This window comes from Kineococcus sp. AC630 (assembly GCF_979255925.1).
Window position 1 is genome coordinate 1 of sequence record NZ_CEEDMJ010000001.1, and the last position, 56130, is coordinate 56130.

Consider the following 56130-nt stretch of genomic DNA (forward strand, 5'->3'; position numbering starts at 1 on the left):
GCGGGGGCCGAGGGGGCGAGGAGGGCGACGGTGGGTCCGGACCCGGAGACGATCCCGGCGAGCGCCCCGGCGCGACGGCCGACGGCGATCGTCGCGGCGAGACCGGGGGCCAGGGCGAAGGCGGCGTCCTGCAGGTCGTTGGACAGCGCCGCCCCGAGGGCGTCGGCGTCGCCGCTGCGCAGCGCCGTCTCGACGGCCTCGAGCCGGCCGGGGCGGGGTTCGTACCCGCTCGCGCGCTGCCGGTCGCACTCGGCGAAGACGGTGGGGGTGGACAACCCCTCCTCGCCGAGGACGAAGACCCAGGCGAAGGAGGCGTTCGTCAGGACGGGTGCGAGGTGTTCGCCCCGGCCGGTGCCGACGGCGGTGCGACCGTGCAGGCCGAAGGGGACGTCGGACCCGAGTTCGGCGCCTAGTTCGGCGAGCGCGTCGAGGCCGGAACGCAACCGCCACAGCGCGTCGCAGGCCACCAGGGCCGCGGCGGCGTCGGCGGAGCCGCCGGCCATGCCGCCGGCGACCGGGACCTCCTTGCGCACGTGCAGGTGGACCGCGTCGGTGACGCCGGCGCGCTCGGCCAGCAGTCGCGCGGCCCGCACCGCGAGGTTGGTGTCGTCCAGCGGCACGCCGCCGACGTCGGTGCCGCCCACACCCTCGACGGTGACGGTGAACTCCTCGGCGGGGGTGACGGTCACCTCCTCGTGCAGCGAGACGGCCTGGAAGACCGTCACGAGGTCGTGGAAGCCGTCGTCGCGTCGGGGGCCGACCTGCAGGAGCAGGTTGACCTTCGCGGGGGCACGCACGGTGACCGAGGGGAGCTCGGGGGGTGCGCTGCGGGGACTGCCGGACACGAGGTCCGACCCTACGGTGTCCGGGACCGCTCCCCCGCCGCGACGGTGCCCTCAGCCCACGCGGTGCGCGGCGATCCGGGCGAAGTCCTCCACGCGGAGCTGCTCGCCCCGCACGGACGGCTCGATCCCCGCCGCCCGCAGCGCCTCCTCGGCCAGCGCGGGCGATCCGGCCCAGCCGGCGAGCGCCGCGCGCAAGGTCTTGCGGCGCTGGGCGAAGGCGGCGTCGACGACGGCGAAGACCTCTTCGCGGGTGGCGGTCGTCTCCGGGGCGGGGCGCGCGGTGAAGGCGACGAGGCCGGAGTCGACGCGGGGCACGGGCCAGAACACCGGCGGGGGGACGGACCCGGCGCGCCGGGCCTCGGCGTACCAGGCCGTCTTGACGCTGGGCACGCCGTAGGTGCGGCTGCCGGGGGGTGCGACGAGCCGGTCGGCGACCTCGGACTGGACCATGACGAGGCCGCTGCGCAGGCTCGGGAAGCGCGCGAGCACCGTCAGCAGGACGGGGACGGCGACGTTGTAGGGCAGGTTCGCGACGAGGGCGGTGGGCGCGGGGCCGGGCAGTTCCTCGACCTGGAGCGCGTCGGCGAGGACGACCTCGAACTCGGCGCCCGCGCGGCCGCGGGCCGCGACGGTGGCCGGGAGTTCGGCGGCGAGCACCGGGTCGATCTCGACGGCGACGACGCGGTCGACGGCCTCGAGCAGGGCGAGGGTCAGCGAACCGAGCCCCGGACCGACCTCCACGACGACGTCCTCGGACCTCAGGTCCGCGACCCGCACGATCTTGCGGACGGTGTTGGCGTCGACGACGAAGTTCTGACCGAGGGTCTTCGTCGGACGGATGTCGAGCTTGTCGGCCAGGTCGCGAACGTCCCTGGCCGACAAGAGGGAACTCAGAGGTTCTTGCCGCACACGGGCCATTGTCCGGCACCGGCGCGCTGGTAGAGCAGCTTGGCGCGGTAGGTCTGCTCGCCGGCGGACGCCTGGCTCGGCAGCCCGCTGCCGCCGACGGCCTTCCAGGTGGAGACGCTGAACTGGTAGAGGCCGTGGTACTTGCCGTTGCTGGAGACGATCGAGGGGTTCCCGCCCGACTCGCAGCGGGCCAGCGCGCCCCAGTTGAGGCCGTCGGCGCTGCCGCCCACGGATCCGCCACCGCCCGAGGAGCTGGAAGAGCTGGGGGCCGCGGCCGGCGCGGCGACCGGGACGGGCTTGGGCTTGGCCTTCGTCCCGACCTGCACGACCTCCTCGACGGGCGCGGCGTCGACGACCTCACCGGTCACGTCGTGCTGGCTGCGGACGCCGTCGCGGAAGACGTCGGCGTAGCTGACGGTCTTGGACCCGTCGACGCCGGGCGTGACGACCTTCTTCTCGCCCGTGAAGAGGGCGTCGGTGTTCTCGGTGCGGCTGCCGTGGGCGATGGCCACGGTCTCGGTGCTGGCGGAGCGGTCGACGCGGACGACGGTGACGACCATGCCGGCGCTCAGCGCGTCGGCCCCGGCGTTGGACATCTCGTCGCCCGGGCGCATCGTGACGCCGGCCTCGGCGAGCAGGCCGTTGACGTCGGCGGCGGTGCTGGTGAGGTTCTTCGTCTGGCCGTCGGCGAGGACGGTCACGGCCTTGGGGGTGGTGACGTCGAGGGCGAGGCCCGCACGGCCCAGCGGTTCGGAGCGGGAGGCGGAGAGCTTGGCCCCGTCGGCACGGACGTCGAGGTCGGACAGCGCCGCGTCGACGGTCTGCGCGGTGGTCCAGTAGGTCTTGGTCGCACCGTCGACGGTGAGGGTCAGCTGGCGGCCGTAGCGGACCACGATGGTCTGGCCGTCGGAGACGTCGGTGGTCGCGGCGGGGGCGACGAGGTCGTGCTCCCCGACGGTGATGCCCTGCTTCTCGAGCACGTCGGCGACGGTGCCGCCGAAGGCGCTCGCCTGCGTCCGCTGTCCGTCGGCGTCGATGACGACGTCCTTGTCGAAGGCCGTGAAGGCCACGGTGCCACCGACCACGGCGGCGAGGCAGGTGCCTCCCGCGGCGATGCGCACGGTTCGGGAGGAGCGGCGGACCGCGGAGGCGAGGGGGAACGGCACGAGGGATCCTTCGACGATGTGCCCGGGCACGAGTTCCCGGACGCAGGCTCGCGCGGAGGGACCCCCGTCCCCACGTCGAACCGTTCGGTCCGGCCACCTCGATCCGGCCGACAGGAGCGGACCGTAACCGCTCCGAGACCTTCTCGACAAGTCCCCGTGACCGCTTGAGCCGCCGGAACCCCTTCGGCCCCCTCACCAGGGGCCGTAGACCGCCTCCGTCGTGGCGGTGATCGCGGCGCACAGCTCGTCGAGGTCGCAGTCCAGCGTCGCGGCCATCGACCGGACCGTCAGCGGCACCAGGTAGCCGGCGTTGGGCCGGCCGCGGTGGGGCGTCGGGGTCAGGTACGGGGCGTCGGTCTCGACCATGATCCGGTCCCGCGGGGCGGCCCGCAGGGCCTCCCGCAACGGGTCGGCGTTCTTGAACGTGACCGTCCCCGCGAACGACAGGTAGTACCCGGCGTCGCCGCAGACCCGCGCCATCGCGGCGTCCCCGGAGAAGCAGTGGAACACCGTCCTCTCCGGGGCACCCTCCTCGCGCAGGACGCGCAGGAGGTCGTCGTGGGCGTCGCGGTCGTGGATCTGCAGCGCGAGGCCGAGTTCCTTGGCAAGGCGGATGTGGGCGCGGAAGGCCTCCTCCTGGACCTCGACGCCCTCGGGACCCGTGCGGAAGTGGTCCAGGCCCGTCTCGCCGATGACGCGGACGCGCGGGTGCGCGGCGAGGGTGCGGATCTCCTCGAGGGCGGCCTCGTACTGCCCTGCAGCCACGAGGCCGGGGATCTCGTTGGGGTGCAACGCGATCCCCCCGAGCAGCTCCGGATGGCGGTCGAGGGCCGCCACCGTCCAGCGCGCGGCGGGGAGGTCGCAGCCGATCTGGACGCTGCGCGGCACCCCGGCCGCGGCGGCGGCGGACAACAGCACCGCGACGTCCTCGGGGGTCTCCGAGTCCAGGTGGGTGTGGTTGTCGACCACCGCGACGGCGAGCGGTTGCGGCGCGGGCGGGCGTTCGCCCCTCACTTCTGCAACCGGGCCAGTTCCTCCTCGACGACGGCCGCGACGTCGAGCTTGGTGAAGACCGGCGTCGGGGTGGCCACCGGCGTCCCGGGGACGACCGGGTGGGAGGCCCACTCGGGCAGCGTCTCCCCGCGGCGGTAGTCGCCCGTGAGGATCGGGTAGTCGCGGCCGTCGTCGAGGTCGGTGACCTCGCGCAGCTCCGGCATCGGCGAGACGGTGCCGGTACCGCCGAAGGCCTCGTGCACCTTCTGCGCCGAGTGCGGCAGGAAGGGCGAGAGCAGCGTCCGGCAGTCGGAGACGGCCTGCGCCGTGACGTGCAGCACCGACTTCATCCGCTCGGGGTCGGAGTTCTTGATCTTCCAGGGTTCCTGCTCGGTGAGGTACTTGTTGACCTCGCCGACGACGCGCATGGCCTCGCCGATCCCGGCGCGCTGGCGGTGGTGGGAGATGAGGTCTCCGACCGTCCCGAACCCGGCGCGGGTGGTGGTGAGCAGGTTGCGGTCGGCGTCGGTGAGCTCACCGGCGGCGGGGATCTCGCCCACGTTCTTGGCGATGAGGGACGCCGTCCGGTTGACCAGGTTGCCCCAGCCGGCGACGAGCTCGGAGTTCGTCCGGGTGGCGAACTCCTGCCAGGTGAAGTCGGAGTCGTTGTTCTCCGGGCCGGCCGCGGAGATGAAGTAGCGCAACGCGTCCGGCTGGTAGCGGGCCAGCACGTCGCGGACGTAGATGACGACCCCCCGGCTGGAGGAGAACTGCTTGCCCTCCATCGTGAGGAACTCGCTCGCCACGACCTCGGTGGGCAGGTTGAGGTTCCCGAACCTGCCCGGGGCCCCGCCCTTCGCCCCACGCCCGTCGTAGGCCAGCAGCTCGGCCGGCCAGATCTGGGAGTGGAAGGTGATGTTGTCCTTGCCCATGAAGTAGTACGACTCCGCGGACGGGTCGGTCCACCAGGCCTTCCACGCGTCCGGGTCGCCGCTGCGCCGGGCCCACTCCACCGAGGCGGACAGGTAGCCGATGACGGCGTCGAACCACACGTAGAGCCGCTTGGCGGGGTTGTCCTCCCAGCCCTCGAGCGGGATCGGGATGCCCCAGTCGATGTCGCGGGTCATGGCCCGGGGCTTCATGTCCGCGAGCAGGTTCTGCGAGAACTTCAGGACGTTGGGGCGCCAGCGCCCCGTGTCGGCGCGCGTCTGCAACCACGAGCCGAGGGCCTCGGCCAGCGCGGGCAGGTCGAGGTAGAAGTGCTCGGTCTCGATGAAGACGGGCGTCTCGCCGTTGATCCGGCTGCGCGGGTTCTTCAGCTCGATCGCGTCGAGCTGGTTGCCGCAGTTGTCGCACTGGTCGCCGCGGGCGCCGTCGTAGCCGCAGATCGGGCAGGTGCCCTCGACGTAGCGGTCGGGCAGGGTGCGCCCCGTGGACGGGGAGATGGCCCCCATGCCCTTCCGCGCGACCATGTAGCCGTTCTGGTGGACCGTGCGGAACATCTCCTGCACGACGGAGTAGTGGTTCGCGGTCGTGGTCCGGGTGAACAGGTCGTAGGACAGGCCGAGGCCGTGCAGGTCCTCGGCGATGACGCGGTTGTAGCGGTCGGCGAGCTGCTGCGGGGTCACGCCCTCCTGCTCGGCCTGGACGAGGATCGGCGTCCCGTGCTCGTCGGTGCCCGACACCATGAGGACGTCGTGACCCGCCATCCGCATGTAGCGGCTGAACACGTCGGAGGGGACGCCGAAGCCGGCGACGTGGCCGATGTGCCGGGGCCCGTTGGCGTAGGGCCAGGCCACCGCGGAGAGGACGTGGGTCATGGTCAGGAGTCTAGGCGGGCGGGACGAGCGGGGCGGGCGACCTCCTCCGCGTCGGCAGGGCGAAGAGCCAGCCGGCCCCGACCCGCTGCGCCAGCGTCTGTGCCGCCAGGCAGCACCACACGATCGCGAGGGTCAGCACGAGCGGGTACACCAGCACCAGCAGCAGCTGCGCCGGGTGCGGCAACGCCCCGAACGGGGGTTCGGTAACGGCAGCCAGCGGTCGCTGCACCACGATGAGGACGAGTCCGTGCAGGGCGTAGACCGGCAGGGTCCGTCGCCCCAGCCGCAGCAGCGGGGACGCCGCCCGCGGGAACCACGTGACGAACAGGACGGCCAGCAGCATCCCGGCGACCACGGCCCCCGCCCGGGTGGGGATCTCCAGCACCGCGGCCGGCACCCGCGGGAGGTCCAGGACCCGGACGGCGCCGAGCACCGCCACGAGGACGACGACGACCCCGACGAGGGCCACCGGCCGGGGACGTCGCGACAGCCGCCGGACCTGCTCGGGGAACCGCGCCCCCGCCAGGAACCAGACGAGGTTCTCCAGGACGGAGTGGGTGTCGCCCGCCCCGGGCAGGACGCCGGAGAAGGAGGCGACGGCCAGCGCCGCGGCCAGCGCGACGGGGACGGGCGCCGGCCACGACCGGGTGGCCCGCGCGAGCACGAAGTACACGGCGAGGGCGTAGAGGTACCAGAGTCCCGTCGAGGCGGTCAGCGCCGCACCCGGCAGACCGGAGGCGTGCTCGGGGGCCGTGAAGGTCGGGATCCCGACCGCGAGCGCGACCCCGAAGCCCACCAGCATCCACAGGACGTGCAGGTAGAGGTTCTGCACGACCCGGCCCCGGACCGACGCGCGCCAGGGCCGCGTCAGCGCCCGGGCGGCGAAGAACCCCGACACCGCGAAGAACAGCGGCATGCGCACGGGTCGCAGGACGACGTCGAGGAGGTCCCAGAGCGGCGGTGCGCCGGCCGCCGCGTACCAGCGCGACTCCTCCACGTGCAGGTACGTCACGTGCCCCAGGACGACCAGCAGGATGCAGACGGCCTTCGCGGCGTCGGGCCAGGCCACGCGCGGTGGCGGTGCAGCGACCAGGGACCTCACGGCCCGTTCCGCCGCGGCGTCGTACGCCACGGTTCCCCCTCCACGACAGTTCGGTGGGCACACGGTATCGGCCGGTGGCGGGGCCGGGGACTCGCATCACCCGTCGGCGCGCGCACTTCGTACAGGCGTCGTACGGTCAGCCGGTGAGCGAAACCCCCGACCCCACCCAGAACGCCGAGAAGGACCCCGAGACCTGGGTCACCGGCGACGAGCCCATGACCGGCCCGCAGAAGAGCTACCTGCAGACCCTGGCCCGCGAAGCCGGACGTGAGGTCCCCGAGGACCTCGACAAGGCCCGCGCCTCCGAGATGATCGACGAACTGCAGCAGGAGACCGGCCGCGGGAACTCCTGAACGGCTAGCCTCGCGGGCGTGGACAGCCGCCTGGTGAACGTGGTCGTGGACGCCCTCGATCCCGGCCACCTCTCCCGCTGGTGGGCGCAGGCCCTCTCGTGGCGCGTCGGGTACTCCGACGCGGACGAGATCGACGTCGTCCCGCCGGCGGGCGAACCCGGGCTGGAACTCGTGTTCCTGCACGTGCAGGACGGGAAGGTCGGCCCCAACCGCGTGCACCTCGACCTGGACACCTCCTCGACCGCCGAACAGCGGGAGACCGTGGAGTTCCTGCTCGACCTCGGAGCCCGTCGCGCGGACGTGGGCCAGGGGGACGTTCCCTGGGTGGTCCTGGCCGACCCCGAGGGGAACGAGTTCTGCGTCCTCGACCCGAGGCCGGAGTACGACGGGACCGGCACCGTCGCCGCCGTCGTCTGCCAGGCCCGCGACCCGCAGGGCCTCGCCGACTTCTGGGCACCCGTCGCCGGTTTCAGCGTGGTCCGTTCCAGCCCGCAGGTGTCCGCGCTGCGTGCGGGGAACGGCGGCCCGTTCCTGGAGTTCGTCTCCTCCCCCACCCCGCACACGGTGAAGAACCGTTGGCACCTCGACGTCCGTGCCACCCGGACCGGCCCCGGCCGGGAACGCGTCATCGCCGACGCCCTCGCGGCCGGGGCCCGCCACGCCGACGTCGGTCAGGGCGACGGTGCCGGCTGGACCGTCCTGGCCGATCCCGAGGGCAACGAGTTCTGCGTCCTGAGCGGTTCGCTCGACTAGGGCGTGTCCGATGGGTCAGCGCCGCCGGTACTGCGTCGACGGCGGCGGGTTCACGTCGGCCGGACAGCGCAGTCGGTGGGGAAGGTAGACGTCCCCTCCAACAGCACAGCGGTCGTCCCGTTGTCGTCACGGTGTCGCTCCGCGGGCCGCCCGTGCAGGCGCACGGTGGTCCTGGTACGAACTCCTGGCGGTGATCGAGCCCGTCCGGGCACGCCTTCGAGGCACACTCGCGCTGTGGAACGTCACGACTTCGGTGCAGCTGTGCGCCATCTCCGAGAGAGCACGGACCCCGCAGCCGTCGGACTGCCCGTGGGCGGACGACGAGTCCCCGGTCTGCGGCGGGAAGAGCTCGGTGAGCTGGCAGGCCTGTCGGCGGACTACGTGCGCCGGCTGGAACAGGGACGGAGCCATCCCTCAGCCGGGGTGGTGAAAGCGATCGCCCGTGCGCTGAGCGCCGGGCGGGCAGACTACGAGCGGCTCTCGGCGCTGGCCGGGTACGCCGCCGCGGACGGGCAGGTGCCGACCGATCTCGGCCCCGGAGGGACACGGTTGCTGGAGCGGTTCTCCGACACCCCGATGATCGTCACCGATGCGGCGATGAACCTGGTCGCGGTCAACGGCGCCTTCTTCGCGTTGGAGCACTGGAACCGCATCGGGGAGCGGTGGGAGTGGAACGTGGCGTGGCGGCACTTCTGCAGTCCGTTCGGTGCCTTCCAGCAGTCCGCGGCCGACGCGGCCAGTCACGAGGCGGTCCTGGTGGCCCAGCTGAGATCCGCACTGCTGCGCTATCCCGCCGATGCGTCGCTCGCCGCTCTGGTGGAGGAGTTGCGCAGTCGGAGCCGGCGCTTCGACACGCTGTGGCGGGCACCGCGACCGTTGACGGCCTACGAGAGCAGCGCGACGATCACCCAGTCCGACGGGGACTCCCTCACCCTCGTCGGGAACCTCATCGCCATCCCCGGCGACGACCTGGCTGCCGTCATGCTGACTGCGGCGCCGGGTTCGCGCGATGCGGCCCGGTTGGTGGAGGTGGTCGGTGCAGCCGATGGACGGGCGGTCATCAAGGTGGGCCGATCCGGCCCAGGCTGATCCGGCCGGGACCTGCGACGTTGGATCGGCAAGCACAGCGACGGCTCACCCAGCGAAAGCAGGTCCAGCGATGAAGGCAGTGCGTTTCCACGAGGTCGGCGGTCCAGAGGTTCTGCGCTACGAAGACGTCGCCGTACCCGTCCCTGTAGCCGGGCAGGTCCGGGTACGGGTGGCGGCCTCGGCGTTCAACGCCGCCGACAACGGCATGCGCGCCGGATTCCTGCCCATCCCGGTCGAGCTGCCGCACGTGCCCGGCTACGACGTCTCCGGCACCGTCGACGCGCTCGGCGACGGCGTGGCCGCGGTCGTCGGCGAGGGTGGCCTGCAGGTGGGTGACGCGGTCATCGGGTTCCTGCCGATGGAGCGGGACGGCGGCGCGGCGGAGTACGTGGTCGCCCCGGCGGACGCCCTGGTGCTGGCTCCCACGAAGGTCCCGCTGGCCGACGCGGCAGCTCTGCCGTCGGTGGCGCTGACGGCCTGGCAGGCGCTGTTCGACCTCGGCGAACTGACCACCGGGCAACGGATCCTGATCAACGGCGCCGGAGGAGTGGTCGGCAAGTACGCCGTCGCCCTGGCCAAGCGGGCCGGCGTGCACGTCGTGGCCACCGCCAGCCCGCGCAGCCGCGACGCCGTCCGCGCCGCCGGCGCGGACCAGATCATCGACCACACCACCACCGACGTGCTGGGCGCGGTCGAGGAGCAGGTGGACGTGCTGCTCAACCTCGCCCCCATCGACCCCGATCGGTTCGCCGAGCTGGTGGCCCTGGTCCGTGACGGCGGCAAGGTCGTCAGTACCACTGCGTTCATGGCCACCCCCGGTGACGAGGCCCGCGGCGTCAGCGCGGCCACCGTGTTCGTGCTGCCCAACCGAGACCGCCTGGCCGAACTGGCATCCCTCGTCGACAGCGGGGACCTGGAGATCGAGGTCACCCGCCGCATCCGACTGGCAGAGTTGCCCGCGTTGCACGCCGAGGCCGCCGCCGGTCGCATCACCGGCAAGGTCGTCGTCGAACCTGCGTGACGCCCGCGCGCGGCCTGCGGGCAGCGCCGGCCATCGTCGTCGTGTTGCCGTCGTGTTGCCGTCGCCACCGACCGAGGTCCTGCTGGTGCGGCTCCGAGACGACCTGCTCCACCCGACAGACGTCCTCCTGATCACGATCGGCGACCCAGAGAACGGAGACAGCCATGAGCATGGCCTACCTCGCACGACCCGAGCAGCACCAGCAGCTGGAGTGGCTGGGCGGTAGCACCCTGTCCATCCTGCTCGACGGTGCAGCCACCGATGGCCGGCTCATGGTCGGGCGCTTCGACGTCAGCAGGGGGGAGGCACCGCCGTACCACGTGCACAGCAACGAGGACGAGGTGTTCATGCTGATCAAGGGGTCCGCGCTGGTCTGGGCCGACGACCAGGAGAGTGAGCTGACCGAGGGCGGCATCGTCTTCCTGCCTCGACAGGTGCCGCACTCCTACCGCATCACGTCCGAGAAGGCCGATCTGCTGATCATCACCACACCGGCCGGCCTCGAGGGGATGTTCCGCGAGACCGGACGCGACAGGTCCACCCCACGACCCCCCGACTTCGCGGTCACCCCGCAACCGGCGGTGGCCGAGAAGTACGGCAACACGATCCTGGGCCCGCCCCGCTGACCCAGGCGTTGGCGTTCCCCGCTCAGCAGGTGGTGGACCAGGGCGAGGACCACCTCGTCGGCGTCGTCCTGGATGGCCCGTACCTGCTGGACGGCTGGCTCGGTGGCGCGGGCGGGTCTTCGACCTCACCGGCCACGACGGCGAAGCCCTTGCCGGTCACCCCTAGGGGATCACCAGGAGCTTGCCCGTGGTGCGGCGCGCTTCGAGGTCCTCGTGGGCCCGGCGGGCGTCGACCAGGGGGTAGGTGTGCCCGATCCGCACGTCGAGGTCCCCGGCCGCGATCCAGCCGAAGACCTCCTCGGTCCGCGACACCAGCTCCGCCCGGTCCCGGGTGTAGGAACCCAGCGTCGGACGGGTCAGGAACAGCGATCCCCCGGTGTTGAGCCGTTGGACGTCGAAGGGCGGGACCTGACCGCTCGAACCACCGAAGAGCACCATCAACCCCCTGGGGCGCAGGGCGTCCAGACTCGCGTCGAAGGTGTCCCTGCCCACGCTGTCGTAGACGACGTCGACCCCGCGCCCGCCGGTCAGTTCGCGGGCCCGCGCGCTCGCCCCGTCGTAGCCGACGACGTCGTCCGCACCCGCCGCGCGCGACAACTCGGCCTTCTCCGGGGTCGACACCGTGGTGAGGACGTTCGCCCCGCGCAGCTTCAGCATCTGCGTCAGCAGCAACCCCACCCCGCCGGCCCCGGCGTGCAGCAACGCCCAGGTGCCCTCGGTGACGGCGAAGGTGTCGGTGCAGAGGTAGTGCGCGGTCAGGCCCTGGAGCATCACCGCGGCCGCCGTGGCGGCCTCGACCCCCTCGGGCACCGGGACGAGTTCCTCCTGGGCCACGAGGACCTGTTCCGCATAGCTCCCGGGCGCCTCCTTCCAGGCGACGAGCTGCCCGACGGTGAACCCCTCGACCCCCGGGCCGAGCCGGGCCACCCGCCCCGCGCCCTCGCTGCCGAGCACCGTCGGCAGCTGCAGCGGGTACACCCCGCTCCGGCGGTAGGTGTCGATGAAGTTCACACCCGCCGCCTCCACGTCGACGAGGACCTGGCCGGACCCGGGTTCCGGGGTGGTCAGCTCGGTGACGGTGAGGACCTCGGGTCCCCCGGTCCGTTCGATCTGCACGGCTCGCACGGGCCGATGCTGCCACCCCGCCCCGGTGGCGGCACGGCGGCCGTCAGCCGCCGGAACTCTCCCGGACCACGAGCCGGCCGGTCACCGTGAGCAGCCGTTCCGGGCCGTCGTGCCCGGCGAGGCGGTCGGCCAGCAGGCCCATGGCCAGGTCGGCCATCTCGGACCGGTCCAGCGTGATCGTGGTCAGGGTGGGCGCGCTGTAGCGGGCCTGCTCGACGTCGTCGACCCCCATGACGGCGACGTCCTGCGGCACCCTCAGCCCCAGCCCGCGCAGCGCGTGCATCGCGCCGAAGGCCAGCAGGTCGTTGGCCGCGAAGATCGCGTCCACGTCGGGGCGGGCGGCCATCAGCGCCAGGGTCCCCTCGTAGCCGTACACGCGGTCCCACTCGGGCAGCGGCCACAGCAGCGACGGGTCGAACTTCAGCTTCGCCCGGCGCAGGGCCCTGCGGTAGCCCTCGATGCGCTGGGCCACCACCGGTGGACGCGTCGACGTCTGGAGCTTGTCCCCGAGGAAGGCGATGGTGTGGCGGCCGACCTCGGTCAGGTGGCGGACGGCGATGTCCCCCAGGTCGACGGAGTCGATGGTGACGCGGTCGTAGCCCGACCCCTCGCCGTGCTCGCCGATCAGCACGGCCGGCGTCGAGTCGCGTCGCTGCGCCAGCTCCCCCCCGGGCATGGTCAACGGGACGAAGACCAGGCCGTCGACCAGGCGCACGGGGAAGCCGTTCGCGACCTCGCGCTCGCGTTCGAGGTCCCCGTCGGTCTGCTCCACGAGCAGCGTGATCCCGCGGGCCCGGGCCGCGGTCACCAGGGCGGAGGTCAGCTCGCCGTAGTAGGGACTCGTCACGTTGGGCAGCGCGAGCGCGACCAGTCCCGTCCGGCCCTGCCGCAGTTGACGCCCGATCCCGTTGGGGCGGTAGTCGAGCCGCTCGATGACGACCTTGACGCGCTCGCGCATCTCCGGCCGCACGTGCGGGTGGTCGTTGACGACGTTGGACACCGTCTTGATGGACACGCCGGCCGCCTCGGCCACGTCCCGCAGCGTCGTGGGTCGCGAACCGTTTCGGGGAGGCACCGGCGCATTCTTGCACCGAGCACCTTGACGGCGCTGCAGCTTTCGCGTTGACTGCCTTCCAACGTTGCAATCGTGCTGACCGACCCTTCACACCGCCGTGGCCATCACACAGTCGTGACCGTCAAAACAGGAGACCAACCGTGCGCACCGCTCGTCTCGCCCTCGACCCCGCCTTCACCGTGGGTCCCGTCCCGCGGAGGCTGTTCGGCTCGTTCGTCGAGCACATGGGCCGCTGCGTCTACACCGGCATCTTCGAACCCGACCACCCGAGCGCGGACGAGGACGGCCTGCGGACCGACGTGCTCGAACTCACCAAGGAGATCGGCCCGACCGTCGTCCGCTACCCCGGCGGGAACTTCGTCTCCGGTTTCGACTGGGAGGACTCCGTCGGCCCCCGCGAGGACCGCCCGCGCCGCATCGACCGCGCCTGGCGTTCCGTCGAGACCAACCAGTTCGGTCTCGCCGAGTTCGACGCCTGGGCCCGCAAGGTCGAGACCGAGACGATGATGGCCGTGAACCTCGGCACCCGGGGGCTGCAGGAGGCCTGCGACCTGCTGGAGTACGCGAACCTGAACTCCGGGACGAAGTTCGCGGACCTGCGCAAGGCGCACGGCAGCAAGGACCCGTTCGACATCAAGCTCTGGTGCCTCGGCAACGAGCTCGACGGCCCCTGGCAGACCGGCCACAAGACGGCCGCGGAGTACGGCCGGCTCGCCGCCGAGACCGGCATGGCGATGCGCTCGATCGACCCCGACATCGAACTCGTCGCCGTCGGTTCCTCGAGCCGCTCGATGCCGACGTTCGGCGAGTGGGAGCAGACCGTCCTGGAACTCTCCTACCACGCGGTCGACTACGTCTCGCTGCACGCCTACTACCAGGAGCACGACGGCGACGCCGCCAGCTTCCTGGCCTCCGCGGTCGACATGGACCTCTTCATCGACCAGGTCGTCGCGACGGCGGACGCGGTGCGCGCCAAGGGCAAGCACTCCAAGCGCATCAACCTGAGCTTCGACGAGTGGAACGTCTGGTACCAGTCGAAGCCCCACCACGCCGAGGGTGTCGAACCCTGGGACGTCGCCCCGCGCGTCATCGAGGACGAGTACTCGATCACCGACGCCGTCGTCGTCGGAACCCTGCTGAACTCCCTGCTCCGCCACTCCGACCGCGTCCACATCGGCGCGCAGGCGCAGCTCGTGAACGTCATCGGCCTGCTGCGCAGCGAACCCGGCAAGGAGGCGTGGAAGCAGTCCATCGCCCACCCCTTCGAGCAGATGCGCCGCCTCGCGACGGGCAACGTCCTGCAGGTCGTCACGACCAGCGACAAGTACGAGACGGACCAGTTCGGCGACGTCGACGTCGTGGACGCCGCGGCGACCTACGACGACGAGTTCCTCACGCTGTTCCTGGCCAACCGCGACCAGACCGAACCGGCCTCCGTCGAGGTCCCGCTGCGGGGGTTCGACGTGGACCGCCTCGTGTCGGCCAAGGTCCTCGCGGCCACCGAGGGGCAGGACCGCCACACCACCAACCTCGAGGGCGACCACCAGGCCGTCGGTCTGCGCACCCTCGACGAGGTCACCGTGACCGCCGAGCAGGCGACGATCGTGCTGCCTCCGCTGTCCTGGGCCGTCGTCCAGCTCCGCAAGGGCTGACCTACAGCTCGTCCAACCGCAGGCGCAGCAGCTCGGCGAGTTCCACGGACTCGCCGTCACGTGCGCCGCGACCGACCTGCAGGGGCGGTTCCGAGGGACTGATCACGACCCCCCGGAACCGCCCGGTCAGGCTCGGCGCCACGTCGAGGACGTAGTACTCCCCCGCGGTCCCGACCGCGAGGGAACCGTTGGCGCGCAGGTACCACCCCACGAGGTCGGTCCGGTACCGCGCCGAGCCGGCGCGGGCCCGCAGCGCCTCCGGTGCGATCCCCCGGCGGCGCAGCTCGCCGACGAAGTCGCGCAGCAGCTCCTGCGCCCGGACGGTCTCGGCCGCCCGGGTGCGCTCCCACCACTCCGCCGTCACCCGGCCACTACAGCAGCAGGTCCGCGGGCCGGCCAACGGGGCGCCAGAGCGGGACCTCGCCCTCGGCGCTGGAGACCGGGACCAGCCCCGGCATCCGGTCCGCCGCGACGAGCGGCCCGAAGTCGAGGCGGGTGAGGTCGGTGACGTCCGCGACGGGGACCTGGAACGTCCGGAACCCGCCCAGTTCGGGGACCTCCCGGGAACGCGGCGACCCGACGATCTCCTCCACCAGCGGGGTCTGGTCGAGGACGAAACCGGCGCTGGCGAGCACCGACACCTCCTCGGAGGGGTCGAGGTCGAGGGGTTGCGGCAGCAGGTACGCCGCGATCTTGTAGAAGCGACGCGGGATCCGCACGCCGCGGTACTCGGGGTCGTCGTCCGCGAACACCGGTCCGCTCACCACGACGAGGCGCTGGTCCCACCGCCTGGCGTAGGCCAGGACGTGGTCCTCCAGCCCGAGCCACAGCTCCAGCGACTGGTTGAACGTCGAGGCCTGCGGGGCCGCGTTGGCGTAGGAGAACGTGTCGGCGTTGGCCCGCACCGCCTCCGCCCCCCAGCCGGGGTCGCGGCGGCGCACCAGGTGCCCGCGGTCGAAGTCGTTGCGCGCGTAGAGCTCGGCGCCCGCCTGGTCGTCGGGGCCCAGCCGCGGGTCGAGGAACCACTGGTCCCCCGACCGTTCGACGTCCACCAGGGAGGCGCCGTCGACGGCGACGACCGTCGCGGCGGCGAGGCGCCGGTCCGGCCGCTGCACGATGGAGAAGTGCGTGTACGGCAGGACGACGACCTCGGCCCCGTCGAGGGGTTCGGGCATCGGGATCAGCGGACCCGGCGCCAGGAACCGGGGGTCGAACCCCGCCCGGCCGAGAAGTTGCAGTCCCTGCGCCGTCTGCGTCTCGCTCATCCTCCGAGGGTGCACCCGACCTCCGACACGAGGGCCGTCCTGCGGGTGACGGGAGGGTGTCAGCTCAACGCACGGTCCGCGAACACGTCCGCCGCCCGGGCCAGGAAGTCGGCCGTGCCCGGTCCGGCGGCGTCGTAGACGGCGCGGAACCGCCCGTCCTCGACGTACATCCGCACCAACCCGCGGTACGCGGCCGCGTCGGGGGTCCAGAACACCGAGACCCAGGCGTGGTGGCGCCGCACGAGGTCCTGGACGGCCGGGGCGCCCGGGTCCTCCCCCACGGCGGCGGCCAGACCGGCGGCGATCGCCTCGTGCTCGCGCTGGTGCTCCGCGCGACCCTGCACCCCCAGCTCGGACCACGTCCGGCCGGCGTCGTCGTGGGCGAGGCGCCCCCAGCGCTCGACGACCTCCTCCTCGTACCGTCCTGCGTCGAAACCGTCGAACATCCGAGTCACCTCGATCTCCTTCCCATCAGCCCCGTCGGCCCCGTCGGCCAACGTCGTGCGCACGCTCGCGGCGAGCCGGGCGATCCGGTCCGCCTGCTCCTCCAGCAGGGCGAGGTGCGTCCGCAGGGCGGCGACCTCGTCGACCCGGGCCTCGAGGACGTCGGCGATGGCCGCCAGGCCCAGACCCAGCTCGCGCAGCAGCAGGACCCGCTGCAACCGGCGCAGGGCGACGGCGTCGTAGTAGCGGTAGCCGTTGGCCCCGGTACGGCTGGGGGTCAGCAGTCCGACGTCGTCGTAGTGGCGCAGGGTGCGAGCCGTCGCCCCCGTGGCCGTGGCGACCTCGTGGATCGTCCACTCCCGTGTTCTCGCGTGCACGGGACGACGGTAGGAGTTGACGCCACGACAACTGCAAGCCCGGGACTCAAGGGATCGCCGTCTCGTGACGACACGAACGCTCAGTGGACGGGAACGTCCAGGGCCGACGGAGGAGGATTTCTCGTGCGTGTCACGCGGGCTGTCGTGCTGCTCCCGGTCCCTGCGGGCGACCTCCCCGCGCTGGACGCCTGCCTGGAGCACCTGGCGGCCGCGGCCGACGAGGCCTCCGCGGCCGGCATCCCCACGACCCTGGTGCTCGCGACGTCCTGCGACGCCGGCCCCTTGGCCCCCGTCCTCGGCGACTGGGGCCCGTTGGTCGACCTGCTGGACGACGTGGAGCTGACCGTCGACCACCACCCCGGCGACACGCGCTCCCGCGGGGAACTGCGCGAGCTGACCGCGCGCACCCTGGCCGCCCTCGTCGTGGACCCGTCAGAGGTCGTCGTCCTGACCACCACCTGCGACGTCGGCGTGAGCGTCGGGTGGATCACCGAGCACGTCCGTCACCACCGGGCGGGCGCGAAGGCCAGCACCGGTCCGGTCCGCGGGTCCGAGGGTCCGCACGAACCGGGCGCCAACCTCGCCGTCCGGGCGGACCTGCTGTCCACCGGCGCGCTCGCGCCGGACGGCTGGCGGCAGGTCCACCTGGTCCACGCGGTGACACCCGTCGTGGCGACCCCGCAGGTCATCCTCCGGGCGTTTCCCTGAGGTCCTCGGCGAGGATCCCCAGCAGTTCCCGACGCGCCTTTTCCAGCACGTCACCGGCCCGCACCAGGTCGCCGGGTCGACCCGACATCGCGATCTGGTGGTAGGTCATCGCGATCGAGCCGATCTGCCGGCGCAGCTGGTGCGCACGGTCCCGGTCCGGTCCACCGTCGAGGTTCTCCCACGGCGGCGGCGTCTCGGAGTACTCCTGCTCGACGTACGCGCGGCCCTCGTCGGTCAACGTGAACTGCTTGGGGTCCGCGGGATCCGCAGCCACGAGCCCCTCGTCCTGCAACTGCTGCAGGGTCGGGTAGACCGACCCGGGGCTGGGCTTCCACTCGCCGTCGCTGCGGCGGGTGACCTCACCGATGATCCGGTACCCGTTGCTCGGCCCCTCGGCCAGCAGCACCAGGACCGCGGCGCGCACGTCACCGCGTGGGCGACGACCGCCACCCCGACCGAACCCACGAGGACCGCGGCCCTCGAAGAAGCCGGGCACGTCGAACCCTCCGAAACCCGGGCCGCCGAAGCCGCCGAACCCCCCGAAGGGTCCGCCGCCACCGCCGCCGGGACGCTGTCCACGCATCTGTTCCCACTGCCCGCCGCGCGGGCCTGCGAATCGGTTGCCTCTCATCACTGCACCTCCGTGTCATCACGCGGCCTCGTGCCGTCGCGATGCCTCAACGATATATCGCTATCGGTCAGAAGTGAAGAGGTGAGGGTCAGGAGTTCATGGACTGGATCTGCAGGAGGTTGCCGCAGGTGTCGTCGAACACGGCCGTGGTGACCGGCCCCATCACCGTGGCCGGCTGAGTGAAGACGACCCCGAGAGCAGCCAGCCGGCCGGCCTCGGCCGCAGCGTCCTCGACGACGAAGGACGTGCACGGGATCCCGTCCGCGACCAGCGCCGCGGTGTAGGCGAGCGCCGCCGGGTGCTCCCGGGGTTCGAGGACCAGCTCGACCCCGTCCGCGTCCTCCGGCGAGACCACCGTCAGCCACCGGTACTCCCCCAGCGGCACCTCGGTCTTCTTCACGAAGCCGAGCACCTCCGCGTAGAACGCCAGGGCCTTGTCCTGGTCGTCGACGAACACGCTCGTGTAGGCGATCCTCATGTCGACTGCCACCTCTCCTCGATCTCGGCCAGGAACCTGTGCAGTGGAGACGGGTCCAGGTCCAGGAACGTGTAGCGCCCCTCCCTGCGGAGCACCACGAGCCCGACCTCCTTGAGCACCGCGAGGTGCTGGGAGACGGCCTGGCGGGAGGACCCCGAACCGTGCCGCTCGATCAACCGCACCCGCAGCTCGAAGAGCGTCTGACCGCTGCGCCGGGTCAGCTCGTCGAGGATGGCGCGGCGGGTGGGGTCCGCCAACGCCTTGAACACGTCGTCCACGCCGGGACGATAGGCAAGTTCTCACTTGCCTGTCAAGGGAGGGCGGACGGTGCTAGCGTGGCAGCAAGCGCTTTCCAGTGACGGGAGACGACCGGTGAGCAGGTTCGACGTCGAACCCTGGGGCTTCCGCCGAGAGGCGACCGAGGCCGAACGTGAGGATCAGCAGGCCTTCCACGACGAGCACCCGAAGTGGTCGCTGGGGGTCGACACCTTCGTCAGCCGCCTGGCCGCCGTCGAGACCGACTCCCTGGTCCTGGGTGACCGTTCCTACGTCGCGGCGAACGCCTACCTCAGCCACGACGTCCGCTTCGGCGCCGACTGCACCGTGAACGTCTTCGCCGTGGTCCGCGGCGACGTGCGCTGCGGGGACGGTGTCCGGATCGGGGCCCACACGTCGATCCTCGGGTTCAACCACGGCATCGAACCCGGGACGCCGGTGTTCCGGCAACCGTTGAGTTCGCGCGGGATCGTCATCGGCGACGACGTGTGGATCGGGTCGAACGTCGTCGTGCTCGACGGCGTCCACGTCGGGGACCACGCCGTCCTCGCCGCGGGCGCGGTCGTCACCCGGGACGTGCCCGCCGGCGCGATCGTCGGCGGGAACCCGGCCCGCCGGATCCGCTGGCGGGTTCCGCCGGCCGGGGCGGGCGACGACCTGGCGACCGCGCTGGGGCAGTTCGAGGAACGGGCCAGGTCCCAGGCCGGCGACGTCCTGGCGAGGTGCTGGAACCCGTCGCTGCCCGGTGGCCAGTTCACCGACTCCCCCGGCGCCGGACCCACCGTCCGCGCCCAGGCCGACGCCCTCGAGATCGCCGCCTACCTGCTCGACGACGCCCCGCCGCAACTCCCCCGCGACGAGCAGTTGGCCCGGCTCACGGCGCTCCAGGACCCGGAGACGGGGTTGGTGCCGTTGTTCGGCGCCGACGGCCTCCCCGTCCCGGGAACCCCGGACCCCAGCGACGGCAACGTGCTCTACCACGCGCTCTCCGTGGGCTACGCCCTCGACGTCTTCGGTGAGCGGTTCCCGCACCCGATCGGGTACTTCGCCCGGATGACCGCGCCGGAACTCCTGGAGAACCTCGACGGCCTCCCGTGGGACGGCCGGGCGTGGGGTTCCGGGGCCTGGGTCGACGCGGCGGGGACCGCGTTCCGCTGGAACCTGGCGCGCGGGGAGCGCGGGGTCCCCGGAACCCTGGAGGCGCTCTTCGGGTGGCTCACGACGCGCGCCGCGCCCGGTACCGGGATGTGGGGAACGCCCGCCCCGGGCGAGGGGGTGCTGCAGGTCGTCAACGGTTTCTACCGCGCGAGCCGTGGGACCTTCGCCCAGTTCGGGGTTCCGCTCCCCCACCCCGAACGTGTCGTCGACACCGTCCTGACCCACCTCGCCGACCAGAAACTGTTCGCCCCCGAACGCCGCAACGCCTGCAACGTCCTCGACGTGGCGCACCCCCTCTGGCTCGCGGGCAAGCAGACCCACCACCGCCGCGAGGAGGTGGTCACGGCCGCCCGGGGGCTACTCGCCGACGCGTTGCGCACCTGGCAGGACGGCAGGGGTTTCTCGTTCCTGGTCGGCCGCGAACCGGGCCTGCAGGGGACCGAGATGTGGCTGGCCATCGTGTGGTTGCTGGCCGACCTCGCCGGCTGTTCCGACGTCCTGCGCTACCGCCCCCGCGGCGTGCACCGCCCCGAATCGGCGATCTCCGTCCTCCCGCGCTGAACCCGACCGTCGAGGGGAACGTTCCGCGGCTCGTGAAGCCCACGGGAGCCGCGGAAGGTTCCACTTCCGGCGCTAACCTGACGACATGCCCCAATCCAGCGGACGCCGCCGTCTGCCTCTCTGGGTCTGGGCGGTCCTCGCGTTCGTCACGTACTACGCCTTCGCCGCCTTCGCCGGCTACTACCGCTGGCCGTGGTGGGTGCGGGGCGTCGGGCTCGCGGCGTGCATCGCCGGGTTCGCCCTCCTCGCCCGGCACCGTCGGAGCCGTTCGGACTGACCGTGTCCTACTCGGGCACCAGGCCCTCCTCCACCGCGAGGAGGGCGGCCCGCACCCGATCACGACTGCCCGTCTTGGTCAGCACGTTCGAGACGTGCGACTTGACGGTGCTGAGCGAGAGGAACAGCTTCTCGGCGATCTCCGCGTTGTTGAGACCGGCACCGATGAGGCCGAGGACCTCCGTCTCGCGGCCCGTGAGGTTCAGGTCGACGGGGACCCGCGCCACCGGGGCGGCGCGGAGCCTGCTCATCACCGCGCGGGTCACCGCGGGGGCGAGCACGGAGTCTCCGGCGGCCACCGAACGCACGGCCTGCACGAGGTCCTCCCCGCTGCAGCGCTTCAACAGGAAACCCTGCGCGCCGGCGGCGATCGCGTCGAGGACGTACCCGTCGTCCTCGAAGGTCGTCACCACGATCACGGCCGGCGCGCCGTCGAGCCGGGCGAGCTCACGGGTCGCCTGCAACCCGTCGAGGTGGGGCATCCGGATGTCGACCAGGGCCACGTCGATCTCCACGCCGGAACGGACCGCGTCCACGAAACCTCGCCCGTCCTCGGCCTGGAGGACGACCTCCACGTCGGGCCGGGAACCGAGGATCAGCGAGAAACCCTCGCGGATGATCTGGTGGTCGTCGACGACGGCGACCCGGATCACGCCGGGGCCCGGGACGCGTGCAGCGTGCGCGGCAGGAACGCGTCCACGACGGTGCCACCGCCCGGCCGGAGGGTGATCGACAGGATCCCCTGCAGGGCCGCCACCCGCTCGGACATCCCCACCAGACCCGAACCCCGCTCCGGCGTCTCGGGGATCCCGACGCCGTCGTCGCTGACCCGGAGGCGGAGGAAGGCGTCGCCGAGGTCGACCTCCACCCAGACCGTTCCCGCCGAAGCGTGCCGCGTGACGTTGGTCAGGGCCTCCTGGACGACCCGGTAGGCGGTCAGGGCACTGACCTCGTCCACCGCGTCGTACTCCCCACCGAGCCGGACCTCGACGGACAGGCCGCTGCGCCGCAACGGCTCCGCCAGGAGTTCGTCGATGTCGGAGAGCCGCGGCGGGGCCGTGACCGCCAACGGCGCAGCCGGGTCGCGCAACTGGCGCACCAGGACGTCGAGTTCCCCCAGCGCCACGCGACCGCGGTCGGCGATCGCGCGCAGGGCGGCGGAGTCGGTGCCGACCTGGCCTGCTTCCGCGGTCACCACCATGGCGGTCACGTGGTGGCCGACGACGTCGTGGAGCTCCCGGGCCAGGGCGCTGCGCTGTTCGTGCCACTGCACCTGCGCCGCACTGGCCGCGGCCTCGGCTCGCAGCGAGCCGGCCTCGCGGGACAGCGCCGCACTGCGGTCGACGGTGCGGACGAGCATCCCCAGCACGCCACCCAGCAGGACCGCGAGGACGCCGCTCATCGTGTCGACGGCGAGGAAGGCCGACACCAGGACGCCCGTGGCGCCGGCCGCGAAACCCGGCCAGGGGATCCGCCGGGCATCCTCGGCGACCGCGAGGTGGACGAGGGCCACCACGGCCGGCCAGGTGAGGACCGCCCCCTCGACGCAGGCCACGGCGACGACGACCAGCAGCAGCAGCAGCGCCCGCCGGAACCTCGGCAGCCGCCACGACAGCACACCCACCACCGCACCGACGACCACGACGACGTAGGTGCTGTCGGGGGCGATCCCGTAGTGGTCGCCGGTGGCCCGGTTCAGGAAGGCCCACCCCAGCGACAGCACCACGACGACCAGCGCGATCCGCCGCGCCAGGGTCCGTGCCCCGACCGCGCGGGCCAGCAACGACCGGCCCGTCGCCTGCAGGCGTTCCCGCACGAGCGCCCAGTTCACCACGTCCACGCGGGCCACCCTCCTACACCGGGGCGGCGAGTTCACCCACAACGCCCCGGAGACGTCGGATCCGGTACCCGGGTACCGGATCCTCCGACGGGGGTGACCTCGGCGGCGCGTCAGCCCATCGCGGCGACGAAGGCGGCGGCCCGCTCGGTGATGCCCGCCCAGTCCGCGGCGGCGACCAGTCGCGGCGGAACGACTCCGGTGCCCGCGGTGACGGCGGCCGCACCAGCGGCGAGGTACTCCGCGGCGTTGCCTGCGCTGACCCCGCCGGAGGGGACGAGCCGGACGTCGGGGTAGGGGCCGTGCAGATCGGTCAGGTAGCCCGGCCCGAGACGACCCGCGGGGAACACCTTGACCGCGGCCGCACCGGACTCGTGCGCGACCAGGACCTCGCTGGGGGTGAACGCGCCCATGAGGAACGGGATCCCCGCCGACACCGCGGTCGCCGCCACCGCGGGTCGCAGGCCCGGGGTGACGAGGAACCGGGCTCCGGCGTCGATCGCGGCCCGCGCGTCGTCGTCGTCCAGGACCGTGCCGACGCCGAGGGAGATCCCCTCGGCACCGGCGGCCTCGCGCAGGTGGCGCAGGACGTCGGGGGTGGTGAACGTCAGTTCCACGGTGCGGATCCCGCCCGCGGCCAGCGCCGCGCACAGGGCCCGGGCGTCGGGGATCTCCGGCGCGCGGACGACGGCCACCACCCGGTCGGTGAACAACTGCTCGAGGCTCATGCGGTGACTCCTGTCGAGGGGTGGTGGCGCAGCGCCCGCCCGGGCAGCGCGTCGGTGCGCCGGCCGTCGGCGACGACGGGCTCGCCGCCGAGGAGGACGTGCGGGATGCCGACGGCCTGGCGTCGGGGGTGATCGAAGGTGGCCCCGGCGGCCACCGTCGTCGGGTCGAAGAGGACGAGGTCGGCGACCGCGCCCGGCCGCAGGACTCCGCGGTCCCGCAGCCCCAGTCGCCGGGCCGGACGGGAGGTCATGTGGGCGACGCAGTCCTCCAGCCCGAGGACCCCCTCCTCCCGCACGTAGTGCCCGAGGTAGTGCGGGAACGTCCCCCAGGCCCGGGGGTGCGGGCGGGCACCGACGAGGAGACCGTCGCTGCCGACGGTGTGGCGCGGGTGGGCCATGATGGCGCGGACGTTCTCCTCGTGGCCGACGTGCTGCAGGATCGTCGTGCCGAGGCGGTCGCGACGCAGGACGTCGACGAACATCTCGAAACCGGTGATCCTCCGCCCCACGAGGTCCGCGAGTTCCGGGAGTTCCGGGTGCCGGACCCCGGAGACCTGCACCGTGTCCCAGTCGGCCGTGACGCCGTGGCAGCCGTCGGACCCCTCGACCTCGAGGGCGTACCGGATGCGCTGCAACGCCTCCGGGTCCTCGAGGCGGAGCAGGGTCGCCTCCGGGCCACCCTCGCTCGCCCAGCTCGGCAGCACCGCCGCGAGGGTGGTGGACCCGGGCAGGTAGGGGTAGGAGTCCAGGGTCACGTCGACACCGTCGGCGAGCGCCGCGTCGACGAGGTCGAGGAGTTCCCCGCCGCGGCCTGCGTTGACGCCGAAGTTCATCGTGGCGTGGGTGAGGTGCAGGGCGCAGCCGGCGCGGCGGGCGACGTCGACGACCTCGGCGTAGGCCTCGAGGGCGCCCTTGCCGTAGGAACGCTGGTGGGGGGCGTAGAAACCTCCGGCCGCGCCGACGACCTCGCACAACGCCACGAGTTCCGCGGTGTCGGCGTACATGCCGGGTGTGTAGGTGAGCCCGCTCGACATCCCGACGGCACCTTCGGCCAGGCCGAGTCCCACGAGTTCCCGCATGCGCCGGAGTTCCGCCGCGGTGGCGGGGCGGTCGGTGGTTCCGACGACGACCATCCGCACCGTGCCCTGGGGGACGAGGTAGCAGACGTTGACGGCGGCGCCGCGGTCGACGCGGTCGAGGTAGGCCCCGACCCCGGGCCACCCGAGGTCGTCGTCGGGGATCCCGTTCCACCCCGCGAGCTGTTCGCGCAGGACGGCGAGGGCGGCGGCGTCGACGGGGGCGTAGCTCAGCCCGTCCTGGCCGACGACCTCGGTCGTGACCCCCTGGGTGGTCTTCGCGAGGTGCTGCGGGTCGGTGAGCACGGCGAGGTCGGAGTGGGCGTGCATGTCGATGAAACCCGGCGACAGCACGAGCCCGTCGGCCCGCAGTTCCCGCGCCCCGGCGGTCGTCCCGACGTCCCCGAGTTCCGCGATCCGGCCGTCGACGACGAGGGCGTCTCCGCGACGGCCGGGTCTCCCCGTGCCGTCGACGATGGTGGCCCCGCGGACGACGAGGTTCACCCGAACACCGTGCGCACCCAGTCGACGAGCACGGGTTGCGAAGCGAGGGCGTCGTCGACGACGGGCAGGAGCTGCCACTTGTCGAACGTCGTGCAGGGGTGGGACAGACCCAGGCGGACGACGTCACCGACCCGCAGTTCCCGGGCGTCCCCGGTCAGGGACAGGAACGTGTGCTGGTCGTTCATCGCGGTGACGGTGGCTCCCTCGAGGGGTTCGGTGTCGCCCGTGGCCGCGCGGCGCACCGCCTGCACCTCGGGGAGCCCCTCGTCGAAGGCGAGGTCGCGCTTGCCCGCGTCGCCGAGCGCGAGGCCCGGTTCGGGGCGGGAGACGATGCGGACCCACCCGTGGAGGGCGGCGCGCAACTCCCCCTCGCTGCCGCGGTTCATCGGGGTGATCCCGCGGTAGAACCCGTCGTCGTGGGCGACGTAGGCGCCGGCGCGCACGACGACGCGTGTCGGGGCTCCGCGCACCCCGTCGGGGTCGTGCACCGCGGCGAGCACGTCGGCCACGGCGTCGAAGTAGGCGCTGCCGCCGGCGCTGACGACGAGGCCACCGGGCACGTCGCCGTACAACCCCTGGTCCAACAGCGTCCGGTGCAGCGCGGCGAGGTCGGAGAGGTAGGTGCGGACCACGACGAGGCTCGCGGGGCTCGCGTCGTGGGCGAGCGCCCCCTCGTAGCCCGCGACCCCGGCCAACCGCAGACCGGGGGTCGCGGCGACGGCCCGGGCGACCTCCACCGCGGCGCCGCGGGAGCGAGCGCCGGTCCGGCCCCCGGTGGCCCCGAGTTCGACGAGGACGTCGACGGGTGCGACGGCGTCGGCGACGTGCGGGGCCATCGCCTCGACGACGTCGACCCCGTCCACCCAGGTGAGGACGCGGGCGGTGCGGGGCCTGCTGAGGAACCGCAGCACCTGCGGGTCGAGGACGGGGTAGGCCGCCAGGACCCAGTCCAGCCCCTCGCGCAGGGCGACGGTGAGCTGCCACCCCGTCGCGACGGTGATCCCGATCGCGCCGGCCTCGAGCTGGGTCCGCCAGATCGAGGGGGCCATCGTCGTCTTGCCGTGGGGGGCGAGGTCGACACCGGCCGCGGCGGCCCAGGCGGCCATCGTCGCGATGTTGCGGGTCAGGGCGGTGGCGTCGAGGGTGACGAGCGGGGTGGGGAGGTCGGCCAGGCCGGGACGGGTCGCCACGAACTCGTCGGCCGGGACCCCCCAGGCGTCGACCGGCACCGCCTTGCCCTCGGCCGGGAGCGCACCGATCTCCGGGGCGTCGTACACCACACCGACCTCCACTGCGTCGTGACTGCGTTGCGCGCCGTGCAACGGACGTTGCAGCAGCGGTCGAGGCCGTTCTAGCATCGCGCCGTGTCCCGGTCAAAGGTCCTGTGCGTCGGCGAGGCGATGGTCGTGCTGACGCCCGCCCAGGACGTCCCCCTGGCCGAGGCGGACCTCTTCGTCCGCACCGTCGGCGGAGCGGAACTCAACGTGGCCCTGACCCTCGCCCGCCTCGACGTGGACGTGAGCTGGCTCTCGCGCCTGGGCGAGGACGGGTTCGGTGAGCACGTCCTGGCTCTAGCCGACGGGGTCGGCGTGGACGTCGGCGCCGTCGAACTCGACCCGGACCGGCCGACCGGTCTCTACGTCAAGGCTCCGGGGGTCGCCGCCGACGGGTCCCGGCGCTCGCGCATGCACTACTACCGCAGCGGGTCGGCGGCCTCGGCCCTCTCCCCCGCGTTCCTCGACCGGCCCGCCGCGCGCGCGGCCCTGGCCGAGGCCGACACCGTCCACGTCAGCGGGATCACGCCCGGCCTCTCCGAGTCCGCGGCCGCGTTCTGCGCCGCACTCGCCGACCGGGTGCGGGGCAGCGCCACGACGCTGTCGGTGGACCTGAACCACCGCCCCGCGCTGTGGCGGGGACGCAGCGAGGAACCGCTGCGCCGGATGGCCGCCGCGGCCGACGAGGTCCTGCTCGGCGCCGACGAGGCGCGGGTGGTGTTCGGGACCGACGACCCGGCCGCGCTGCGCGCGGCCCTGCCGGACGCCCGGCGGATCCTGCTGAAGCAGGAGGAGCACGGCGTGCTCGTGCTCGAACCGGGGAACCCGGACCGCCACGTCCCCGCCCTGACGGTCGACGTCGTCGAACCCGTCGGCGCGGGCGACGCCTTCGCCGCCGGCTACCTCGCCGGCCGCGCCCACGGGTTCGCCGTCGACGCCGCCGTCGGGTTCGGCCACCGCTGCGCCGCAGCCGCCCTCGTGACCCGGGGCGACCGCCCCGCCGAGGTCCCGGCGTTGACGGGGTGAGCCAGTCGCTGCTGCGCGCCCTCGGGCTGCTCGACCTCGTCGCCGGCGGTACGGCGACCCTGGGGGAACTCGCCGAGGCGACGGGGGCCCACAAGAGCACCGTCCTGCGGTTGCTGCGGGTCCTCGAGGACGCGGGCTACGTCCACCACGACGAGCAGCACCGCTACGCCCTCGGCTCCCACCTGTTCCGCCTCGCCCAGCAGGCCCTGGACTCCTTCGACGTCCGGGCCGTGGCCGCCCCCCGGTTGCGGCGCCTGCGCGACGACGTCGGGCAGACCGTCCACCTGGCGGCCTTCGACGGTTCCGTCGCCACCTACGTGGACAAGCTCGAACCCCGCAGCGCCGCCGTCCGCATGGCCTCACGCATCGGGAACACCGCCGCGCTGCACTGCACCGCCGTCGGGAAGGTGTTCCTCGCCGACCTGCGGCCCCCCGACCGGGCGGAACTCGTGGCGACCCTGGAGTTCTCCCGGCTGACCACGAGGACCCTCACGGGTCCCGAGGAACTGCTCGCGGAGGTCGCGACCGTGGCCGAGGCGGGCTGGGCGCAGGACCACGCGGAGAACGAGACCTTCGTCAACTGCGTCGGCGCCCCCGTCCGCGGCGCCGACGGACGCGTCCTCGCCGCGGTCTCGATCTCGGTGCCCGACGTGCTGCTCCCCCACGAGGCCGTCCTCGACCTCGTGCCCGCCCTGTTGTCCGCGACCGCGGACATCTCCCGCTCCTGCGGGTTCCTCGACCACCCCGACGAGAAGGAGAACTCCTGATGACCACCCGCACCGCCGTCACCACGACCGACGCCCCCGCCCCGGCGCACACGTTCTCGCAGGGCGTCCGCAAGGGACCCCTGCTGCAGGTCTCCGGCCAGGGCCCGGTGGACCCGGTGACCAACGAGTACCTGCACCCCGGTGACGTGAAGGCGCAGACCCTGCGGACCCTGCGCAACGTCGACGCGATCCTCCGCGCGGGGGGCGCGAGCTTCGACGACGTCGTCATGCTCCGCGTCTACCTCACCACGCGCGACGACTTCGCCGCGATGAACGAGGCCTACGGCGAGTACGTCGGCGCGCACTGCACCTCCGGTGTCCTGCCCGCCCGCACGACCGTCATGACCGGCCTGCCCCGCGAGGAGATGCTCGTCGAGATCGACGCGCTCGCCGTCCTGGCCGACTAGGGCCCCGGGCCACCTCGGCGGAGTCGCCGCAGACTCCCGTGGTTCAGGACGTCGGGTGGGGGTAGGTTCCGGGGTAGGGCCTCGCCACCTGTCGGGTGGCCGGCCGCAGTCACCGGTCCAACAGCGGGCGCGCCGTCACACCCACCTCGGGGGCACGCATGGACTTCTCCGTCGACCAGCACCGCGAGGGTGATCTCGCGGTCATCTCGTTGCAGGGCAGTCTGACCACCGAGACCACGGGCCGGCTCTCCGCGTGCCTCGACACCACGTTGCCCACGACCCGGTCCCTGGTCATCGACCTCAGCCGCACCACCGCGTTGGACGAAGGGGGTCTCGCGGTGCTGCTCGACGCGGAACGCCGGGCACGTCGTGGAGGTGGCGCCGTGCGAGCGGCCGGAGTCCACGGCGCCGTCGAGGACGTGTTCGAGGAGTTCGACGCCTGGCACAGCCTCGGAGGCCGGCACACCCCGGACGAGGAGGTGCGACGTCTCCACGCCCCCGACGCGGCCCGTGACTACTTCCGCCCCGCGGTCCCGGCGGACCTCGACGGTGACCGCCACCACCACGGCGCTCGCGGGCCCGCATGACCCTCGCCGACCACTTCCGCGAGGCCTACGTCTTCCACGCCGGCTGGGACGACGCCGACCTGGTACCCACGACCCTGGCCCGGACCGTCGCCAGCGTGCTGGAGGTCGACGCCGCGAGCATCAGCTTCTTCGGCGGTGACCACCGGGTCCTGCTGGGGGCCAGCACCTCCGAGGCCGTCGCCGCCGAGCAGTGGCAGTACACCCTCGGCGAAGGACCCTGCATCGCCGCGTTCCAGCACTCCGCGCCGGTCGTGGCCGACGAACCGTCCTTCGCCCGCCGCTGGCCGGCTCTGCACCAGCGGGTCCGGCGGCACAGTCCCTACCGCTCCGTGGTCGCCGTGCCGCTGGTGCTGGGGAGCGACGGCGGCGGCATCGGGGCGATCGACCTCTACTCCACGGAGGCGCAGGTGCGCCCGGGTTTCGACGTGGATTCCGCCCAGGCCGTGGCGGGCATGGCCTGTTCGGTGCTGCTGCAGGCCACCCTGCGAGGTCACGCCCGTGCGGAAACCGCCGACGGCGAGGGCGGAGAGGTCGAACTCACCCTCCCCACCGAGTGGCTGGACACGCACGCGGCGAGTCGGCGCTACCGGGTGTGGCTGGCCGTCGGGATCCTCAACTCGACGCTCCAGACCGACACCCCGAGTGCCTTCGCGTTGCTGCGCGCCCACGCCCACTCCCGCGACCAGACGCTGGAGCAGGTGGCCGAGGACGTCGTCAGCGGCCGGACGCCGGTCGCCGACCTCGGGGACCGGCCGCACTCCTGACCCCCGGAGGCCGCCGACAGCTCGACCCGGATGGTGTCACCGGCCTCGGGGAAACCCTTCCGAACCCGAGCTCGCCACCCGGCGGTAGGCGCTTGCCGGTGACCGCGGGGCCGGGCATGCTGTGCACCGGCTGAGCGGCGACCCGCCGCCGTACCCCGATGTCGTGGAGGAAGAACCCGTGCTGCGCATCCCCTCGTCCCGCCGGCTGGTCGCCACCCTCGCCGCGCTCGCCGCCACCGGTGGCGCCCTGCTGAGCGCCGCCACACCGGCCACCGCCGCCACCTGTTCCGACGTCGAGGTCGTCTTCGCGCGCGGCACCGGCGAGACGCCCGGTCTCGGCATCGTCGGCTCGCCCTTCGTCCGGGCCCTCACGAGCGAGCTGTCGGACCGGACCGTCACCTCCTACGCCGTGGACTACGCCGCCAACACCTCCCAGACCAGCGCCGGCCCCGGTGCCACCGACATGAGCGCCCACGTGCGCGAGGTGGCCGCGGCCTGCCCCTCGACCCGCTTCGTCCTGGGGGGCTACTCCCAGGGCGCGACCGTCACCGACATCGCGGTGGGCATCCGCACGGGCACCACCACCGGCACGCCCGTCCCCGCCGAGCTGTCCGGTCGCGTCGCCGCGGTCGTCGTGTTCGGCAACCCGCTGGGGCTGAGCGGACGCACCATCGCCACCGCCAGCACCACCTACGGGCCGAAGTCGAAGGACTACTGCAACAGCAGCGACACCGTCTGCGGCAGCGCCCCCAAGACCGGGACGGGCAGCCACCTCAGCTACCCCAGCAACGGGGCCACGACGGAAGGTGCCCGGTTCGCGGCGGGTCTGGTGCGCGCCGGGGGCGGACCCACCACGCCCACCCCGACCCCCACCCCGACGAGTTGCGTGCGCGACAGCACCCGGGCCCACGTCGCTGCCGACCGCGCCGTGAGCCTGTACGGCTACGCCTACGCCCGCGGTTCCCGCGACGCCCTGGGCCTGACCAGCAGCTACACCATCGTCTCGCTGCGCCAGGTCGACGGCGGCTGGACCCGCGTCGCCGCCTGCTGACCGGCACGTCGGTGGACTCCTTCACCCGGGCCGGCCTGGACTTCTCCACCGGCGACCACGGCCCCGCCGACGGGGACGTGGTCGTCTGCCTGCACGGGTTCCCGCAGGGCCCGGAAGCCTACGACGCCGTCGTGCCCCGGCTCGTGGCGGGCGGGCTGCGGGTGCTCGTGCCCGAACAGCGGGGTTACGGCGCGCGCGCCCGACCCCCGCACCGCCGCGACTACGCGCTGCCCGAGCTCGTCGCCGACGTCGTCGCGTTGCTGGACGCGGCCACGCCGAGCGGGCCGGCCCGGCCGGTGCACCTCCTCGGCCACGACTGGGGCGGGGTGGTCGCCTGGGCCCTGGCCGCGACGCACCCGGAACGGCTCGCGTCCCTGACCGTCCTCTCGCAGGCCCACCCGGCCGCCTACCGGCGCGCGGTGACGTCCTCGACGCAGGGGCTGCGCTCGACCTACGTCGGGTTCTTCCAGCTGCCGCTGCTGCCCGAGCGGCTGCTGCTGGCCCGGGGTGGTGAGCTGCTGTCAGCTTCCCTGCGGCGCAGCGGGTTGCCCGCGGACCTCGCCGCCGGGTACGCCCGCCGGCACAGCGCACCGGGAAGCCTGCGCGCGGCGCTGGGCTGGTACCGGGCCCTGCCGTTCGCCCGTCCCGTCGGCGACGTCGAGGTGGCCACGACCTACCTCCACGGTCGACGGGACCCGTTCTACGCCCGCGCCGCCGTGGACCGGACCGCCGACCACGTCCGCGGTCCCTACCGCCACGTCGAGCTCGACACCGGCCACTGGGTGCCCGAACTGGCCCCGCAGGCCGTCGCGGACGCGGTCCTGTCCGCCGCGGGCCGGCGGGCCTAGGCCTGCTCGGCGCGAGGCGCGCTGTCAACGACCGGCGTCAGCCCCCGTCGAGGACCGGCTGTCCGTACCTCCGACGTTCACCGACCAGCACCCCCGGTGCCGGCTCGTCGGCGACGTCGCATCGACGATTCGCTATGATGACGACGTGCCCGTCATCGAGTCCGCCGAGGTGCTGCTGAAGGACGCGCGTCGGCGCGCCGGACTGACACAGGCCCAGCTGGGCCAGCGCGCCGGAGTGACCCAGAGCGTGATCAGCGCCTACGAGTCCGGACAGCGTCAGCCCTCCCTGCCGACGCTGCTGCACCTGCTGCGCGCCAGCGGTCACCTGCTCGATGCCTCACTGATCACCATCGACTCCCCACCCACCACCGCGCTCTCCGGCCCCCTGGGGCGGCGCCTGCGCCGGCACCGGCGCAAGGTCAAGACGATCGCCGCCGCTCACGGCGTGCACCACGTCCGTGTCTTCGGCAGCACCGCCCGCGGCACCGAACGCCCCGACTCCGACGTCGACCTGCTCGTGGACCTACCCCCGGGGACGGGACTGTTCGCGCTCGGAAGCCTGCGCCGGGACCTGGAGGACCTCCTGCACGTCCCGGTCGACCTGATCCCGGAGGACGGGCTCAAACCCGAGGTGCGGGCGAACGTCGAGGCGGACCTGGTGTCCCTGTGAGTGCGACGACAGCGACGATGGGCAGGGCCGTGGTGTTCACGTGAGCCGGCACGCCCGCCAGCGACTGTTGGACGTACAGGCGGCCCTGGACGCCATCGACGCTCACACCCGCCGCGGTGACCTTTCCGACGGTCTCGTCTTCGACGCCGTCCGGGTACGACTGATCGAGATCGGTGAGGCCGTCAAAGCCGTCCCGGACGAGGTGCTGACCGGTGAGCCGGACCTGCCGTGGTCGGAGATCGCCCGCATGCGCGATCACCTCGCCCACCGTTGCTTCGACACCACCCACGCCATCGTCGCCGCTACCGTCACCCAGGACCTGCCCGAACTTCGGCGAGCTGTCGAACGGCTCCTCGAGAACCTCGGCGACTGACCTCGGAACGCTCGGTCATCCCGCCGACTGCGACCTACCGCAGTTCGACGGCGGCGCCGGCCATCCCTTCGGTGCGGGCCCAGGCCAGTGCCTTCTCGGCCGGCAGCGGACGGGCGAAGAAGAACCCCTGGAGTTCGTCACAGCCCAACGCGCACAACCGGTCCGCGGAGGCGAGGGTCTCCACGCCCTCGGCGACGACGACGAGTCCGAGCTGGTGGGCCAGGGCGATGACCGAGGACACGATGACCTCGTCCTCCGGGTGCGCCACCATCTCGGAGACGAACTGCCGGTCGATCTTGAGTTCGTGGACGGCGAGACCGCGCAGGTGGCCGAGGCTCGTCGAGCCCGCCCCGAAGTCGTCGACGGAGACGCGGATCCCGCGCTCGCGCAGCTTCGCGACCGTGGCCCGTGCGCCCTCGGGGTCGTTGATGATGGCCGTCTCGGTGATCTCGAGCACCAGTGCGGACGGGGTCCACCGGGTGAGGGCCAGGGCCTCCTCGACCACACCCAGCAGGCCCGCGTCGAGGGTGACCGCGGAGATGTTCACCGACATCGAGACGTCGACGCCCTGGGCCCGCCAGGTCGCGGCCTGGCGCAACGCCGTGATGAGCACCCAGCGCGTCAGCGGGTGGATGAGGTTGGTGCGTTCGACGAACGGCAGGAAGTCGGCGGGCAGCAGGAAACCCCGCGTCGGGTGGTTCCAGCGCACCAGCGCCTCGAAACCCACCAACCGGGAACCGTCACCGGAGACCTTGGGCTGGTAGTGCAGTTCGAGCTGGTCGGCGTCCATCGCCCCGCGCAGCTGCCCGAGGAGTTCCAGGCCCCCGGCCGAGTGCGGGTCGCTCGCGGCGTCGTAGCGCAGGACCCCGAGCCGGCTCCGCTTGGCCGCGTACATGGCGATGTCGGCGTGCTGCAGGAGTTCTCCGAGGGAGTTCCCGTCGACCCCCGCGACGGCGATCCCGATGCTGCCCTGGAGGTCGATCGGGACGACCCCGGCGTGGAAGCTCCCGACGGAGAGGGCGGCGAGGAGGCGTTTCGCGACGACCTCGAGGTCGTCGCCCGGGCCGGGCGCGGGGACGAGGACGGCGAACTCGTCACCACCGAGGCGGGTCACCGGACCCCGGTCGCCGACGGTGGCGGTGAGGACCCGGGCGACCTGGACGAGGACCTCGTCCCCGGCCGCGTGCCCGAGGGTGTCGTTGACGTCCTTGAAACCGTCGAGGTCGAGGAGCAGCAGCCCCAGACCGCGCCCCGAGGCCAGCAGCGGTTCACCCGACTCGACGAGCGCGCGGCGGTTGCCGAGCCCGGTGAGCGGGTCGGTGCGGGCGAGTTCATCACGGGCCCGGTCGCGCTGGCGGACGAGGACGGTGAGGAGGACGGAGGCCACCACGATCACGAGCACCGAGGTGGTCCAGGCGATCGAGGCGGCTGTCACACGAGCCCCATCGGCACGCGGAGTGACGACTTGAGCCGTCCGGCTCACCCGAGCGGCGGAACGCTCCAGCGGACCAGCACGGGCCGGCCGTGCTCGCGGCCGAGTTCTCCCCAGGTGCCCGCCTCGAGGGCGAACAACGCCCCGGCGGTGGGCGAGAGCCCCAGCCAGGTCGCGAGCAGGATGCGCAGGAAGTGCCCGTGGGCGACGAGCACCACGTCACCCTCGCCCTCGGCGGCCTGCGCCCGGTCCAGGACCGCGCGGGCGCGGGCGGAGACCGCGTGCACGGTCTCCCCCGGCGTCTGCCCCGGGACGACACCGTCGTGCCAGACCGACCACTCGCGTCCGAGCTCGGCCGAGATCTCGGCCGTGGTGCGGCCCTCGTAGCCGCCGTAGTCCCACTCGACGAGGTCGTCGTCGATCGTCACGTCGCTCAGACCGGCGAGTTCGGCGGTGCGCCGGGCCCGCTGGCGGGGGCTGACGAAGACGGCCGAGACGCTGCGGTCGGCGAAGACGGGGGCGAGTCCACGGGCCTGCACCTCGCCCGCTGCGGTGAGCGGGACGTCGGTGCTGCCGGTGTGCTGCCCCGAGAGGCTCCACTCGGTCTGGCCGTGACGGACGACGAGGATCGACACAGGGCGACGATACGCGCCCCTTGTGCCGCCGGGTCCGACGGGTGAGGATCGTTCGATCATCGCGACGAGGCGGGAGATGCCCCATGACGGTCGACGGCCCGGTGGCCAGGCGTGAACGGATCACCGCCCTGGTCACGTCCCGCGGCAGCGCCCGGGTCAGCGACCTCGCCCTCGAACTGGGGATGGCGGCGGTCACCGTCCGTCGCGACGTCGAGGCGCTCGCCGAGCAGGGTCGACTCACCCGGAGGCACGGGATCGTGACCGCCGCGTTGCCCGGTGGTCCGGTCCTGGGCACCGTCGTGGCGGTGTCGTCCTCCTCGGGGGCCTACCTCGGCGAGATCCTGCACGGCGCGCGCGAAGCCGTCGCCGCGCACGGCGGCCGCTACGTCCTCGAGGTCGCCCGCGGGCCGGTGGCGACGCGGGCGGCCATCGAACGGGCGGCGGGCACCCGCGGGGTGTCCGGCATCCTCTACGCCCCGCGGTGGCACTCTCCCGAGGAGGTGAGCGAGGACGTGAGCGTCCCGTCCTGGCCGACGTCACCCCCGCTCGTCCTGCTCGAACGGTTCGCTCCCCGCGGATCCGCACTCGCGCAACGGGACGCCGTCCGCAGCGACCACGCCACGGGGGTCCACCTGGCCCTGTCGCACCTGCGCGCGCACGGCCACCGGCGGATCCTGACCTTCTGCCGCGACGACTCCCCGACCTCGCGCACCGTGCGCGCCTGCCTGCCCGACGCCCTGCGCTCCCTCGGTCTGCCGGTGCTCGCCGAGCCGTTGCTGTCGGCCGACCACGCCGACCAGCAGCACCGGCTGACGGCTCCCGACCCGGTCGAGGCGGTCCGCCGCCACGGGGCGACGGCGATCCTCGTGCACGCCGACCCGGACGCCCTGTCCATGCTCCCCCGGTTCGCCGGCGCGGGGATCCGGGTGCCGGACGACCTCAGCATCGTGACCTACGACGACGTCGTGGCGGGGCTCGGCGAGGTGCGCCTCACCGCCGTCGCACCGCCCAAGCGCGAGGTCGGCCGGGCCGCCGTGGACCTGCTGGGGTGGCGCACGACGGCCTCCGACGCCCCCTGCCGTCACCTGGAGATCGCACCCCGGCTCGTGGAACGGCACAGCGTCCGAGCGATCGATCACCGGTGATCGAACGCTCTTGACCTGTCCGGCCCGGCGCCGGGACGGTGACCCCGTGCCAGCGAAGATGCGGGCCGCGCTCGCCATGAGCGCCGCCAGTCGCGACCGGGTCGTGGACCGGACCTTCCTCGACCGGCTGCGCGCGGTCGTGGACCTCGACGAGACCCTGCTGAGCGAGTTCACCAGCCCGCGGGCGCTCGGGGTCCTCGCCGGGGTGGACGTCCTGGTCACCGGGTGGGGGTGCCCGGTCCTGGACGCCGACGTGCTCGACGCCGCGCCCCGGTTGCGCGCCGTCGTGCACGCGGCGGGATCGGTGCGTCACCACGTGAGCGCGGCCTGCTGGGAACGCGGGATCCAGGTGTCCTCGGCCGCGGCCGCGAACGCCGTCCCCGTCGCGGAGTACACCCTCGCCATGGTCCTGCTCGCCGGCAAGGCCGTCCTGCCCGCCGCCGACGCCTTCCGCGTCGAGCGCACCCGGACCGCGATGCGGTTCAGCGAGGCGGCCGGGAACTACCGCTCGACCGTCGGGATCCTCTCCGCCTCCCTCGTCGGTCGCCGGGTGCTGGAACTCCTGCGCCCGCACGACCTCGAGGTCCTCGTCCACGACCCGTTCGTCCCGGACTCCGAGCTCAGGGCGCTGGGTGCCGAGCCCGTGGGCCTGGCGGAACTCGCCCGGCGCAGCGACGTGTTCAGCGTCCACACCCCCCTGTTGCCCGAGACCCGCGGTCTGGTGGACGCCCGGGTCCTCGCGTCGCTGCGGGACGGCGCGACCCTGGTCAACACCGCGCGGGGTGCCGTCGTGGACCCCGAGGCGTTGACCCGCGAACTCCTCAGCGGCCGACTCCGCGCCGTCCTCGACGTCACCGACCCGGAACCCCTGCCGCCGGGTTCGCCCCTGTGGTCGTGCCCGAACGTCCTGCTGACCCCGCACGTCGCCGGGTCGCTGGGCAACGAGATGCGCCGGCTCACCGCCGCCGCCGCCGACGAGGTCGAACGTCTCGCGGACGGCCTGCCGCTGGCCCACCCCGTCGCCCACCCCGCCCTGTCCCGCACCGCCTGAAGGAGTTCCGCTGGTGTCCCTCCTCGAGAACGTCCCCGAGGACCGCGTCCTCTCCCCGATCACCGGCTGGACCCGCGCCCACTGGCTCGCCGTGGCCGACGACCTGCTGCTGGCCGTCCGGCCGTGGGCGACCCCGGAGTTCGGGCGCATCGACCTGCCTGGGGAACCCGCTCGCGCGGGGTGGGTCTCCGACGGCCTGGAGGGTTTCGCCCGCACGTTCCTGACCGCGGCGTTCCGGGTCGCGGGCGAGGGGGGCGCAGACCCGCACGGGCACCTCGGGAACTACCGACGAGGGCTCCTCGCCGGAACCCAGGACCCTGGTTCCGACGACGCGGAGTCCTGGCCGGTGATCGGCTCCGTCCGGTCCGGCGGGCAGCCGATGGTGGAGTCCGCCTCCATCGCCCTGGCGCTCGACCTCACCCGCGAGTGGTTGTGGGACAGGCTGTCCGGCGAGGAGCAGGACCGGGTCGAGGCGTGGCTGCGCGGCAGTCTGCGCCACGAACCCGCGCCCAACAACTGGTACCTGTTCCCGATGGCGGTCGCCTCGTTCCTGACCGGTGCCGGACGCGGGGACACCGAGACGGAGGCAGCGATCTCGCGCGCCCTCGACCTGCTGGAGGGCTGGTACCGCGGGGACGGGTGGTACACCGACGGCGACGGCCGGATGTTCGACCACTACGTCGGCTGGGCCATGCACCTCTACCCGGTGCTGTACTCCCACCTGCGCCGCGACGAGGAACTCGGGAAGCGGTTCGGCGCGCGACTGCGGGAGTTCCTCACGACGTTCGCCCTGACCTTCGACGGCAACGGCGCACCCCTGCACCAGGGACGGTCGCTGACCTACCGGTTCGCCACCGTCAGTTCGATGGCCCTCGGGGCGGTCACCGGGAACACCCCGTGGGCGCCCGGCGTCAGCCGGACGCTGCTGAGTTCCGGGGTCCGCTACTTCCTGGACCGCGGCGCCACCACCGACGGGCTCCTCACCCGCGGGTTCCACGGCCCGCACCCCGCGAGCGTCCAGGGCTACTCCGGACCCGGTTCCCCGTACTGGTCGTCCAAGGCGTTCTCCGCGCTCCTCGCCGGTCCCGACCACCCGCTGTGGACGGCCACCGAAGAACCCGTTCCCGCGCTCGCCCCGTCGCGGACGACCCCGATCGCCCCCGCCGGCTGGCTCGTCCAGAACACCGCCGACGGCCTGGTCCGCGTGCACAACCACGGGTCTGACCACCACCGACCGGGCGGCCCCGACGGCCGACCCGACCCCTTCTACGCCCGGCTCGCCTACTCCACGAGGACCGGTCCGACGTCGGCCCACAACGTCGCCGACAACACCGTCGTCCTCGGCGCGCGCGGGCTCGAGGGGGTCCGGCACGCCTTCACCCCCGCCGGGACCGGCCCCGGCTGGGCCGCCAGCCGGCACCACCCGGAGTTCGTCGGCACCGAACTCCCCCAGGCGGAGGTCCTCTCCCTCGTCCTCGCCCACGACGCGTGGGAGGTCCGGGTCTTCCGCCTCGACGCCGTTCCCGCCGGGACCGCCGTGACGGTCACGGGCTGGGCGGTGGCCGCGGACCACCCCGGCCTGCTGGAGCAGCAGCTGGACACGACCTCGATCACCCTCACCGCCCCCGGTCCGAGCAGCCGGTTGCTCGCCGTCCGCGGCGTTCCCGACCTCGACGTCGTCCGCGCGCCCGCGGGCAACGCCTTCGGCGCCTGGGCCCTCGTCCCCCGAGCGCGCGGCCACGCCGGTGACGGCCCGGCCGTGGTCGCGGTCTCACTCTCCGCGGTCGACCCCGGCCCGGCCCCGGAGGTCGTCCTCGACGGCGCCCGGGTGCGGGTGACGTGGGCCGACGGCACCCGCTCGCAGGCCGACGTGGACGGGCCCGTTCCGCAGGTCGAGCCGGGATGGTGAGATGTGCGGTGTGGATCCCTTCACCGACGTCCTGACCGCCAACGCCGAGTACGCGAAGACCTTCGTCGACGACGGCCGCCCCGGGGTGGCCGGCTCCGGCCTCGCCGTGCTGACGTGCATGGACTCGCGCATCTCCCCGCTGGAGATGCTCGGTCTGGCCAAGGGGGACGCGAAGATCCTCCGCAACGCCGGCGCCCGGGTGACCGAGGACGTGCTGCGCACCCTCGTCCTCGCGCACTACCTACTCGGCGTGGACCGCGTCCTCGTCCTCGCCCACACCGACTGCGGCATGACGAAGAACACCGACAGCGACGTGCACGCGAAGGTCCTCGCCCAGGGCGTGGACTCGCGCAGCATCGACTTCCGGACGATCTCCGACCAGCGCACGACGCTCGTCCACGACGTGCAGCGCATCCGGTCGTGGCCGTTCCTGCCGCCGAAGATGCCCGTCGCCGGCGGGATCTACGACGTGCGGACCGGGGCGATCGAACTCGTCGTGGACGCCGACGCCACCGCCGAGGAACCGCCCCGGATCCCCTGACGGGTCACGGAGTCACCCGTCGCCGCAACGCGCGCACCTGATCGCCGCCGAGCCCGATCGAGCGCAGGTACCCGGCGCTGGACCCGTGCACGTCCCGGACGCGGTCGAGCATCGTGACGGCGTTCCGCGCGTCCGGGGCCGTTCGGTCGCCGGGGCTGAGGTCCGGCGGGGTGTGCGCTCGGACGACCCGCCGGTCGGGCACGGTGGTCCCGTCCGCCAGCGGGAGACCACCGAGGTCCGCGGAGTTGTCGAAACCGGCGAGAACCCCGCGACCCCGGGGAGACCCGGGCTTCATCGACTCTCGTCGGCCGCACCCGGTGGACCGTTCCGCACCCACGTGACCTCTCGCACCCCGTCGACCACCTGTCCGGACCCGGTGGGTGCGAAACCCCGCTCGCGGTAGAACGCCTGCGCCCGGCGGTTCGGCTCTGCGACCTCCAGCACCGCGGGTTCGGCCGGCAGGACGACGGCGTCGAGGACAGCCGACCCCGCGCCCGGACCGTGGTGGGCCGCGTCCAGGTAGATCAGGTGCAGCTGCCGAACGCCCCCGCTCGACGGACCGGACATCGCGATGCCGACCACCACGTCGTCGACCTCGGCGACCGCGATCCGGTTCGCGCTCCACCGTTCGTCGGTGAGGGCGGCGATCCAGAACCGTTCCCGGGAACTCAGCAGCCCCGGGTCGTCGAGCACCGCGTCCGCCACAAGACCCCGGTGGGTCTGCCGCCGGGAGTCGACGTGGACCCGCGCCGTGGCCCGCGCGTCGGCGACGAGCGCACGTCGGACGAGGAACCCCGCGGTCACGGGCCGACCCTGGTCTCGTCCCAGCACCGCTGCTACGTTCCGCACGACTGCACGTGCTCGCCCCACCACAACCTGGAGCCGTCGTGACCGCACCGTCCCGTCGTTCGTTCGTCACCGCGGTCGCGGGGGTGGGTGCCGCCGCCGCCGCTGTGGGCGGCGCACCTGCCGCCTCGGCAGCCGAGGAGACCACCGCGCGCCGCCGACCGCCCCTGACCGCGTCCGTCACCCTCGCGCCGGGGCTGACGCCGAAGGCGGTCACCGGCCGCGTCTACGTCATCCTCACCACGGACGCCGGCAGCGAGCCGCGCGAGCAGGCCGGCGACGTCGCCGACGGGGTGCCGTTCTGGGGCCTCGACGTCACCGGCCTCGCCCCGGGCCGCAGCACCACCGTTCCCCTGGCGGCCCCGGCCGTCGGGTTCCCCCTCGCCGACGCCTCGTCGCTGCCCCCCGGCACCTACCGCGCACAGGCGTTCTTCAACGTCTACACGCACTTCTCCCGTTCCGACGGTGCGGAGATCGACCTGCACCTGCCCGGCGGCGACGGCCACGACGTCTTCGCCTCCACCGGAAACCTCTACGGCCCCGTCGTGGAGGTCACCGTCCCCGCGACCGGGGGCCGGGGAACCGTGCACCTCACGCTGGACACGGCCGTGCAACCCTCCGAACCGGTCCCCGCGGGCGGCACGTCGCAGCAGGGCAACCCCGAGGAGTCGCAGCACGTCAAGCACGTGAAGATCCGCAGCGCGGTGCTCTCGGAGTTCTGGGGCCGCGACACCTACGTGGCCGCCGACGTCCTGCTGCCGCTGGGTTACGACGAGGCGGCGAACCGGACCGTGCGCTACCCGATGGAGCTGAACCACGGTCACTTCCCCGGTGACGCACCGCGGGGGTTCACCGAGGACGGCAGCAACGCGTTCAGCGCGTACTGGCTCTCCGGCACCGCACCGAAGTTCATCACCGTGACCTTCCGCCACGAGAACCCCTACTACGACGACTCCTACGCCGTCGACACCGCGAACATCGGCCCCTACGGCACCGCACTGAACACGGAACTGCTGCCGGAGGTCGACCGTCGCTTCCGCACCATCGGCGCGCCGTGGGCCCGCGTGCTCTCCGGCGGCTCGACGGGCGGTTGGGAAGCCGCGGCCACGCAGATCTTCTACCCCGACCTCTACCAGGGCGCCTGGGCCGGTTACCCCGACCCGCTGGACTTCCACGCCCACCAGCTCGTCGACGTCTACGGCGACGACAACGCCTACGTCACGCACCACGCCTACCTCGACGTGCCCGTGCCGTCGGCGCGCGAGGTCAGCGGCAAGTCGCAGTACACGATGGGGCAGGAGAACGGCTGGGAGCGCGCGCTCGGCAGCCGCGGCCGCTCCGGACTCGGGCAGTGGGACGTCTGGCAGGCGGCGTTCTCCCCCCGCGGTGACGACGGCTACCCGAAGCCGATCTGGGACAAGACGACGGGTGAGATCGACCACGACGTCGCTGCCTACTGGCAGGACCACTTCGACCTCGCGACCTACGTCGAGAAGCACTGGGACGACCTGCGCGAGAAGCTCGACGGCCAGCTGACCATCTACGTGGGCGACGCCGACACCTACTTCCTCAACGACGGCGTCAACCTGTTCAAGGAACGCGTCGACAAGCTCGCCGGATCCAACGTCACGTACCGGTTCGGCCGCAACCAGCCCCACGGCTGGGAACCCTGGACGACCCGGGAGTTCTACGACCTGCTGGCCGACCACGTCGTCGCCCACGCCCCTGCCGCCCAGAAGGGCTCGCTGACCTCCTGGCGCGCCGCCGCGAAGCCGGCCGACGCGACGGGCAACGCAACGCTCGGCTGATGGACGAGGGGATCGGGCAGAGGGGGACAGCGTCCGGGTTCCTCCTCTGCCCCGGCTCCCCTCCGGCGCTGCGGCGGCATCCAGCGGAGACGGGTACCGACAGGGACTCCCTGCCGGGCTCGGCGTCTCCTACCGTGGAGGACGGCCCGTAGGGGTCGCCGCAGCACGTCACCCGACGACGACGGCGGCACCACCTGACCCCACCGATCGACCCGCACCCGACACGCCCAGGAGAACCTCCCTTGTCCAGCACGGCACGGACGCCGGCCGGGAGCGGACCCTCCACGCCAGGCATGACCCCCGCCAGGACCCTGCTGTTCGCGATCGCCAGCGGTACCGCCGTCGCGAACCTCTACTGGTCCCAGCCCTTGTTGGAGGAGATCGGCCGCTCCCTCGGGGTCTCGAACGCGAAGGCGGGAACGCTGCTCACCGTCACCCAGGTCGGCTACGCCCTGGGCATCCTGCTCGTGGTGCCCCTCGGCGACGTGCTGGATCGACGCGGCCTGGTGCCGATCGTGCTGACCGTCTCGGCGGTCGCGCTGGGCCTGGTCGCCGTCGTCCCTGGTTTTCCCCTCGTGCTGGGGGCACTGGGGCTGGTCGGCTGCACGACGGTCTCCGCCCAGATCCTCGGCCCGCTGGCCGGAGACCTCGCCGAACCCGACCAGCGCGGCCGTGTCGTGGGCACGGTCGTCTCCGGTGGGCTCATCGGCATCCTGCTCTCACGCACCATCGCGGGGGTGGTCGCCGATCTGGCGGGCTGGCGCAGCATCTACGCCGTCGCCGCCGTCGCCGCGCTGCTGCTGGCCGTGGCCCTGCGCCGCGCCATCCCCGAACTACCCACCCGCCCGGGCGTTCCCTACCCGCGCCTCATCGCCTCGGTCTTCACCCAGGTTCGCCGGCGACCGTCGGCCCAGGTCACGATCGTCCTCAGCGTCGTGAACTTCGGGGTCTTCACGATGTTCTGGACGGCCCTGACCTACCTGCTCTCGGCGGAGCCCTACTCGTACTCCCTGAGCACGATCGGCCTGGTCGGTGTGGCCGGCCTGCTCGGGGCTCTCGCCGCCCGCGGGGTGGGCCGACTCCACGACAGGGGCTGGTCGGTACCGGCCAACGGGTTCACCCTGACCCTGGCTCTGCTGTCGATGGCGGCAGCGGGTCGGTTCGGGCGCCACGTCATCGCGTTGCTGGTGACCATCGTGGTCTTCGACGTCGCGGTCCAGGGCACGAACGTGCTGAGCCAGACCCGGTTGTTCGCCGCCGCACCCGAGGCCCGCAGCCGGTTGAACACCGCCCTGGTGACGGCGAACTTCGTCGGCGCCGCGTGCGGTTCCGCCGCCGCCGGTGTCCTGTGGCGGGCCGGGGGCTGGAACGCGGTGACCCTCGCCGGGGTGATCGCCTACGGCGTGGCGTTGCTGGTGTGGGTGGTCGCCCGGCGGAGCCTGCGGACTCGACCGCCGCCACGGTCGGTGCACGCAGGTTGACGCGCTCGCCGAGCGGTGGTGATCAGGCACCGACGACGGTCGACAGCGACCTCAGATCGGCCACGGTCCAGTCGAAGGCGTCAGCGACCGTCGCCACCCCTTCCCCCGCACGCTCGACGAACGCCGTCCGCAGGCCGCGTTCCGCGGCGGCCCGCAGGTCCCAGGGGTGGGCGGCGACCATGACGACGTCCTCGGGGTCGAGGCGGAGCAGGTCCAGGACGAAGTCGTAGACCCGCGGGTCGGGTTTCGCCGATCGGACCATCTCGCTCGAGAGGGCGGCGTCCCACTCGATGCCGGCGGCGCGGGAACACTCCACCAGGGGCAGCAACCCGGCGTTGGAGAGGGCCACGACCCGGCAACGAGACCGCAGCGCGCGGATCCCGGCCGCACTGTCGCCCCACGCCGGTAGCCGGCGCCCGACGAAGCGCAACGCCTCGGGGTCCTCCACCCGGACGTCGTCGGGCACGGTGCGGGCGAGGGCCTCGGCGATCACCTGTTCCCAGGGACGCCACGCCGCCGCACCGGAGGCGATGGCCGCGATGTCGCCGTCGACCTCTCCCAGCCACCGGTCGGTGAGTTCCGTCAGTTCCGACCCGGTCGCTCCCGCGGCGGCGAGCGCGGCGCGGAAACCTCCCCGTTCGTCGAGCACGGTCCCGAGGACGTCGAAGACCGCGACCTGGGGTGTCATCACCGCACCACCTCCTCGAAGTGGCGGAGCATCCGCTCCGCGTCGGGTTCCACCCCGGTGAACCAGCGGAACGCGTCGACGGCCTGGAAGACGGCCATCCCACCCCCGGTCAGCACCCGGCACCCGCGGGACCGGGCTGCGACGACGAGTGGCGTCTCGAGCGGTCGGTACACGACCTCCGCGACCCACTGCGCGGGGCGCAGCAGCGACACGTCGAACGGGAATCCCGGGTGCGCGGCCATCCCGGTCGGTGTCGCGTGCACGATCCCGGTGGCGTCGGTCAGGAGTTCCGGCAGGTCGGCCGGGCCGTGGGCGGAACCACCGACCACCGCGGCGACGGCTGCAGCGCGGGAGGGGTCCACGTCGACGACGGCCACCGACCGGACCCCGGCACGACGCAGCGCGTGCGCCACCGCAGCACCGGCGCCGCCGGCCCCGACGAGCAGCACCCGGTCGAGTTCGGCGTCGGGCAGGAACCGGGCCAACGATCGCCGAAAACCCGTCGTGTCGGTGTTGTGCCCGACCGCCCGCGTCCCGTCGAAGACGACGGTGTTCACCGCACCCAGTTCCCGGGCGTCGGGGTCGAGCTCGTCGAGGTGGGCGAGGACGAGCTGCTTGCACGGGTGGGTGACGTTGACCCCGGCCCACCCCTGCGAGCGGACCTGGTCCACTAGCCGCCCGGAGTCCCGGGCGGGCACCCGGAGGACGTCGAGGTCGAGACGCCGGTACTCGCAGTGCATCCCGAGTTCAGCCGCCTCGCGTTCGTGCAGGGCCGGGGTGAGGGACGGCCCGATGCCGCTGCCGATCAGCCCGACGAGGTACCTCACCCCTGCGAGAGCTCCGAGAGGTGCTGCCACCGCTTCCACTCCGCCAGCCGCGACTCGTAGTCGGCGCTGGCGATCCCGATCGGGGCGGTGCCGAAGAACACCCGCAGCGGCGGGTTCGGATCGTCGACGAGGGCGAGGACGGCGGCGGCACTGGCGGCGGGGTCGCCCGGCGAAGAGACCCGGCGCTCGCGGGCCTCCGCCGCCTTGACCCGGAACTCGTCGTAGGCCGGGAGCGGTGCGGAGTGCTTGGCGGAGGATCCGCCCCAGTCGGTGGAGAAACCACCGGGTTCAACGAGCGTCACCTTGATGCCGAAGTCGGCGACCTCGGCGGCCAGCGCCTGGCTGAAACCTTCGAGCGCCCACTTGGAGGCGTTGTAGATGCCGATGTTGGGGAACGCCGAGATCCCCCCGATGGAGGAGACCTGGAGGACGTGCCCGCCGCCCTGGGTCCGCATGACGGGCAGCACGGCCTGGGTCACCCAGAGCGCCCCGAACACGTTGGTCTCGAACTGCGCGCGGGCTTCGGCCTCGGTGATCTCCTCGACCATCCCGAACTGGCCGTACCCGGCGTTGTTCACGGCGACGTCGATCCGCCCGAACCGTTCCACGGCCCGGGTCACGGCCGCTTCGACCGCCGCCTTGTCGTCGACGTCGAGGGTCAGCGCGAGCAGGTGGTCGGGGTAGCGCGACACCAGGTCGTCGAGGCTGGCGGCGTCGCGGGCGGTGGCGACCACCTGGTCACCGCGTTCGAGGGCCGCGAGCGTCCACGCCCGTCCGAAACCGCGCGACGTCCCGGTGATGAACCACGTCCTGATCATGCGGGCATCATGCGCCGCGGCCGGAACGCCAACAACCCGGAGGCGGCCAGGACACCCCCGACCACCATCGCCAGCCGCAGGTCGACCGCCAGCAGGACCCCGCCCAGCCAGGCACCGCCGGCGATCCCGACGTTGAAGGTGGCGTTGACGACGGCCGGGGCCGCGTCGCTGTCGCGACTGGCCCGGAGGGCGGCGGTCTGGGTCAGCGTCGGCAACGCGCCGAACGCCGCGCCCCAGACGACGACCAGCACGACCACGACGACACCGTGCGACCGCAGGACGGCGGCGGCCGCCAGCAGGCACGCGGTCACCACGAGCACCGTCCCCGCCAGCGATCGACCGGGGTAGCGGTCGACGAGGTTCCCGGCGACGACCAGTCCGGCGAGACTCGCTGCGCCGTAGCCGAAGAGGACGATGCTGATCCCACCCTGGGGAACCCCCGCGGCCAGGACGACCGGGGTGATGTACGTGTACGCGGTGAAGTGCCCGAGAGCCACGATCGCGGCGCCGAGGGCGACGGCCAGCAGGCGTCGCCCGCGCAGCGCCGTCAGCACGGAGGGCGGCGGTTCACCGGCGAACCGGGGGTCGTCGCGCGGCAGGACCACGAGGGCGGCGAGGGCGAACCCTGCGAGCAGGACGGACGCGGTGCCGAACGCCCACCGCCACCCCACGGCCTCCCCGAGCGCGGTGCCCAGCGGCACCCCGGCCGCCAGCGCGAGGGCGACCCCGCCGTTCACGACCGCCAGCGCCCGGCCGCGACGCTCGGGAGCAACGAGCGCGACGGTGGTGCCGACGACGACCGAGAAGATCCCGGCGTGCGCGACCCCGCCGAGCAGTCGGGCGGCCACCGCCCAGCCGTACCCCGGGGCGACCAGGATCGCCGCGTTGCTCAGGGCGTAGAGGCTCAGCAGGCCGATGAGCACCCGTCGCCGCGGGAACCGGGCCAGCCACGCCGTCAGCGGGATCGCACCCAGCGCCACGACGACCGCGTACGCCGAGACCCACCAGCCGATGCGGGAGCGGTCGACGGCGAAGGCCTCGGCGAGCTGCGGCAACAACCCCACCGGGAGGACCTCGGTGGTCACGGCTCCGAACAGCGAAGCCGTCAGGAGGGCGAGCGGTGCGACGGGGAGTCGCTGCGTGGACGGCACAACCCGTAATATACTTGCGCATCGAGCAAAAGGAGCGGGATGTCGAACCGGCGGAACCTGGGCAGCGAACTGCTGCGGCTGACCCACCTGCGTCCGGGCCTCACCCGCGCCGACGCCGCCCGGGAACTCGGCACCGGGACGGGGACGACCGCCGAGATCGTCGTCCGGTTGCTGGCCGACCACCTCCTGTCCGAGGGCGATGCCTCCTCGGAGGGCCGGCGCGGGCGACCGACCCGCCCCCTGCTCCCCCACCCGGACGGCCCGCTCGTGCTGGCCGCGGAGATCACCCACGAGGACTGGCGGCTGCGGGTCGTCGAACTCGGCGGGGCGACCCTGGCCGAGGCGGGCGGTCCGCACCCCTCGCACTCCCCCGACCCCGTGCTCACCGCGGTCCGGGCGGCGGCGCGCACGATGCTGCGCCGCTTCCCCCGTCGGGTGCGCGGCGCGGGACTGGCCGCTCCGGGCGTCGTCCGCGACGGCCACCTCCTCGAGGCGCCCCTGCTGGGCTGGCGCGACGTCGACCTGCGGACCGCCTGGCCGCGCTCCCCGGACCTGCCCGCCGAGGCCGTGCTCGCGGGCAACGACGCCCGGTGCGCCGCCGCGGCGGAGTCCGTCCGCGGCCGGGCCGTCGGGGCGAGGCTCGCCCTCCACCTGCACCTCGACGCCGGTCTCGGCGGTGCCCTGACCGCCGACGGGGAACTCGTCGACGGCGCCCACGGCAGCGCCGGGGAGTTCGGTCACCTGCCCTTCGGGGATCCCGCCCGTTCCTGCGGTTGCGGTGCCCGCGGTTGCTGGGGCACGGCCCTGGACGGAGCCGCCTTCGCCCGGTCGCTGCGGCAGGACGAACCCCACGACCCGGTCGCCTTCAGCCACCGCGTCCTGGACCGCGCCCGGCGCGGTGACGTCGAGGCGCTGCGCGCGGTCGCGGAGATCGCGACGAACCTCGGCCGCGGCATCGCGGGTCTGGTCAACGCGCTCGACGCGGACCTGGTCACCGTCGGGGGGTTGGCCGCACGCCTGCACGACGCGGCGCCCGACGCCGTGCGCGCCGCGCTCGAGGAGGGGTCGATGACCCTGCGTCGCAGCACGCCTCCCGTGCTCACCAGCGGGGCCTTCGGCGCGGACGGTCCGCTCGTGGGGGCCGCGGAACTGGTCTGGTCGCGGTCGTGGGACCGACTGGAACGCTCCCGGGGTGCAGGATGAGCCCGTGCCGGGGCCCATCCAGTCCATCGAACGCGCAGCGGCCGTGCTGCGGTTGCTGGCGAGCGCCGGGCAGGGTCTCGGGGTCGTCGACATCGGCAACGCGCTGGGCCTGGCGAAGACGACGGCGCACGGGATCGTCCGCACCCTCGTCGACGTGGGTTTCGTCGAGCAGGACGAGTCGGGCGACTACCGCGCCTCCCCCGGGCTGGCGGACCTGGGCCGACCCCGCATCGACGCGAACGACCTGCGCGCCCGGGCGGTGAACTGGGCCGACTCCCTGGCCAGCCGGACGGGGGAATCGGTGCGGTTGGCGATGCTGGCGGAGGGGCGGGCGCTCGTCGTGCACCACGTGTTCCGGCCCGACGACAGCGCGCAGGAACTCAGCACGGGCGCCTCGTTGCCGGCCCACGCGTGCGCGCTCGGCAAGGTGCTGCTGGCCTCGGCCCCGGTCCGTCCCCGGGGACGGCTCACGGCGATGACGGCGCGGACGACGGTGGACCCGGCGGCGCTGCGGCGCACCCTGGCCGCGGTCCGGGAACAGGGCTGGGCGCTGGACGTGGAGGAGCTCGAGGTCGGTGGCGCGGGCATCGCCGCCCCGGTCCGCGACCTCGGCGGCCTGGTCGTGGGGGCGATCGGGATCGACGGCGACGCCGACCGGCTCGTGGACCCCCAGGGCCGACCGCGGGCCGGACTGGTACCGGCCGTCCGCCACGCCGCGCGGTCCATCTCGCGGGGGCTCGGCGCGCGTGACCGCTGAACGAGCGGCATCGGGCAGGATGACCGGAGTGACCGAACAGCGCCCGGAACACCGCGGTTACGTCATCGCGATCGACCAGGGCACGACCTCGACCCGCTGCATCCTCTTCGACCACGCCGGCCGGCTGGTGGCGATCGCCCAGCGGGAACACCGTCAGCACTACCCGAGACCCGGCTGGGTGGAGCACGACGCGGCGGAGATCTGGCGCAACGTGGCGCGACTGGTCCCGCAGGCCATGGCCCAGGTGGACGCCACCCCGGCCGACGTGGTGGCGATCGGGATCGCGAACCAGCGCGAGACGGTCGTCGCGTGGGACCGGCGCACGGGGGATCCGGTGAGCCCGGCGATCGTGTGGCAGGACACCCGCACCACGGAACTCGTCGAGGGTCTGGCGGCCGACGGCGGGGCCGACCGCTACACCGACGTCTGCGGTCTCCCGCTGACGACGTACTTCGCCGGGCCGCGCATCGGGTGGATGCTCGCCCACGACCCGGCCCTGCGGCGCCGCGCCGAGCACGGTGAGGTGCTGTTCGGGACGATCGACTCCTGGCTGGTCTGGAACCTGACCGGCGGTCCCGACGGTGGGCGCCACGTCACCGACGTGACCAACGCGAGCCGCACGATGCTGATGGACCTGGAGACGCTCGACTACTCGCCGCAGATGCTGGAGGTCTTCGACGTCCCACGCCGGGCGCTGCCGGACATCGTGTCGAGTTCACAGGTCTACGGGAAGGCGACCACGGTCGTGCCGGGGGCCCTCATCGGCGCGGCCCTGGGCGACCAGCAGGCCGCCCTGTTCGGCCAGACCTGCTTCTCCCCCGGGGAGGCGAAGTGCACGTACGGGACGGGCAGTTTTCTGCTGATGAACACCGGCACGGAGATCACCCGGTCGACCCACGGGTTGCTGACGACCGTCGCGCACCGGATCGGCGACGAACCCCCGGTCTACGCGTTGGAGGGTTCCATCGCGATCACCGGTGCCCTGGTGCAGTGGTTGCGCGACAACCTCGGTCTCATCTCGACCGCACCGGAGATCGAGACCCTCGCCCGCACCGTCGAGGACAACGGGGGGTGCTACTTCGTGCCGGCGTTCTCGGGGTTGTTCGCGCCGCACTGGCGCTCGGAGGCGCGGGGTCTGGTCATCGGTCTCACCTCCTTCGTGACCAAGGGCCACATCGCCCGCGCGGCGCTGGAGTCCACGGCTTGGCAGACCCGCGAGGTCGTCGAGGCGATGGACGCCGACTCGGGTCTGCGGCTGGCGTCGTTGCGGGTGGACGGGGGCATGACGTCGAACAACCTGCTGATGCAGACCGTGGCCGACGTCCTGGACGCCCCCGTGGTCCGGCCGATGGTCAGCGAGACGGTGTCGCTGGGTGCGGCCTACGCGGCCGGGCTGGCCGTGGGTTTCTGGCCCGACCTCGACGCCCTGCGCCGACGCTGGCACCGGGCCGGGCAGTGGTCACCGTCGATGGCGCCCGAGGAACGTGAACTCGGCTGGGAGTACTGGCAGCAGGCCGTCCAGCGGACGTTCGACTGGATCCGGCACTGACGTCCGGCGCTGACGTCCGGCACCTCGGTCAGCCCGCGTGGATCCGGGGACGCTGCGCGGGTTCCGGAACGGCACGGCGCACGACCTCGCGGGTGACGGGTGCGACCTCGCCGAGGCCCAGCAGCAGGAAGCGCGCGAAGTTGACCAGCGGGTTCCCCTCCGACCACTCGAACCAGACGTCGGGCAGCACCCCGGTCCGGTCGCGGACGGCGAGCGAGACCGCGGCGACGGAGTTCGCGACGGCCGAACTGCGCACGGTCAGGACGCGGTGGCCGAAGCGTTCCTCCCCGTGGACCTCCAGTTCGGTCTCGAACTCCGAGGCGTCGGTGACGGTGACCTCGAGGAACACGGCGGGCTCGTCGGAGGGGATGTGCTGGTCGCGGCGTTCGTCGTACATCTTCTCGGCGTACTCGGCCTCGTCCCGGGCGTCGGGTTCGTTGGCGATGATGTTCAGCGCACCCCGGGCCGCGGCCTCGTCCAGGAACCTCCGGGCCACCTCGTCGAACTCGACCCCGGTGGCCCGCAGCTCGAACGCGCGACGGGCCCGGGAGACCAGCGAGACCACGATGATCGCCGTGATGAAGCAACCGGCGATCTGCACCCCCTCGGGTCGCTCGATGACGTTGGCCACGGTGGTGTAGAGGAACACCACGGTGATGGCGGAGAACGCCACCGTCGCCCGGCGTCGGCCCCGGCGGTGCGCGGACAACGTCACCGCCACGGTGGCGGAGGTGATGAGGACGAGGACGCCGGTGGCGTAGGCACCACCCTGGGCGTCGACGTCGGCGTCGAACAACCAGGTCACCAGGAAGGCGATCGCCGTGAACACGAGGACGAGGGGGCGCACCGCGCGGGCCCACTGCGGGGCCATCCCGTAGCGGGGCAGGTAGCGCGGGACGAGGTTCAGCAGGCCGGCCATGGCCGAGGCGCCGGCGAACCAGAGGATGGCGATGGTGCTGACGTCGTAGGCCGTGCCGAAGGCTCCCCCGAGGTACTCGTGGGCGAGGTAGGCCAGGGCGCGGCCGTTCGCCTCGCCGCCGGGCTGGAACTCCGCGGCCGGGATGAGCACGCTCGTCGCGAAGCTGGACGCGAGCAGGAACACGCTCATGACGATGGCCGCGACGGCCAGCAGGCGTTTCGCCCCGGCGATCCGGTCACCGCTGATCTGCGGCATCACCAGGACACCGGTCTCGAAACCCGACAACCCGAGCGCGAGCTGCGGGAAGACGACGAGGGCCGCACCGATCACCGCCCACGGCGACGACCCCTGGTTCAGCACGGCGTTCCACCAGTCCTGCACCGACACGGGGTGTCCCACGACGTGCGTGAGGGCGTCGACCACGACGACGGCGTTCAGCGCCAGGAAGGCCACGACGAGGACCACCGCGACCCCGATCGCCTCCGAGAAACCCCGCAGGAACACCGCCCCCAGCGCGGCGAGCAGCACCAGGGTCACCAGCACCTGGTGCCCCTCGAGGAACTGCGGGACGTAGGGGTTCTGCAGGGCGTGCTTCGTCGCGTCGGCGGCGCTCAGCGTCATGGTGATGAGGAAGTCGGTGGCCGCGAAACCCAGGAGCACGAGCACGAACAGCTTGCCGCCCCACCAGGGCAGGACCTTCTCCAGCATGGCGATGGACCCCTCGCCGTTGGGGCTCTCCTCCGCCACGCGCCGGTACACCGGGAGCGCACCGAGGAGGGTCACGACCACCAGGACGAGGGTCGCGATCGGGGAGATGACGCCCGCGGCGAGGAAGGCGATGGCCGGCTGGTAGCCGAGGGTGGAGAAGTAGTCGACCCCGGTGAGGCAGACGACCTTCCACCACGGGTGACCCGGGTGCTCGACGCGCCCCTTCCCGTGCGGTCCGGGGTGGCGGCTCGCCCGTTCCTCCGATCCCGACATCAACCACGAACGACAGACCTCAGCGGCACGCACGCTCCCATCAGCGCAGGGGGCGCCGACGAGAGCAACCAGGACGCACCTCCTGCCGCGGATCTTGACGCGTTCCTTACGCCGGGACGACCTCCACCCGGACGCCGGCCGCCACCAGTCCCGCGATGACCTCGGCCGGGGCGGAGGAGTCCGTCACCAGCACGTCGACCTCCTCGAGACCGCAGACGACGGCGAGGGCGGTCCGGTGGAACTTGACCCCTTCGGCGACGAGGACGGTCCGCTGCGCACTGCGGCGCAGCGCCTTCTTGACCGCCGCGTCGGCCAGGTCGTGCGCCGTGACCCCCGCGTCGGGGTCGGCCGCGCAGCAGGTCAGCACGGCCGTGTCGAAGCGGAGCTCGGCCAGCGCCCGTTCGGCGAGCGGGCCGACGATGCTGCCCTCAGGATGGCGCACGGCGCCCCCGGGCAGCAGCAGGGAGACGCTCGGGCTGCCGGCGAGGGCGGCGATGCCCTGCACGGACAACGGCATCACCGTCAGCCGGCGACCGGCCAGGGCCTGCGCGGTGGCCGCACCCGTCGTCCCGCTGTCGAGCACCACGGCCTCCCCGTCGCCGATCAGACCGGCGACGACGGCCGCGAGGCGCGCCTTGAGCGGTGCCTCGTCGACCGCCCGGACCTCGAAGGGCAACCCCTCGCCGCGCAACGTCGAGGGCACCGCCCCGCCCCGGACCCGGCGCAGGGCACCGAGACCGGCGAGCACGTCGAGGTCGCGGCGCACCGTGATGGTGGAGGTCTCGAGCCGTCGCGCCAGGTCGGGCACCTCGACCCGGCCGCGGGTGTGCAGCAGGTCGAGGATCACGCGGTGCCTGGTTCCGACATCCATGTTCACAAAGTACCTCATCTGTGATCGAATGGTCATCAACAACGATCACAACGAGGTTCAGGACGCGATGCCCAGCTCGATCTCCCGGTGGCGCAACGCCATCACCGTCTCCTTCGGCCTCGGCGGCATCGCCCTCTCCACCTGGGGACCGCGGCTGCCCGCCCTGAAGGCCGACCTGCAGCTGGACACCGGCGGACTGGGGGTCCTGCTCGCCGGGGTCACCGTCGGCTCCGTCGCCGGCCTGCTCTGCGCCGCACCGGTGATCACCCGGTTCGGGGCCCGTCGGGCGATCCCCGCCGTCATCGTCCTCGTGGCGGCGAGCATCGCCCTCATCGGCTTCGGCGCGGCCCTGCCCTCGGTCCCCGTCGTCGGCGTGGGTTTCGTCGTGGCCGGGTTCTGCATCGGCTCGCTCGACGTGATGATCAACATCGACGGAGCGGCGGCCGAGGAGGCGGCCGGGCGCACCCTCATGCCGCTGATGCACGCCGCCTGGTCCGGTGGGGCGGCGGTCGGCTCCGGGATCGGGGCCGCCTGCGCCGCGCTCGACGTCTCCCCGTCGAAGCAGTTCCTCGGCGAGGCCGTCCTCATCGCCGCGGCCGCGGCCTTCGTCGCCCGCAACCTCCCCGACGGCGTCCGCGCCGGGCAGGAGGCACCGCAAGGGCCTGCCTCGCAACGCCTCCGCACCTGGCTGCGGGGCTGGACGGACGTGCGTCTGCTGATGATCGGCGTCGTCATGCTGGGTGCGGAGCTCGGCGAAGGTTCGGCGAACAACTGGCTGACGCTCGCCGCGGAGGACGGGCACGGTCTCGACCCCGCGCTGGCCGCGTTGTTCTTCACCGTCTTCGCCGTCTCCGAGATGCTGACCCGCATCGCGGGCGGCCCGCTCGTCGACCGGTTCGGCCGGGTCGCCACCACCCGCGCGACCATCGCGCTCGGCGTCGTCGGTATCGTCCTGTTCATCCTCGTCGACAACCCGGTCGTCGTCCTCGTCGGCGTGCTCCTGTGGGCGGTCGGGGTGTCGATGGGGTTCCCGCTCGGCATGACCGCCGCGGCCCAGAGCGGCCCGAACCCGGCGGCCCGGGTCAGCGTCGTCGCCGCGATCGGCTACTTCGCCAACCTCGCAGGCCCTCCGGGGGTCGGTTTCCTCGCCCAGTCGACGGGTCTGCTGCCCGCGCTGTGGCTCATCGCCGTGCTGATGCTCGTCGCCTTCGGGGCCGCGGGCTCGTTCGGAACGCGCACCGGTGAGTCCGTTCACACTTCGAACCGGTAGGTCCGTTCACACTTCGAACCGGTAGGTCCGTTCACACTTCGAACCGGTAGGTCCGTTCAGACCTCGAAGCGGTAGCCCATCCCCGGTTCGGTGATGAGGTGCACCGGAGAACCCGGCACCTTCTCCAGCTTGCGGCGCAGCTGACCGACGTAGACCCGCAGGTAGTTCGTCTCCCGGCCGTAGGCCGGTCCCCAGACCTCCTTCAGCAACTGGGTCTGGGTGACCAGCCGGCCGGCGTTGCCGACCAGGACCTGCAGCAGGTGCCACTCCGTCGGGGTCAGCTTCACCGGAGCGCCGTCGCGGGTCACGGTGCGCCGGGCCAGGTCGATGTGCAGGTCGTCGACGTCGACCACCTCCTCCGCACCGCCACCGGGCACCTCCCCGCGCCGGACCGCCGCGCGCAACCGGGCCAGCAGCACGTCCATCGCGAAGGGTTTCGTCACGTAGTCGTCGGCCCCCGCATCGAGGGCGTCCACGGCGTCCGCGGCCGCGGTCCGCGCGGTGAGGACGATGATCGGGACCCGGCTCCAGCCGCGGATCCCGGCGATGACCTCGAGGCCGTCGAGGTCGGGCAGGCCGAGGTCGAGCAGCACCACGTCGGGGTGGGTGCTCGCGGCGGCCTCCAACGCCGACCCGCCGTCGGCGGCGACCGTCACGTCCCAGCCGCGGGCGGTCAGGTTGATCGACAACGCCCGCCGCAGACCCGGTTCGTCGTCGACCACCAGCACCCTGCTCACGACGGCGATCCTGCCAGGGGGAGGTCGAGGACCATCGTCAGGCCACCCCCGGGGGTGTCCACCGCTTCGAGGCGGCCCCCGACCGCCTCGGTCAGTCCCCGGGCCACGGCGAGTCCCAGACCCAGGCCGGCCCCGGAGCGGTCGCCCAGCCGCTGGAACGGGGTGAACGCCCGTTCCTTCGCCGCGCCCGGCAACCCCGGACCGTGGTCGACCACGAGCAACCGCACCACGCTGCGGGCGTCCTCGGTGGCCACGGCCGCGCCGAGGGCGACCACACCCCCGCCGTGACGCACCGCGTTCTGCACCAGGTTCGCCACGACCCGCTGCAGCAGCCCGGGGTCCGTCGCGATCGGCGGCAGGTCCGCGGGCAGGTCGAGGCGGACCCGGCCGGGTTCGACGTCGCGCAGCGCCGCACCCACGACCTCCTCGAGGTCCACGTCCACGACCAGGGCCTCGACGACCCCGCTGCGGACCCGGGTCAGGTCCAGCAGGTCGTCGATCAGCGCCTGCAACCGGTCCGCGGAGTTCCCCACCTCGGCGAGGAGCTCGTCCCGCAGGTCCTGCGAGAGGTCGATGTCCGTGGCCCGCAGGCTGTCCAGCGACGCCTTCAACGTGGCCAGCGGGGTCCGCAGGTCGTGCGAGACCGCGGTCAGCAACGCCCCCCGGACGGCATCCCCCTCCTCCAGGCGCCGCACCTGGGCGGCCTCGGCCCGCAACCGCTGCCGTTGGCGGACGGCCGCGACCTGGGTGGCGAAACCCTCCAGCACCCGGCGGTCGTCGGCGGAGAGCAACCGCCCCCGCAACGCCAGGCACGTCAGGTCGTCGACGACGACCTCGGCGTCGGAATCGCTGGGGCGCAGGCAGACCGGATCCCCCTCGGAGGCGACGAGGCGCCA

At 73.0% G+C, this 56130-nt stretch carries 58 protein-coding genes and 1 pseudogene (1 of these 59 only partly in view); 28 read left to right on the forward strand and 31 right to left on the reverse strand.

The window, feature by feature from the left end:
* The 6 genes from AC0I8G_RS00005 to AC0I8G_RS00030 all read right to left on the reverse strand — a co-directional run.
* Positions 1–845 (reverse strand): 4-(cytidine 5'-diphospho)-2-C-methyl-D-erythritol kinase (locus AC0I8G_RS00005; RefSeq protein WP_471728127.1); only part of this gene is annotated, 845 nt, incomplete at its 3' end.
* Between the two features lie 51 nt (positions 846–896).
* Positions 897–1763 (reverse strand): 16S rRNA (adenine(1518)-N(6)/adenine(1519)-N(6))-dimethyltransferase RsmA, encoded by an 867-nt coding sequence (rsmA, locus tag AC0I8G_RS00010; RefSeq protein ID WP_471728128.1) that lies wholly within the window; start codon positions 1761–1763, stop codon positions 897–899.
* Positions 1736–2920 (reverse strand): ubiquitin-like domain-containing protein, encoded by a 1185-nt coding sequence (locus AC0I8G_RS00015; RefSeq protein ID WP_471728129.1) that lies wholly within the window; start codon positions 2918–2920, stop codon positions 1736–1738. The genes rsmA and AC0I8G_RS00015 overlap by 28 nt, the downstream gene beginning before the upstream one ends.
* A 192-nt stretch (positions 2921–3112) precedes the next feature.
* Entirely contained in the window at positions 3113–3934 is an 822-nt protein-coding gene (locus tag AC0I8G_RS00020) for a TatD family hydrolase (RefSeq protein ID WP_471728130.1), read from the reverse strand.
* Positions 3931–5733, reverse strand: a complete 1803-nt coding sequence (gene metG / locus AC0I8G_RS00025) for a methionine--tRNA ligase (RefSeq protein ID WP_471728131.1) — start codon at positions 5731–5733, stop codon at positions 3931–3933. Before metG ends, AC0I8G_RS00020 begins: the two co-directional genes overlap by 4 nt.
* 10 nt (positions 5734–5743) lie before the next feature.
* Complete coding sequence (locus tag AC0I8G_RS00030; RefSeq protein ID WP_471728132.1) at positions 5744–6865, reverse strand: acyltransferase family protein; 1122 nt, start codon at positions 6863–6865, stop codon at positions 5744–5746.
* 113 nt (positions 6866–6978) lie between these two features.
* Here AC0I8G_RS00030 and AC0I8G_RS00035 point away from each other — a divergent pair, with 113 nt between their 5' ends.
* From AC0I8G_RS00035 to AC0I8G_RS00055, 5 genes are all read left to right on the forward strand, one after another.
* Positions 6979–7188: a DUF3072 domain-containing protein gene (locus AC0I8G_RS00035; protein WP_328292512.1), complete on the forward strand. Its 210-nt coding sequence runs from the start codon at positions 6979–6981 to the stop codon at positions 7186–7188.
* Between the two features lie 18 nt (positions 7189–7206).
* A complete protein-coding gene (locus AC0I8G_RS00040; protein WP_471728133.1) occupies positions 7207–7941 on the forward strand; it encodes a VOC family protein in 735 nt (244 codons plus the stop codon).
* 234 nt (positions 7942–8175) lie between these two features.
* Entirely contained in the window at positions 8176–9030 is an 855-nt protein-coding gene (locus AC0I8G_RS00045) for a helix-turn-helix domain-containing protein (RefSeq protein ID WP_471728134.1), read from the forward strand.
* 70 nt (positions 9031–9100) lie between these two features.
* Positions 9101–10051, forward strand: a complete 951-nt coding sequence (locus AC0I8G_RS00050; RefSeq protein WP_471728135.1) for an NADP-dependent oxidoreductase — start codon at positions 9101–9103, stop codon at positions 10049–10051.
* 164 nt (positions 10052–10215) lie between these two features.
* Positions 10216–10677 (forward strand): cupin domain-containing protein, encoded by a 462-nt coding sequence (locus AC0I8G_RS00055; RefSeq protein WP_471728136.1) that lies wholly within the window; start codon positions 10216–10218, stop codon positions 10675–10677.
* A 162-nt stretch (positions 10678–10839) separates the two neighbouring features.
* Here the strand turns inward: AC0I8G_RS00055 and AC0I8G_RS00060 are convergent, their stop codons facing one another.
* Both AC0I8G_RS00060 and AC0I8G_RS00065 read right to left on the reverse strand, forming a co-directional pair.
* Complete coding sequence (locus tag AC0I8G_RS00060) at positions 10840–11802, reverse strand: quinone oxidoreductase family protein (protein WP_471728137.1); 963 nt, start codon at positions 11800–11802, stop codon at positions 10840–10842.
* A 43-nt stretch (positions 11803–11845) separates the two neighbouring features.
* Complete coding sequence (locus AC0I8G_RS00065) at positions 11846–12877, reverse strand: LacI family DNA-binding transcriptional regulator (RefSeq protein WP_471728138.1); 1032 nt, start codon at positions 12875–12877, stop codon at positions 11846–11848.
* Positions 12878–13017: 140 nt separating this feature from the next.
* On the opposite strand from AC0I8G_RS00065, the gene arfA reads away from it, so the two are divergent.
* On the forward strand, positions 13018–14529 hold the full coding sequence (arfA, locus tag AC0I8G_RS00070; RefSeq protein WP_471728139.1) for an arabinosylfuranosidase ArfA: 1512 nt from the start codon (positions 13018–13020) through the stop codon (positions 14527–14529).
* 1 nt (position 14530) lies between these two features.
* On the opposite strand, the gene AC0I8G_RS00075 is transcribed toward arfA, so the two are convergent.
* The 3 genes from AC0I8G_RS00075 to AC0I8G_RS00085 are packed head-to-tail and all read right to left on the reverse strand — an operon-like array spanning position 14531 to position 16615.
* Positions 14531–14893 carry a hypothetical protein gene (locus tag AC0I8G_RS00075; protein ID WP_471728140.1) on the reverse strand — a complete coding sequence of 121 codons (363 nt, stop codon included), beginning with the start codon at positions 14891–14893 and terminating at the stop codon, positions 14531–14533.
* A 7-nt stretch (positions 14894–14900) separates the two neighbouring features.
* A complete protein-coding gene (locus tag AC0I8G_RS00080; RefSeq protein WP_471728141.1) occupies positions 14901–15794 on the reverse strand; it encodes a DNA/RNA non-specific endonuclease in 894 nt (297 codons plus the stop codon).
* A 59-nt stretch (positions 15795–15853) separates the two neighbouring features.
* Positions 15854–16615 carry a MerR family transcriptional regulator gene (locus AC0I8G_RS00085; RefSeq protein WP_471728142.1) on the reverse strand — a complete coding sequence of 254 codons (762 nt, stop codon included), beginning with the start codon at positions 16613–16615 and terminating at the stop codon, positions 15854–15856.
* A 123-nt stretch (positions 16616–16738) separates the two neighbouring features.
* On the opposite strand from AC0I8G_RS00085, the gene AC0I8G_RS00090 reads away from it, so the two are divergent.
* On the forward strand, positions 16739–17323 hold the full coding sequence (locus tag AC0I8G_RS00090; RefSeq protein WP_471728143.1) for a hypothetical protein: 585 nt from the start codon (positions 16739–16741) through the stop codon (positions 17321–17323).
* On the opposite strand, the gene AC0I8G_RS00095 is transcribed toward AC0I8G_RS00090, so the two are convergent.
* From AC0I8G_RS00095 to AC0I8G_RS00105, 3 genes are all read right to left on the reverse strand, one after another.
* Positions 17301–17954, reverse strand: coding sequence for a PadR family transcriptional regulator (locus tag AC0I8G_RS00095; protein ID WP_471728144.1), 654 nt, complete (start codon positions 17952–17954; stop codon positions 17301–17303). The two genes, AC0I8G_RS00090 and AC0I8G_RS00095, sit on opposite strands and share 23 nt — an antisense overlap.
* Before the next feature lie 88 nt (positions 17955–18042).
* The gene (locus AC0I8G_RS00100; RefSeq protein WP_471728145.1) at positions 18043–18432 is read right to left on the reverse strand and encodes a VOC family protein; all 390 of its coding nucleotides are present in this window, start codon (positions 18430–18432) and stop codon (positions 18043–18045) included.
* On the reverse strand, positions 18429–18710 hold the full coding sequence (locus AC0I8G_RS00105) for an ArsR/SmtB family transcription factor (RefSeq protein ID WP_471728146.1): 282 nt from the start codon (positions 18708–18710) through the stop codon (positions 18429–18431). The genes AC0I8G_RS00100 and AC0I8G_RS00105 overlap by 4 nt, the downstream gene beginning before the upstream one ends.
* A 469-nt stretch (positions 18711–19179) precedes the next feature.
* Here AC0I8G_RS00105 and AC0I8G_RS00110 point away from each other — a divergent pair.
* Both AC0I8G_RS00110 and AC0I8G_RS00115 read left to right on the forward strand, forming a co-directional pair.
* A pseudogene (locus tag AC0I8G_RS00110) lies at positions 19180–19338 on the forward strand (DapH/DapD/GlmU-related protein); the annotation flags it as partial.
* Positions 19339–20512: 1174 nt separating this feature from the next.
* On the forward strand, positions 20513–20704 hold the full coding sequence (locus AC0I8G_RS00115; protein ID WP_471728147.1) for a hypothetical protein: 192 nt from the start codon (positions 20513–20515) through the stop codon (positions 20702–20704).
* A gap of 7 nt (positions 20705–20711) precedes the next feature.
* Here AC0I8G_RS00115 and AC0I8G_RS00120 read toward each other — a convergent pair whose 3' ends face one another.
* From AC0I8G_RS00120 to AC0I8G_RS00140, 5 genes are all read right to left on the reverse strand, one after another.
* Positions 20712–21356: a response regulator transcription factor gene (locus tag AC0I8G_RS00120; RefSeq protein ID WP_471728148.1), complete on the reverse strand. Its 645-nt coding sequence runs from the start codon at positions 21354–21356 to the stop codon at positions 20712–20714.
* Positions 21353–22543 (reverse strand): sensor histidine kinase, encoded by a 1191-nt coding sequence (locus AC0I8G_RS00125; protein ID WP_471728149.1) that lies wholly within the window; start codon positions 22541–22543, stop codon positions 21353–21355. The genes AC0I8G_RS00120 and AC0I8G_RS00125 overlap by 4 nt, the downstream gene beginning before the upstream one ends.
* Positions 22544–22653: 110 nt before the next feature.
* Positions 22654–23268 (reverse strand): bifunctional 4-hydroxy-2-oxoglutarate aldolase/2-dehydro-3-deoxy-phosphogluconate aldolase, encoded by a 615-nt coding sequence (locus AC0I8G_RS00130; RefSeq protein WP_471728150.1) that lies wholly within the window; start codon positions 23266–23268, stop codon positions 22654–22656.
* Positions 23265–24848, reverse strand: coding sequence for an N-acyl-D-amino-acid deacylase family protein (locus tag AC0I8G_RS00135; RefSeq protein WP_471728151.1), 1584 nt, complete (start codon positions 24846–24848; stop codon positions 23265–23267). The genes AC0I8G_RS00130 and AC0I8G_RS00135 overlap by 4 nt, the downstream gene beginning before the upstream one ends.
* A complete protein-coding gene (locus AC0I8G_RS00140; RefSeq protein ID WP_471728152.1) occupies positions 24845–26128 on the reverse strand; it encodes a type III PLP-dependent enzyme domain-containing protein in 1284 nt (427 codons plus the stop codon). The genes AC0I8G_RS00135 and AC0I8G_RS00140 overlap by 4 nt, the downstream gene beginning before the upstream one ends.
* An 84-nt stretch (positions 26129–26212) precedes the next feature.
* Here AC0I8G_RS00140 and AC0I8G_RS00145 point away from each other — a divergent pair, with 84 nt between their 5' ends.
* The 9 genes from AC0I8G_RS00145 (at position 26213) to AC0I8G_RS00185 (ending at position 32615) form a co-directional block, all read left to right on the forward strand.
* Complete coding sequence (locus tag AC0I8G_RS00145) at positions 26213–27148, forward strand: sugar kinase (RefSeq protein WP_471728153.1); 936 nt, start codon at positions 26213–26215, stop codon at positions 27146–27148.
* Positions 27145–27915, forward strand: coding sequence for an IclR family transcriptional regulator (locus AC0I8G_RS00150; protein ID WP_471728154.1), 771 nt, complete (start codon positions 27145–27147; stop codon positions 27913–27915). The genes AC0I8G_RS00145 and AC0I8G_RS00150 overlap by 4 nt, the downstream gene beginning before the upstream one ends.
* The gene (locus AC0I8G_RS00155; RefSeq protein ID WP_471728155.1) at positions 27915–28322 is read left to right on the forward strand and encodes a RidA family protein; all 408 of its coding nucleotides are present in this window, start codon (positions 27915–27917) and stop codon (positions 28320–28322) included. The genes AC0I8G_RS00150 and AC0I8G_RS00155 overlap by 1 nt, the downstream gene beginning before the upstream one ends.
* A 158-nt stretch (positions 28323–28480) precedes the next feature.
* On the forward strand, positions 28481–28909 hold the full coding sequence (locus tag AC0I8G_RS00160) for an STAS domain-containing protein (protein ID WP_471728156.1): 429 nt from the start codon (positions 28481–28483) through the stop codon (positions 28907–28909).
* Positions 28906–29673: a GAF domain-containing protein gene (locus AC0I8G_RS00165; RefSeq protein WP_471728157.1), complete on the forward strand. Its 768-nt coding sequence runs from the start codon at positions 28906–28908 to the stop codon at positions 29671–29673. Before AC0I8G_RS00160 ends, AC0I8G_RS00165 begins: the two co-directional genes overlap by 4 nt.
* A gap of 163 nt (positions 29674–29836) precedes the next feature.
* Positions 29837–30724, forward strand: a complete 888-nt coding sequence (locus tag AC0I8G_RS00170; protein WP_471728158.1) for a cutinase family protein — start codon at positions 29837–29839, stop codon at positions 30722–30724.
* Positions 30725–30735: 11 nt separating this feature from the next.
* Entirely contained in the window at positions 30736–31572 is an 837-nt protein-coding gene (locus tag AC0I8G_RS00175; RefSeq protein ID WP_471728159.1) for an alpha/beta fold hydrolase, read from the forward strand.
* A gap of 145 nt (positions 31573–31717) precedes the next feature.
* The gene (locus AC0I8G_RS00180) at positions 31718–32242 is read left to right on the forward strand and encodes a nucleotidyltransferase domain-containing protein (RefSeq protein WP_471728160.1); all 525 of its coding nucleotides are present in this window, start codon (positions 31718–31720) and stop codon (positions 32240–32242) included.
* Between the two features lie 40 nt (positions 32243–32282).
* Positions 32283–32615 carry a HepT-like ribonuclease domain-containing protein gene (locus AC0I8G_RS00185; protein WP_471728161.1) on the forward strand — a complete coding sequence of 111 codons (333 nt, stop codon included), beginning with the start codon at positions 32283–32285 and terminating at the stop codon, positions 32613–32615.
* Positions 32616–32649: 34 nt separating this feature from the next.
* Here the strand turns inward: AC0I8G_RS00185 and AC0I8G_RS00190 are convergent, their stop codons facing one another.
* Together AC0I8G_RS00190 and AC0I8G_RS00195 are read right to left on the reverse strand one after the other, a co-directional pair.
* Complete coding sequence (locus tag AC0I8G_RS00190) at positions 32650–34050, reverse strand: putative bifunctional diguanylate cyclase/phosphodiesterase (protein ID WP_471728162.1); 1401 nt, start codon at positions 34048–34050, stop codon at positions 32650–32652.
* A gap of 44 nt (positions 34051–34094) precedes the next feature.
* The gene (locus tag AC0I8G_RS00195) at positions 34095–34682 is read right to left on the reverse strand and encodes a histidine phosphatase family protein (protein WP_471728163.1); all 588 of its coding nucleotides are present in this window, start codon (positions 34680–34682) and stop codon (positions 34095–34097) included.
* 83 nt (positions 34683–34765) lie between these two features.
* On the opposite strand from AC0I8G_RS00195, the gene AC0I8G_RS00200 reads away from it, so the two are divergent.
* Genes AC0I8G_RS00200 through AC0I8G_RS00215 form a run of 4 tightly spaced genes read left to right on the forward strand, consistent with a single transcriptional unit; the run spans position 34766 to position 39328 of the window.
* Complete coding sequence (locus AC0I8G_RS00200) at positions 34766–35827, forward strand: substrate-binding domain-containing protein (RefSeq protein WP_471728164.1); 1062 nt, start codon at positions 34766–34768, stop codon at positions 35825–35827.
* A 58-nt stretch (positions 35828–35885) separates the two neighbouring features.
* Positions 35886–36878: a hydroxyacid dehydrogenase gene (locus AC0I8G_RS00205; protein WP_471728436.1), complete on the forward strand. Its 993-nt coding sequence runs from the start codon at positions 35886–35888 to the stop codon at positions 36876–36878.
* A gap of 13 nt (positions 36879–36891) precedes the next feature.
* Positions 36892–38787, forward strand: a complete 1896-nt coding sequence (locus AC0I8G_RS00210; RefSeq protein WP_471728165.1) for a DUF2264 domain-containing protein — start codon at positions 36892–36894, stop codon at positions 38785–38787.
* 1 nt (position 38788) lies between these two features.
* Positions 38789–39328, forward strand: coding sequence for a beta-class carbonic anhydrase (locus AC0I8G_RS00215; RefSeq protein WP_471728166.1), 540 nt, complete (start codon positions 38789–38791; stop codon positions 39326–39328).
* 4 nt (positions 39329–39332) lie between these two features.
* On the opposite strand, the gene AC0I8G_RS00220 is transcribed toward AC0I8G_RS00215, so the two are convergent.
* Both AC0I8G_RS00220 and AC0I8G_RS00225 read right to left on the reverse strand, forming a co-directional pair.
* A complete protein-coding gene (locus tag AC0I8G_RS00220; RefSeq protein WP_471728167.1) occupies positions 39333–39623 on the reverse strand; it encodes a hypothetical protein in 291 nt (96 codons plus the stop codon).
* Positions 39620–40132: a GNAT family N-acetyltransferase gene (locus tag AC0I8G_RS00225; RefSeq protein WP_471728168.1), complete on the reverse strand. Its 513-nt coding sequence runs from the start codon at positions 40130–40132 to the stop codon at positions 39620–39622. Before AC0I8G_RS00225 ends, AC0I8G_RS00220 begins: the two co-directional genes overlap by 4 nt.
* Positions 40133–40215: 83 nt before the next feature.
* On the opposite strand from AC0I8G_RS00225, the gene AC0I8G_RS00230 reads away from it, so the two are divergent.
* Positions 40216–41982 carry an alpha/beta hydrolase gene (locus AC0I8G_RS00230; protein ID WP_471728169.1) on the forward strand — a complete coding sequence of 589 codons (1767 nt, stop codon included), beginning with the start codon at positions 40216–40218 and terminating at the stop codon, positions 41980–41982.
* Positions 41983–42275: 293 nt separating this feature from the next.
* Positions 42276–43463 carry an MFS transporter gene (locus AC0I8G_RS00235; RefSeq protein WP_471728170.1) on the forward strand — a complete coding sequence of 396 codons (1188 nt, stop codon included), beginning with the start codon at positions 42276–42278 and terminating at the stop codon, positions 43461–43463.
* Between the two features lie 22 nt (positions 43464–43485).
* Here AC0I8G_RS00235 and AC0I8G_RS00240 read toward each other — a convergent pair whose 3' ends face one another.
* The 4 genes from AC0I8G_RS00240 to AC0I8G_RS00255 are packed head-to-tail and all read right to left on the reverse strand — an operon-like array spanning position 43486 to position 46947.
* Complete coding sequence (locus AC0I8G_RS00240; protein WP_471728437.1) at positions 43486–44151, reverse strand: haloacid dehalogenase type II; 666 nt, start codon at positions 44149–44151, stop codon at positions 43486–43488.
* On the reverse strand, positions 44151–44978 hold the full coding sequence (locus AC0I8G_RS00245; protein WP_471728171.1) for a shikimate dehydrogenase: 828 nt from the start codon (positions 44976–44978) through the stop codon (positions 44151–44153). The genes AC0I8G_RS00240 and AC0I8G_RS00245 overlap by 1 nt, the downstream gene beginning before the upstream one ends.
* Positions 44975–45796, reverse strand: coding sequence for an SDR family oxidoreductase (locus AC0I8G_RS00250; RefSeq protein ID WP_471728172.1), 822 nt, complete (start codon positions 45794–45796; stop codon positions 44975–44977). Before AC0I8G_RS00250 ends, AC0I8G_RS00245 begins: the two co-directional genes overlap by 4 nt.
* On the reverse strand, positions 45793–46947 hold the full coding sequence (locus AC0I8G_RS00255) for an MFS transporter (RefSeq protein ID WP_471728173.1): 1155 nt from the start codon (positions 46945–46947) through the stop codon (positions 45793–45795). The genes AC0I8G_RS00250 and AC0I8G_RS00255 overlap by 4 nt, the downstream gene beginning before the upstream one ends.
* A 39-nt stretch (positions 46948–46986) precedes the next feature.
* Between AC0I8G_RS00255 and AC0I8G_RS00260 the strand changes: the two genes are divergently transcribed.
* The 3 genes from AC0I8G_RS00260 to glpK are packed head-to-tail and all read left to right on the forward strand — an operon-like array spanning position 46987 to position 50456.
* Complete coding sequence (locus tag AC0I8G_RS00260) at positions 46987–48150, forward strand: ROK family protein (protein WP_471728174.1); 1164 nt, start codon at positions 46987–46989, stop codon at positions 48148–48150.
* A 4-nt stretch (positions 48151–48154) separates the two neighbouring features.
* A complete protein-coding gene (locus AC0I8G_RS00265; protein WP_471728175.1) occupies positions 48155–48907 on the forward strand; it encodes an IclR family transcriptional regulator in 753 nt (250 codons plus the stop codon).
* Positions 48908–48926: 19 nt separating this feature from the next.
* Positions 48927–50456 carry a glycerol kinase GlpK gene (gene glpK / locus AC0I8G_RS00270; protein WP_471728176.1) on the forward strand — a complete coding sequence of 510 codons (1530 nt, stop codon included), beginning with the start codon at positions 48927–48929 and terminating at the stop codon, positions 50454–50456.
* Positions 50457–50484: 28 nt separating this feature from the next.
* Here glpK and AC0I8G_RS00275 read toward each other — a convergent pair whose 3' ends face one another.
* Positions 50485–52356 (reverse strand): APC family permease, encoded by a 1872-nt coding sequence (locus tag AC0I8G_RS00275; protein WP_471728177.1) that lies wholly within the window; start codon positions 52354–52356, stop codon positions 50485–50487.
* 106 nt (positions 52357–52462) lie between these two features.
* A complete protein-coding gene (locus tag AC0I8G_RS00280; protein ID WP_471728178.1) occupies positions 52463–53227 on the reverse strand; it encodes a DeoR/GlpR family DNA-binding transcription regulator in 765 nt (254 codons plus the stop codon).
* Between the two features lie 67 nt (positions 53228–53294).
* Here AC0I8G_RS00280 and AC0I8G_RS00285 point away from each other — a divergent pair, with 67 nt between their 5' ends.
* Positions 53295–54497 (forward strand): MFS transporter, encoded by a 1203-nt coding sequence (locus tag AC0I8G_RS00285; protein WP_471728179.1) that lies wholly within the window; start codon positions 53295–53297, stop codon positions 54495–54497.
* 56 nt (positions 54498–54553) lie between these two features.
* Here the strand turns inward: AC0I8G_RS00285 and AC0I8G_RS00290 are convergent, their stop codons facing one another.
* Both AC0I8G_RS00290 and AC0I8G_RS00295 read right to left on the reverse strand, forming a co-directional pair.
* Positions 54554–55234, reverse strand: coding sequence for a response regulator (locus tag AC0I8G_RS00290; RefSeq protein WP_471728180.1), 681 nt, complete (start codon positions 55232–55234; stop codon positions 54554–54556).
* Positions 55231–56130, reverse strand: the 3' portion of a protein-coding gene (locus AC0I8G_RS00295; RefSeq protein WP_471728181.1) for a sensor histidine kinase. Its footprint extends 1614 nt past the window's final position; the window shows 900 of its 2514 coding nt (coding positions 1615–2514); its start codon lies beyond the right edge, outside the window; it ends in the stop codon at positions 55231–55233. The genes AC0I8G_RS00290 and AC0I8G_RS00295 overlap by 4 nt, the downstream gene beginning before the upstream one ends.

Excerpts from the sequence above, each read along its gene's own strand:
- rsmA (WP_471728128.1), bottom strand. The coding sequence starts at position 1,763 with ATGGCCCGTGTGCGGCAAGAACCTCTGAGTTCCCTCTTGTCGGCCAGG.
- metG (WP_471728131.1), bottom strand. The coding sequence starts at position 5,733 with ATGACCCACGTCCTCTCCGCGGTGGCCTGGCCCTACGCCAACGGGCCC.
- AC0I8G_RS00050 (WP_471728135.1), top strand. The coding sequence starts at position 9,101 with ATGAAGGCAGTGCGTTTCCACGAGGTCGGCGGTCCAGAGGTTCTGCGC.
- AC0I8G_RS00055 (WP_471728136.1), top strand. The coding sequence starts at position 10,216 with ATGAGCATGGCCTACCTCGCACGACCCGAGCAGCACCAGCAGCTGGAG.
- AC0I8G_RS00080 (WP_471728141.1), bottom strand. The coding sequence starts at position 15,794 with ATGAGCGAGACGCAGACGGCGCAGGGACTGCAACTTCTCGGCCGGGCG.
- AC0I8G_RS00095 (WP_471728144.1), bottom strand. The coding sequence starts at position 17,954 with ATGAGAGGCAACCGATTCGCAGGCCCGCGCGGCGGGCAGTGGGAACAG.
- AC0I8G_RS00100 (WP_471728145.1), bottom strand. The coding sequence starts at position 18,432 with ATGAGGATCGCCTACACGAGCGTGTTCGTCGACGACCAGGACAAGGCC.
- AC0I8G_RS00115 (WP_471728147.1), top strand. The coding sequence starts at position 20,513 with ATGCCCCAATCCAGCGGACGCCGCCGTCTGCCTCTCTGGGTCTGGGCG.
- AC0I8G_RS00130 (WP_471728150.1), bottom strand. The coding sequence starts at position 23,268 with ATGAGCCTCGAGCAGTTGTTCACCGACCGGGTGGTGGCCGTCGTCCGC.
- AC0I8G_RS00155 (WP_471728155.1), top strand. The coding sequence starts at position 27,915 with ATGACCACCCGCACCGCCGTCACCACGACCGACGCCCCCGCCCCGGCG.
- AC0I8G_RS00160 (WP_471728156.1), top strand. The coding sequence starts at position 28,481 with ATGGACTTCTCCGTCGACCAGCACCGCGAGGGTGATCTCGCGGTCATC.
- AC0I8G_RS00165 (WP_471728157.1), top strand. The coding sequence starts at position 28,906 with ATGACCCTCGCCGACCACTTCCGCGAGGCCTACGTCTTCCACGCCGGC.
- AC0I8G_RS00200 (WP_471728164.1), top strand. The coding sequence starts at position 34,766 with ATGACGGTCGACGGCCCGGTGGCCAGGCGTGAACGGATCACCGCCCTG.
- AC0I8G_RS00205 (WP_471728436.1), top strand. The coding sequence starts at position 35,886 with ATGCGGGCCGCGCTCGCCATGAGCGCCGCCAGTCGCGACCGGGTCGTG.
- AC0I8G_RS00215 (WP_471728166.1), top strand. The coding sequence starts at position 38,789 with ATGTGCGGTGTGGATCCCTTCACCGACGTCCTGACCGCCAACGCCGAG.
- AC0I8G_RS00220 (WP_471728167.1), bottom strand. The coding sequence starts at position 39,623 with ATGAAGCCCGGGTCTCCCCGGGGTCGCGGGGTTCTCGCCGGTTTCGAC.
- AC0I8G_RS00235 (WP_471728170.1), top strand. The coding sequence starts at position 42,276 with ATGACCCCCGCCAGGACCCTGCTGTTCGCGATCGCCAGCGGTACCGCC.
- AC0I8G_RS00240 (WP_471728437.1), bottom strand. The coding sequence starts at position 44,151 with ATGACACCCCAGGTCGCGGTCTTCGACGTCCTCGGGACCGTGCTCGAC.
- AC0I8G_RS00250 (WP_471728172.1), bottom strand. The coding sequence starts at position 45,796 with ATGATCAGGACGTGGTTCATCACCGGGACGTCGCGCGGTTTCGGACGG.
- AC0I8G_RS00260 (WP_471728174.1), top strand. The coding sequence starts at position 46,987 with ATGTCGAACCGGCGGAACCTGGGCAGCGAACTGCTGCGGCTGACCCAC.
- glpK (WP_471728176.1), top strand. The coding sequence starts at position 48,927 with ATGACCGGAGTGACCGAACAGCGCCCGGAACACCGCGGTTACGTCATC.
- AC0I8G_RS00275 (WP_471728177.1), bottom strand. The coding sequence starts at position 52,356 with ATGTCGGGATCGGAGGAACGGGCGAGCCGCCACCCCGGACCGCACGGG.
- AC0I8G_RS00280 (WP_471728178.1), bottom strand. The coding sequence starts at position 53,227 with ATGGATGTCGGAACCAGGCACCGCGTGATCCTCGACCTGCTGCACACC.
- AC0I8G_RS00285 (WP_471728179.1), top strand. The coding sequence starts at position 53,295 with ATGCCCAGCTCGATCTCCCGGTGGCGCAACGCCATCACCGTCTCCTTC.